Consider the following 57,671-nt stretch of genomic DNA (forward strand, 5'->3'; position numbering starts at 1 on the left):
GCCACGCGCTATCTCATGGAGCGTATGCCGGATCGAGCTCGTGTCGTCGTAGACTGCGTTGAGGCACGCTATAATGACAATGACCTCTTCCTTTGAGAGACATTGCTGTCCGCTCATTAAGCGCGCATGGTTGATGCAGGCGACGGCGTTGGCGCATGTGAACGAGTCACCGAGGCCTGAGCAATCCTCGAATCCGTTGCCTTTCTCATTCAATTTGAAGTGAGTGAGGGGCAGGTTTTTCATGTCTTCGATTTCCCCGCGATTCAGGTCCTCGATGACCGCGGGATGGTAACCTGATAGCCTCTCCTGAAGCCGGGTGTCGAGTTTATGCAGCCACGGCCCCACCAAGCTGGTGTTGCGCTTCAGCTTGTTTTTATGCGGATCCTCGAACATCAGAGACGCGTCCAGCTTCTCGGTTTCCGCCAGTGACAGAAAACCATGTTCGGCGAGGGTTTTCATCACGACCTTCTCGGCATTTCCCCAGTGCGCTTCAGAAGCATAGACTTGCCTGAAGTTTAGGATGGCCTGGCCGGCCGCGAACTGGGCCTCTTCGCCAAGTGCACGATCCTGATCGAGCAGCGACTCGAGCGTCTCGGTGCATTGCTTGAAAGTTAGCCCCTTTTTGCTTTGCAAGGTATTCCGGAAATGCTCCGCGCCCTTGTTCACGAAAGGCCGAGTGGCCGATCTCGAGGTGTAGCCGTACGCGCCGGTATCGTCATTGAGCACACCGGTCAGCGCGTACTTGTTCTTTTTGTCGTATAGCGGACTCTGCGTCAGGTCCGGATCTTTCGGCACCTGAGGCGGTCGGTACTTAGACACGCACTCGTCCTTCACAAGATGGCCCTTCATGCAGGCTAGGTTCAGAATGATTGACCGGCGAGCATTGGCAGAATCCGCCAAGCGCGCGACGTGGACGCGGGTCGCCGCCCGGTAGTCGATCATAGCTACGAACTGGTTGTCCCCGAAAATGCGGATTGGAATGAGGGGACGCCCATTCAAACGCTTAGCATCGGGGCTGGCGCCGTGATAGCGCGTGTAATATTCCCTCGCCTTCGCCTGGGCGGTCCTAAGCCGTTGGTTGCTGGTAAAGCCCTTTCTCCCATCATGTAGCGAGGTGGTGGAAAGGGGAAAATCGTTGGCGATCTTATCGTAGGCGCAGCCCGCGCCCGCGAGGCACAGGCCGTACTTCACCGCCCGCGCGAAATAGTTTGATCCGTCGCCCGTTCCGCCTGGCGCACCCTCACCATCCTTTTCCTCACCACCTTTCTGCTGTGCTGGATTCTTCGCAGGTGAGGGTGCCGCACTCCGGGAATGAAACACAGCAAGTTGATGCGCTTCGTGGAACGCAGTCACGGCGCTCGGAGCCTCTGCCAGCCCGTCACGAGGCGCCGGTCTAACGCCGAAAAGCCGTTAAGTTGGTTATTCCCGATTCGCATCTCACCGCTCCTCTAGCAAAGCCCATGATGCAGCCTCAACAGTTGCGGGCACGACATCGAACGGATTGTCAGAGGGGTCATTGATCATCACGTCGCCATCCTCGATAATGTTGCCGCCTTCAAGCCCGACAGATTCTTATCTCCTGCGATCGGCCTCCGCGTGTTCAACAGGCCTTGAAGGCGATCCGTAAGCCGTAACCCGTTCTTCCGCCTGTCTTAGGGCAATAGTGCTGCCAGGGCGCGAGCCCGATACTCCGGCTCGTCAAGTCCGTCGGCAAGGGCAGCGATGCGCCTTTGTAGCTCGGGGGCAAGGCCCGCCAAGCCTTGCCGGAGGCCTGCTAGAGCCATTACGAGATACTCGGGGTCGTCGATGCTCTCGGCCAAGACGGCGAGACGCTGCTGCAGTTCGGGCGCAAGCCTTGGTACGCCGGCTCCGAGGCCCCGTAGGGCCGAGGCGCGATTGGCGCCGTCAAGTCCCTCGGCGAGGACGACGAGACGCTGCTGCAGCTCGGGCGCAAAAACTGCCACGCCGGCTCCAAGAACCTCGAGGGCCAAAGCGCGATGCCCGGGGTTGTCGAGCCTCTCGGCGAGGACGCCGAGAGGCTGCTGCAACTCGGGCGCCTGCCCTGTGACGCCTATTCCGAGCGCGCTGAGGGCGAAGGCGTGATAGTTTGGTTCGTGAATGCCGTCGGCGAGGACCAGGAGACGCTGCTGCAGCTCGGGCGCAAGCCCTGTGACGCCTATTCCGAGGGCCACCAACGCCGAGGCGCGATTCCAGGGCTGGTCGAGCCCCTCTGCGAGAGCCACGAGGCGCTGCTGGGGCTCGGGCGCAAGCCCTGTCAAGCCTGCTCCGAAGCCGCGTAGGGCCCTGGCGCCATCTTCGGGCTCACCGAGTCCCTCGGCGAGGGCGACGAGGCGCTGCTGCAGGGCCCTCCAGAGCTCGGGAGCGATGCAAGGGGTCAAGTCCCTCGGCAAGGACGACGAGACGCAGCTGGAGCGCGGGCGAAGCCCCGCCACGCCGGCTCCAAGGACCTCGAGGACCGAGGCGCGATGCCCCGGGTTGTCGAGCCTCTCGACGAGGACGACGAGACGCTGCTGCAACTCGGGCGTAAGCCCAGTGACGCCTGCTCCGAGGGCGCTGAGGGCCAAGGCGCGATAGTTTGGTTCGTCAATGCCGTCGGCGAGGACCAGGAGACGCTGCTGCAGCTCGGGAGCAAGCCCTGCCACGCCTGTTCCGAAGCCCCGTAGGACGAAGACGCAATCTTCGGCGTCTTCAAGTCCCTCGGCGAGGGCGACGAGACGCTGCTGCAGCTCGGGCGGGAGGCCAGCCAAATCGGCTCCGATCTCCTCCAGGGCCGAGTTGCGCATCTCAGGGTCGTCAAGCCCCTCGACTAGGGCGACGAGAGCTACCTTCTGCGCACTTAGGAGGCAATTGAAATTGTGCGCCAGTGATTGGATCACGCCGGAATACATCAGCCCAGCCGAGGGATTTGCTCCGGATTGCTGTTCCGTCAACCTGTTCCAGATGGCCTGAACTCGGACGGCCCTTTGATACCTTTCTTGATATGCCGGAGTTAGCTGGACGACAGCACGCAGTTCAGGACTTGATTGCGTCAAGCTCAGAAGGTCGATCGGGATAAGCCTCTCCGCTGTGTCACCTTGTTCAAACAATAGAGAAAGGATACTGCTGGGTTGCTCCTCCCTCGCGCGTGGGGCTTGAAACTCAGAGCGCGTCTGCTCCACCACAGAGCTGGATGCTCCGCCGGCTTCTTCAAGCCGAACAAGCGGCCCGGCGGGAGGATCGTCCGTGGTATCACGGTCCATGGCGCTAGCAAACGGCATGGGCGCCTTGCCACGCACGTCAATGTTCCTCATGATTCACCCCTTACGGATCAACGACTATTATGCCCATCGGGAATCATGGCCCATCGGGTGCCTGGTTTGTTGCAGGCATATCCTGATGTGCAAATGATGCGCCACTTGAACGACCGACATTGATCTCAGCCCTTCCGTGCCGAGAGGGTGGAACCTGCCAGCTCAGCCAGCGGGGCGCGTGTCGCGAGTCTGGGAGGGATCCAGGTGGTGACTGAGGACTGTTGCCGAGCAACTCTGCTCTTGCCGCCAGGGATATTCCCTGGTCATTGCGTGCAAGGCCGCTGATGAACTTGTGCCGAAAACCATGCGGTGAGCTCGCGGAATCCTGATGGCTCTTCTTTGTCCGAAGCAGACAGCCGAATGTCAACCATCCGCCAATTTGTTGCGAAGGCAACCACGTCCAGCAAAACGGACGCGCATGTTCTCGCTGCGCAAACTGGCCTGGATCTTGCGGCGTGCTTCGCAGCACGAAAAAGGCTTGGTTGCAGGGATCCCCAAGTGAATGCTCCTCCTACGACGTTCCGCTCGGCTTCCCTGCGGTAACTGCAGTATTTGCAAATCCGGTGGTCGCTAAATAGTCAGGCCGCCTCATCATTCGTGCCAGCGGGGCGCCAGTCGGCATACGCGCGACTCCTGCGTATTCCGACGAAGCCGGCCATCGATTCCGATTTGAAGCCGGCCAGTCATTCCGATTTCATTCCGGCCGGTGTTCCGATTTGAAGCCGGCCATTTTTCGGACTGATCCTGGGTCTCGTTTGGGTTGGGTTTCGTTTCAGGTCAAGCTTGCGCTGTTTCAGAGGCTCTTGGCGAGCGCTGTTTTCGCATGCTTTCACCGGTGAGATCGATGCGATAGGCGTTGTGAACGAGGCCGTCCAGGATGGCATCGGCCAGAGTTGGGCTTGCAATGATCTCGTACCAGCGATCCAGAGGCAACTGGCTGGTGACGATTGTTGATCGGCGTTCGTAGCGGTCTTCAATGATCTCAAGCCCATCACGCCGCTGGTCATCATTGAGTTTTTCCGGTCCCCAGTCATCGAGAATGAGAAGGTCGGTTTTGGCGAGTTTCTTGAGGATCCGGCCATAACGTCCGTCTCCTCTCGCGAGGGCAAGCGTTGCAAACAGCCGGGGATAGGCGACGGAGAAATCCTCTCGGCAAGCTTTGTGGCCAAGGGCACAGGCCAGCCAGCTCTTGCCGACGCCCGCCGGCCCGGTGATGAGAAGGCTGTGATGCTTTCTGATACAGTCGCAGCCGGCGAGCGCCATGAACAGATTGCGATCGAGACCGCGTGCGGCGCGAAAGTCGGCATTCTCGATTTGTGCGTCATGGCGAAGTTTGGCAGCCCTGGCGCGGGCTTCGAAACGCTTCTGGCGGCGCATGGTAGCCTCGCGCTCGAGCAGCATGGCAAGCCATTCGCCATACTCGAGGCCGCGTGCTTCGGATTGTGCGTCGGGCTCCTGGAAGGCGGTGGCCATGCCATGAAGGCCGAATTCGCGCAGCCGGATGGTGGAATGCCTTGCGGCCTTGTGATTGGCGATAAGCGAGGCGATTCTCTTGCAGTTCAGCCCACCGATCTCGACAGCGCGGGCTGACACGGCTTCGGCGCGATCGTGTGGGATATCTCGAAACAGGCGAAGGACACCCAGGCATGTCCGAAAGCCTTGTTCAGGATGTGGGCGACTGGCGAGGATTGCGACAACCAAGCCTTCCGTCTCGGCCCGACGGATGCGGCCCAGCGACGGAAACGATCCGGCGTCCACTCGGCATATCGCCGGTGGGAGCTGGGCATATGATCCGGATCCGTCCCATGACGAGGGCCGCCATAGCGGCGCTGATGGACGGCAATGCGCTTGCCGCGGTGGAAGATCTCGATGCGTGCCGTTGCTCTCAGATCGACTTGCTGGCGAATGAGGCTGTGCGGTACGGAATAAAAGAAGGTCTTGAACTCGACGTGGTAATCCGTCGAAACGCGGGCCAAACGCCACTCGGCGAATTCGTAGTCTTTGCTCGGCAGGCTTGCGAGCGCAGCACGCTCGACGCTCTCAAACAATTGCCGGCGACTGACGCCCAGCCGACGCATGACGTGATCATTGATGCGATCGAGTGCCTGGCGAATAGCGGCATTGGCCTCGGCCAGCGAGAAGAAGGTCTGGTTGCGCAGCCGCCCCAGAATGCATGACTGGGCGAAACGCACGCCGTTCCGTCGCGGCCGTGCCGGAAGAACCCCGCCGCCATAATGGGATGCCATCATGCCGTAGCTGCGATTAATCTCGGATCGTAGAAGCTGGCGCGCTGACACCCGACTTCAGATTGTCGGGGACGATCAGTCGGGGAACGCCATCAAAGAAACGAAACATCCTGATGTGTGAACCAATCCAATCAGGCAGTGTCTGGGTCCAGGTTGCTTCGGCATAGGTGAAGCTGGACGCACCCAGCACTGCCACGAAGATCTCCGCCTCACGGATCTCGCCGGTGTCTCGATCAAGGATCGGGATCTTCTTGCGGAATAGTCGACGAAGACCTTGTCGCCGGCGGCGTGTTCCTGGCGCATCGTCGGCGAAAGCCGCTGTTCGAAGCTGCGAAAGAGCTCGCAGAACCGGCTATAGCCATATCCGTCGGGATGACTTCCTCGATACTCCTCCCACAAGATGAGGAGCGTGACGCCCGGCTTCTTGAGCTCGACGGCAAGATCGGCCCAGTTCGGCTCTGCGCGCCGCCGCGTGCGCTGTTTGACGCCATTGCGAGCGAAGAGTTTGTTCTCAAGCGCGTCATCGGTTAGCTCGCCCGGCAGGGGCCAGCTCAACCCGATTGCCGCTGCGCGCCGCAGATTATCCTGCACCGTACTGCGTGCTATTCCCAGCACGACCGCAATCTCGCGGGAGCTGGTCCCGCTTCCGGCAAGCCGAAGCATTTGTCTCAACTGTCTCATGGTCAGCCTTCTCTTTGCCGGCATCAAAATTGTCCTCGTTCATCGCGAGGTAATTGATGCCAAAATTGCTGACCCAGGAGGTAATCTTCAGTGCCGAAACCGGCCGGTCTTTGGTTGGAATGGTGGCCGGCTTCATACCGGAATGGTGGGCGGTGTCTGATCGGAATGGCGGCCGGCTTCACGTCGGAATCCGCACGACTCCTATGCGCTGAGCTTCCAGCTGCTCTTCACGTTCGCTGCAAAGAGGCTGAAGGTCTCGCCATCGGCGCTGACGCTGGAGCAACTCGACGCCGGTCTCATCAGAGCTTTCCTGGAGTATCTCGAGGACAAGCGCAAAAACGCGCCGGTGACGCGCAATGTCCGGCTGGCGGCCATCAAGTCCTTCTTCCGCTTCCTCGAATACAGGCAGCCGGCAGCCCTGGAGCATATCCGCTGCGTCCTGGCGATCCCATTCAAGAAGACGGATCGGCGTCTGGTCCCCAGTCCAAACACGGGAGGAGCTGCAAGCGGTGCTCGATGCCCCCGATCCCGGCACGCGCGATGGCATCCGCGACCGGGCCATGCTGCATCTGGCGGTTTGTGGGGTCTCGCGTGTGACGGGGTTGAAGCTCGAGGACATCGACCTGTCGTCGATGAGCATTCGTGTCCTGGGCAAGGGACGGCGGGAACGGACAGCTTCCCTTGTGGAAGACCACGGCCGCAGCCCTGCGCGCCTGACTCGCCGTTCGCGGGCGGGTCGCAGCGCCCGAGGTGTTCATCAGCGCCCGGGGAGTGCCGCTGAGCCGATGGGGCTTCGCCTATCTGCTCAAACAGCATGCAGCGACCGTCGCTCGAGCGCATCCTGGCCTCGACAAGAAACGATCTCGCCTCACGTGCTCGGGCACACATGCGCGATGATCATCCTGCAAGCAACGCAGGACATCCGTAAAGTGTCGCTGGTTGGGACATGCCACTCTGACGACCACTGAAATCTACACGCGTGGTGATCCGACAGAGAAGCTCGACGCCATGGAATCGATCGTTCCACCGCTTCTGCGGCGCGTCGCGTTCCAGCCGTCCGACAGCTCATCGCGCTCCTCAAGCGCCCTTCGTATTGGTGAGCCGGGTTGGCGGCGGCACACACAAGAGCGCGATCAAGTCGCTGCCAGCTCCCCATTACTAGATCTGCCCATAGTGCAGGTCATGGGCGACGCTCATTAGCTGCCGTAACCGCCACTGCCCTAAGTGCCAGGGCCTGGCTCGCGCCCAGTGGCTAGCCGGCGGTAGGCTGAGCTGCTGCCGGTCCCATACTTCCACGTGGTCTTCCCCGTCCCGGCCCAGATCGCTGAGATCGCCTTCCAGAACAAGGCGGCGGTCTATGCGATCCTGTCAAGGCCGCATCCGAGGCCTTGAGGGTGGCGGCGGCCTATCCTAGGCATCTGGGCGCCGAGATCGGCGTGGTCGCCGTGCTTCATACTTGGGGTCAAAATCTCCACCATCATCCGCATGTCCACTGCGTCATGCCGCGCGGCGGCCTGTCGCTCGAGCCTGCCACGGCGAAGGCCGGGGACCAGCGATGGATCGCCTGCCGGCCGGGATTTTTCCTCCCCGTACGGGTTTCTGTCGCGCTGCGCTTCGGTGCGGTCGATTCGGACGGTCCCGGCATGCCGCCGCTGCCGACCCGGCTGATGGCGGGGCTGGCGACCCTCAAGCACACCTTCAACCTGTCAGACGAGGTGCTGTGCGAGCGCTGGGTGGAAAACCCCTACTTCCAGTATCTGTGCGGCGAAGAGTTCGTCCGCCACGCACTGCCGTTCGACCGCTCGTCGATTGACGCGCTGGCGCAGCCGCATGGGCGAGGAGCGGATCGTCGCGTTTTGCAGGAAAGCCTCAGCATTGCAGTCAAGACCGGGGCGATGAAGCCGACCGACACGCGCCAAGTGATCGTGGACACGACCGTGCAGCCGAAGAACGTGATGTTCCCGACCGACGCCAAGCTCATCCACCGCGCCCGCGAGCGGCTGGTGCGGCTGGCCAAACAGGCGGGGCTGGATTTGCGCCAGACCTATGTGCGGGTCGGCAAGCTGGCGCTGATCAAGCACCAGCGCTATGCGCACGCCAAGCAGTTCAAGCGGGCCAGCAAGGCGCTGCGCAGGCTCAAGACCTATCTCGGCCGGACCATTCGCGACATCTCCCGCCAGATCGCCGGCGATGCGGAACTGGGCGCGCTCTTCAAACGGTCGCTCTACCAGGCCTCCACCGTTCTCGAGCAGCGTCAGCGCCAGCGCGGCCGCAAAATCTACAGCCTGCATGCGCACGAGGTGGAATGCATCGGCGAGGGCGCTCAGGCGCCCTACGAGTTCGGGGGGAGGTGTCGGTGGCCACCACGCTGAAGCGCTCAAAGGGTGGCCAGTTCGCCCTGCTTGCAAAAGCGCTGCCCGGCAATCCCTATGACGGCCACACGCTCGCAGCGATCATCCCTGACATGGAAAAGACCATCGGCAACGAGATCAGCCGCGTTCTCGCCGACGCCGGTTATCGCGGCCACAACGCGCCGCAAAGCCATAAGTTCAGGGTCTCCACCGCTGGTCAAAAGCGCCGCGTGACACCGGCCATCAAGCGCCAGATGCGGCGGCGATCGGCCGTCGAGCCGGTGATCGGCCACATCAAGAACGAACACAGAATGGGCCGCAATTACCTCGCTCACACCCAAGGCGATGCGATCAACGCCATCCTGGCCGTAGCCGGTTACAACTTCTCCCTCCTGCTCAGGTGGCTGAAGGCGTTTTTGTGGCTCTTGATCGCCGCGTTCCTGAACCGGCCGAAGCAGCTTGCCACTCAGCGATCAAGATTGTTCACAGTCGACGGAGACGCGTCGTGCAGGAAATCACTGGTGCGGACGCGCCCACCCTCTGGATGTTCAAGCTCCGAGCGCGTCCGATCCATGGGCGAATTGGACCGTGGGCCAGCCTCTCCAGAGGCAGGACCGCTGGACCCACCTGTGTCCTCCGCGCCGCTGACGACTCTGGCTTGCCAACTGTACGCGCTGCCAAGTCGACCGATACCCGTCATAGTGACGCGCGGGTTTCCGTCGAGAGGACGCGGAGCTTTGCCTCCCATAGCGTCTGTTGGCGACGAGTTCGTCCCTGCTGCTGGTCCACATCATCAGAGCACTGCTGCTCCCATTTCACCGTCGCCTTGGGACCGGCCGTTGCGGCTGAGCTGACGGCGTTAGCCGGCGGCCCAGGTCGGGGGCCAGCGACTCGAACTTTTCACGCAGCTCCTGCGTCAGCGCTCTTGCGTCGGCGTCACTGTCAACCACGCGGGCGTTGAGCAATATCAAGAGCTCAGTCCGTTCCTTGCCGTATTCCGTGCTGCGGAACAGTCCCCCTAAAAGCGGAATGTCCTTCAGCACAGGGACCCCGGAATTGGCTTGGTTGGTGCTATCTTGCATCAATCCGCCGATAGCGATCGTGTCGCCGTTTCGCATCGATACGGTACTCCGGAGGCGGCGCAACGAAATCACCGGTGATTGAACATTGGTAAGCGTGTTCCTGTTGCCGGTGCTGACCTCCTGAAACGTGTCGAGTGTTATACTACCACCGGCACCAATTCTGGGCGTAACAGCCAAGATCACCCCTGTGTCGCGCATCTCGACATCGCTCATGATGGGTGAGTTTCCGCTTGCGATAGATTGCGATGATCGGCCGAGGATCGGGATCTGATCGCCCACCTGGATCGTGGCGGTTTGATTGTTGACCGCAAGAATGCGCGGCGCGGATACAACCTCGACCTCCCCAAGTGCGCTCAGCCCATGTAACACAATGTTGACGTCCGTGTTGGGGAACACATACGACAGACCATTTGGAACTGCTCCCAAGCTCTTGGTGGAGAGAAGATAGTCCACGCCGTAGCGCAGACCATTGTTCAGCCGCACCTCGGCGACGATAGCTTGGATGAGAACCTGTCGAGGCTTGACATCGAGTTGAAGGATCGCGGCCTCCACGATCTTGTAGTCGTGCGGTGCTGCGAGCACTACGAGCGCGTTCTGTCCTGGGTCCTCCTGGATCCGCACCGGCGCCGAGAGGCCAAGACGGTTCGCCGACATTTCCGTTTGGTCCACTGGGTGCGACCTTGAGACGGTCGCATCTGGCGTTTCGGCCGTCAGACCTGGCACATTGACCGGCAGGCTGGCTCGATTGGATACGCCGCTTCCCAGCGAGAGGTTGCCGAACATTCCCGCGGGCTGTGCAGGCGGGACAGCACTGGGCGCCTCAGCGCCGAACGTTTGCGCCAGCACATGCGCCGCTTCCGAAGCCCGCCGGTAGAGCAGTGGACGCACGTGAATGTTTGCCGACGCCTCCGACGCACTATCCAGTCTTGCGATCGCCTGGCGGACTTGCTTGAGAGCTGCAGGATCTTCTGCCACAACAAGGATACCATTCAGTCGCTCTAGCGCCGCAAATTGGACAAGCCCTCTCTCTTGGCCATTTTGCGTAAACAACAAATTGAGTTCTCGCTCAATATCGGCGGGGCTCGCTTGAGACAGCGTATACAGCGCGAATGATTTGTGAAGCATGGCTTCGGTATCAAAGAGGTCGACCAGTTCCCGCACAGAACTCACGGATCCTGGCGGACCACTGACAACAATGCCTCTTCCTCCGGGCGCCAGCGTGAGATGAACACCGTTCTGCAAGTTCGGTCGGATTACCCCGATGACCTCAGCCGGATCAACATACCGCACCGGAATGATTTGAACGCTGCTCTGCATGCCGCCCGGGAGGTCAGCCAAGCGCCCCACCCGCACTCCTTGATCACCCGCAGCCAGTCCATAGCCGTGCGGCGCAAGGGCTTTGTCCAGAAGCCGCGGCACCTCACTCACGGGCACCTGCCGTGCTGTATGAAGGGTCATTTTCCCTCCAACGCCGGGATCGATGACAACGGGCATTCTCATCACATCACCTACGATATCCTGCACCACCTGGCGAATGTCGTCATTCGCAAAGTCAAGGCTCACCCGCCTGCTATCCGACACCACCGGCAGCTTCCGTTCCCCTGTGGCTGCCACTGGCCGCGCTTGCCTCTGCCCCAGCACTTCAAAGCCGTTAGTCTGCGGTCCGCGACGTTCTCCCAAAACCGCGGAGTCAGACGGGACGAAGGACGGTGCGTTCAGCAAAACCCCGCGCTCGGCAATCGCACCACTGCCGGAGCACCCCTCTAGAAGCAACAGTAACCAAGGGAAACAAATCAATGCAGTGTTCCTGCCTGCGATGGCCATCCGTTCACCCATTAAATTCACAAACTACATATTCTAGAATCAGAGTTGATCGCTAGGCCGCGAATACTTACCTGGTGTTTCCGATAATATTCTCCTTGGTTTTGCCATCCTTGGACAACAGGTTGGTCGCGAGTTCAACACACTGATTTAACTTGTCCATCAGCGACTGCAGGCGAATCAGCGCCATGTGCGAATCGCTATTTGCGGTATCGATGCTCGCCTTCAGGTTGGAGATAGCGGCATCGAAGTCCGACTGAACACCGGAGGTATCGGATGCTTTCTGCTCGATAGCGATGCCGTTCGCGAGCATCCACTGATGGGTATTTTGGGTCTCGCCGTGCGCGTCCACAAACTCGCCATACGACCGTACTCCCTTGTCGTCAGGCCGGTTGGCGCGTAGCGCGGCCAGAGCGGAGTTCGCGGTCTTTAGCCAATCGGTCCGCTTCTGCATTTCTTCGAATTCATCTTTAACTTGATCCTCAAGAAGATTATACCGCCCTAACTGAATTAGCAGTGCCAACGCGCTCAAGTCGCCCCCGGCCCGGGGGATATTGGACGCATCGCGAGAAAGTTGATTTGGGGGTATCACGTTTGACATTGCCACTGGCCTTTCCTGCGCAGATTAACTTGTTCCTGCTCTCACCCCATGTTGACGATCTTGCTCCTCGTGTCAGCGTCCGCGCGTCTCATCTCGGAAAGCTTGTCCAGAACGTCCTGGATCATCTTTTCATAGGCTGATTTGAATTCACTCTCGTCGTCGGCGCGAGAGCGCATCTTGGTACCCTCCGCTTCCACCTTTGCCTTTTTCTCCTGCTCACTGGTTGCCCCCATTTTGAGGGCGGCACCTGGGATCTTACCGACCTCGGTCATGCCCGTGGCGAGGCCGCTCCAGATCATGGTCGTCTCGTGGGCGACTTGCTGCGCTCTGTAGATCCTAGTCAGGTCAACGGGGGGCGGCTGGCTAGCTTCCGGGGATCGCTCTGGGACCAGCTTCGCTTCAGGCTGCTGCAGGTCAGCCCGGAAACTCGTTTCCTTCGAACCGCTGAGCTTCGCATCGAGGCGAGTCTGTGCTTTGCTCGCGCCCTTAGTGCTGACGCGCGCACCGGCTATCGCGAAGGCGGAGGTTAGGAACGTGCCGACCAGCTCACGTATCCCAGAAGCGCGAAGCGCTCTGTAGATCCTGTTCTGGTCAACGGGGGGCGGCTGGCTAGCCTTCGGAGATGGCTCTGCGGCCAGCTTCGTATGAGCCCGAAAACCCGTTTCGTTCAAACCGCTGAGCTTCGCATCGAAGCGAGTCTGTGCTTTACTCGCGCCCATAATACTGACGCCCGCACCGGCTATCGCGAAGGCGGAGGTTAGGAGCGTGCCGACCAGCTCACATATTCCAGAAGCGCGAAGCGCCTTGGCAGCAGCTTCCTGTGCCGCAATATCGCAGTCACGCGCGGCCTGCCGGTCCAGTCTTGCAAATTCCCGGAACTTCAGACTGAGGCTGTGCAGCAACGCACCAACTGCATATATATCGACTGAGGCGAGCCGTGCTCCCAGAGCGGTTTCGGCACCATTGTTTTGGACGACGATGTCTTCCAGCGTTGGCGAACCGGCCGATGCCAACTTGAAGAGGTCGGCTGGTGTTGTTATCAGTTCGCCGTACCTCACGCCCATGCCATTAGACGTCGCGAACATAGGCAAAAAGGGCCAATGTTCATCCAAATCGCGGCCCGGCAGACGAGGGCCGCGAATGTCGTTTGCTTGTACGACAGTGTGTAGCATGCATACTCTCCTAGCGTTTTGGTAGGGCCTGGACAGCTATGATCGCTCGTCAGCCGATATGCCGTATGACGGCTGACGCGGACCGACTCTGCTCCTCGATGGCATCGACAACTCTTTGCATCATGGTCTTGATGCCGAGGACCAATTCCTGGATGCGCGCCATTTCGTCCTCTTGAAGTTGGGCCAGCTTGGTGAGGAATTTCCTGATATCCAGCGTCTCCGCCCGGACGTCCGTCGCCTGCTTCTTGATGATTCCGCTCGCGGCCCCTGCGAAGAACTCGGCTAACGAAGCAGTACCTTCGCCCGCCCGAGCCGCTGTCGCAAGGCGCTGACTTGCCATAGCAATCTTCGCCACCTTATCGCCCCGGCTTGTGATCTTCGTGGCAATGCTCGTCACCGCATTCCACCCACCAGACACGGCACCGGCACCCAAGCTTGCCAGCGAAGAAGCAAGGACGATGAAACCCGTAATGACAGTGGCCCAAATCTCGGCCTGACCCTGCGCCATCCCCAGGTCTTCGATCAGGCTCTTCGCAATGGCCTGCGTCATCTTTTCGATGACCCCCGTCTCGGTCAGGGTCCCCACGGTCACTGCCACTGCTGCAGCCGACAAGGCGAAAATCCCGCCGGTGACCACGGCCACTACCACCGACAGCGCGACCGCAATCCATCCAAATATCCTCATGGCGGTCGAACTCTTCTTCGCTTCCCTCAGCTTCTCCGCCGCGTCAGTGATCTTTCGGGCGATTTTCTCGTTCTGCTGCCGCTGCAGTTCACCTCGGTGCCGCACATCCTCCATACCCGCGGCAGTCTGGGCGTCGGCCATCTTCATCTTGAGGGCTAGAAACTTCGCGGCTACTTCCATCGCATCAAAGGCCCGTGGTGGGGGCAGCATTGGCGCCGCATGCGACGCCGGAGCACCGACAAACACCGGCGGCAGCGCAAGTTCAGCGCCCGATTTGCTGAAACCAACCGAAAAATTGTGGGTGGGTGCGTCGATCTGAGTTAGCACGCTGGTTTTAAGTCGCATTCCACCGATTGGTTCCGTTATGCTCATTTTATGCATCGCAGGCTCCTTTACGCGCTGCTTCGGACCTGAGCTGGCGCAGCATCAGCGACGCGCGCTGAGCGAAAGCCTTATGCTCCGGCTTTCCACCGCTAAGCTCCAATACGCTCTCAAGCGCGCTCACAGCAGCCGCCCGCTGATTGAGCTTGATGAGGCATTTCGCAGCGCAAAGCGGGATCTGCGGATCCTCCTTGTTCAGCAGCGCAGCCAATCCATACGCACGCAGGGCATTTGCTGAATCGCCGGACATTTGACTCGCAGCACCGAATCCGAACCAAAATCTCGGGTCCGTGTACCGGTGCATGCATAGAAAACGAAAGAAGATCAGCGCCTCGCCATTTCTACCAGAAGAATAGAAGCGATGGCCGAGCGCGTAGACTGCCTCGAGTTCGTCATCCGTGATCCCAATGACAGCTGCCAAATCCGTACGCCCTGCGATGATCTTTTCGGTAAGCCGCGCCAGTCGTCTAGCCTCATTAGTGTCCACTTCTCCACCGCCCCTCACTAACTCCTCTACCTCCTTCATAACCGCCTTAGACCCACTGCCGTACTGGTTTGACGCGCGGCGCACGTACTGGCTGCTGATTGGACGTGAGGGTCATGCGATCGCTCAGAACCGCCTGCCGCTCACATGTGTAAGCTTGCTGAAAACTCTCGTCTTGAGCCTCAACAAATGCGGAAATGGCATCGCCGGTCATGGCATAGTCGCCCAAGAGCTCAGCTTGCCGGTCGAGTTGTTCCCGACCTTTTCTCAAGAAGCTCTCCACCTGCGCGATCGTTTGCCGCGAACTCATCATCGTCCCATCGAGATCTTTGCCATCCATACGTCCACGCGCGGAATCGCAAGCGTTGTGGCAACTGACATCGGGCCCGCGCGCAAAGTTTTGATCGTTGGAGAGCAGCGACTGGTTGATGCTGCGATGGCGGCGGCAAATTCCATTCCAATAGATCGCCGCATTGCAGAATGACACCATTTGTTCCCTTATAACCGCCCGATCGCCATCGACGTGATCAATGTCAGCCCAAAGCAGCAGAGCACCGCCTTGATCGGCACAGAGCGCCACCTGGACAGAGACACGGAAGAGCAGGTTCTCTCCGAGCAATTCACGGATCTCCAGTTCATTGTCCGGCACTGTCTTTGCAATCCTGCTGGTTAATCGCACTGATCGTACGCCTGTCGCCTCCAAGACGATCCCGACTCTGTCGACCGTGAGCTCAATGCGCTTTACAGCCGCGGGCGAGGCGCAAGGACGATCTGAATTCTTCAACAAGCACTCCAAAGCCACTAACAGGACATCGTCTGCCGACGCTGGTGCCACCCTCGCTTTTCCTTCTTCCACAAGCCGAGAGCCTTGCCCACATTCGGCTTGATGGCGTCTGCGCCCCAGTTCCCAGGCCCTTGAACCGCCATAGGCCCACGGATTATTGATCCAATACCCAAAATGAAACAGAACGACCAATATCGTATGGATATGTATACATCGGCAGGCATGATGGCATTGAAGCGACCAGCTGAGATGTGGACGACGAATATGCTCTCCCGTTCAGTGCGCATATGCAGAAAGTATGGACGCATATCGTCTTTATATTTGCGCCTGGCACTCTATTGAATAACATTGCAGTGAGAAATATGATGTCTTCCTGCGTGCCAACCGGTCTGCAAAATCCTTTATTGATGTGGCTGCCGGCGTGTGGATTAGCCGTCCCGGGTGCAAATTGAGGATGAAACGGAATGCCGGTCGTTGCGGGAGCGATTTGAAGAAGCTGTAGGCGCGTTAGAATCGGTCCGTAGCAGATGGCATGGTCACCCGAAGATGACGCGCGACTTGGCCAGAGAAGGGAAATTCGATATACGATGTCTCGTTCGTGTACCTCTGTGCCATCTGAGAGTCGCACTGAAATTGGGGTCGGCTTTCGGCGCAATCTTGCCGAAGCGGCATTCTTGGCTTGCATTTCGAACGACGTAGTGCGGGCCAGGCGGATTGCGAAAGGACTTGACGCTCTTGCGCCGGGCAGCAGGGAGTCCGTTATCGCTTACGCCATTGCGGATCTGACGGTAGGAAATATCGAGGCAGCGCTTGAGCAGCTCCGTCCGCTTTCGGAAACCAACGACGCATATGGGTTGGCGTTCAGCGCGCTGGCTCTCCATCTTTCCGGACGGCTCAGCGAGTGCGATGCCGTGCTCAGGCGGGTTACGGTTGGAAATCCCGATGTCGATGGACTCGTTGCCGCTATCGGCAAGAACTCGATCGGACATGCTGTGGAGAGGGACATTTGATGAACGTGAACAGCATCAGCCCAGCGGCGCTGACGTCCGTTTTGCCAACGGACACTGCATTTGTGTCGGAAACATCGACTGAATCCCTGGACGCCTTTCGCGCCGAATTCAATCGGCCCGAATTGCCGCCGCAGCACGACAGGTCAGCGACCGGTGCAATCGACCAATCGACCGAGGTGGCGCGCGGATCTGGCGTCGCCCGCACACCGGGAGACGCCATCCTCAGCAGCATGGAGAAGCTAAGCGCCAGCTTTACCCACGCCATCGAAGCCGCTCATAGCACAGCGGGTATGGAAGGAATCCACTCAGGCGATTGGCTGAATGCACAGCTCGCGATCTCAGCTTTGTCCCTACAGTGTGACCTACTGGCCAAGGTGGTCGGCAAGGCCACGCAAAGCCTGGATACTTTCCTGAAAAACCAATGATCTACGCTGGTGGACGGGTGTGACATTCGTACTTAAGTGGCTGGCGACATTTCTCTTGTTGTTGACGCTGGGGAGCTGCGGATCGAAGCTCGAGCTGTACCGCAATCTTCCGGCGCACGAAGCGAACGAAATGCTCGCACTGCTCATGAGGCAAGGCATCTATGCCGAAAAAAGCACGGACGACAGCGGCAACGCCTCATTGTCGGTAGATATTAAGGATGTTCCCACTGCAATGGAACTGTTGAACGGCGCCGGACTGCCTCACGACCTCTACGCCGATATGGGTAGTCTTTTCAAGAAAGAAGGCATGATCTCATCACCGACAGAAGAGCGCGTGCGCTACATTTATGGCATCACACAGGAGCTGTCGCGGACCCTGTCAGTCTTCGATGGCGTGCTCAATGCCCGGGTCCATGTGGTGTTGTCACCCGAAGAGACGAGTGATGGTCGACACCAGTCCTTGCCGTCGAGCGCTGCCGTCCTTGTCCGTTACGCACCCGGCACTACCGTCGATCAGATGGTACCGAAAATCAAGGAGCTCGTCGCAAACAGCTTGGAAGCCCTATCCTATGAAAGAGTCTCCGTCGTGCTCGTACAGGCGAGCCAGAATAAGCCATTATTGCGTTCCGTCGATAGAACAGCCGTCGTCACGACAGAAGACAGCGGCACAGCCCATCTGGTGATCGGGCTTGTATGCGGCATAGCGGTATTGCTGATCGGCAATGGCGTCCTCGGGTTCCTGTTATGGCGTCGCCTCCGTCAGACCTCCGCCATAGCGGCTCAATGAGATTAACCGAAATTGAACAATTCATCAGTGATCCGCGGAACAGCAGCAGTATCGGATGAATGGCTTGAAGCACCGTGGGCGAGAGCCGTGATGTGCTGCATTGCCGATCCTGCCGCTGATCTCGATTTCACAATGGCGCATGGTTGGCCCGAATGGATGCCCCTGGACAAGGTCCAGACGGACCCGTTCACTCGTATTAAGCTTGGAGGCTGGCTCCTTCGTGGGCAAAGTGATGAACCGTCCGCCATCATTTTCGCCGGTGCGGCGCGACGAAGCCGGCTCGCGTTCCTCCCCGCGCCGGACGCCGTGCGCCTCATGCGCCTGGCCGGCGCCTGGGTGGGTGCATCCGGCCTTACAGGACTTCTTCGGACGACCGATATCGCAGCGGCTCGCGCGGCCCTCGGTGAAGAAGCCGTCACATTCGCTTCGCAAGCCGCACTTCTACCGCGACCGACTACCAAACTGATGTCGGCGCTCGGTGCTTCTGACATTCCGCCCGCGCCCAGCGCTTTGGTTCAATGCGGCGCGGCGATGTTCGGTCTGGCGATTGGTGACATTCCGCAAATGCTGCGGACTCGGCTAGGCTTGCGCCGTCCCGCGCCAATCTGGGCGACGGCGGTTGAGAACTGTCGTGACGACAGTGCTGGCGAGGACGCATTTCATGCGATGCGGCGCCTGGTCCGTAAGAGGATGCCGACATGGTCGCGCTGGTTCAACTGACACCTGCATCGGCCGGTATCCTCGGCCCTGGGCGAATCTTGTCGGCCGGGAGCGCACAGGCACTGGTGGATGCCGAGCAAGTGCTTACGCAGTCACGGCGCGAAGCCCGTGCGCTCATCGATGCCGCGCGCGCATCCGCCCGAGCGATCGAGGCGAGGGCCAAACAGGCTGGAATGACTGCAGCACAAGCGGCGATCGATGCCCGCTTGACCGCGATCGCTACGGAGTCTCTGCGGATTATGGCGCAACATGAGGAGCAGATCATAGAAATGGGTCTGCAGATCGCGCGCCGGATCATCGACACCGTCGAGCCGGTGGAGGCGGCGGTGCAGATCGCTTTGCGCGGTCTGAAATTCGCGGGCCACAGCTCCCTCGTCCGGCTACGCGTGGCACCGTCGCTCCTCGAGGAAATCCGCAACCGGTTGGACGATATCCTCCCGACGGCGACATCGCGCACCGTCGTCGACCTGATTGGCGACGCGCGCGTAAATGATGCCGGATGCATTCTCGAGACCGATGCCGGACTGGTCGACGCCACGATCGAGAGCCAGCTTGCCGCGATTGAAAGTGGCCTGCGTAGCGGCCTATCAGTCTCTGCAAAGCCAGACAATTGCAACGTTCCAAAAGCCTAAGTGATGTCCGAGCCAGCCGAGCCGACGAACGCCGTTATTCCCCCCGAGCACGAGAACATCGATCGTTTCTTCCAGCGCGCAAGAAGAGCAGTTGCACAGGCGTCGACAATGCGCGTCCGCGGACGTGTCCTCCACATCGTCGGAACGGTAATCCGTGCCATGGTGCCGGGCGCCCGCATTGGCGACCTTTGCACTCTCCGCAATCCGGAGAACGACTTCGAACTGTCGGCGGAAGTCGTCGGCGTGCAGTGCGATGTCGCCATTCTGACACCGCTCGGGGAAATGCAGGGCCTCTCCACGCTCACTGAAGTGATCCCAACGGGAAAGCCCCTCATGGTTCCGACCGGCTGGAACCTGCTCGGGCGCGTACTCGACGGTTTCGGGCGACCTTTGGACGCATCCACCAAGGGGCCCTTGCTTCCGGAAGCCCGCATGCCTGTCTACAGGGACGCACCGGATCCCTTAACCCGTCCTATCATCGACAAGACTCTTCCTGTGGGCATACGGGCGATCGATGGTCTCCTAACGTGCGGCGAGGGACAGCGCATGGGCATTTTTGCCGCTGCAGGCGGGGGCAAGAGTACCCTGATGTCGATGCTGGTGCGTGGCGCAGCGGTCGACGTGATCGTGATAGCTATGATCGGCGAGCGCGGCCGGGAGGTGCAGGAGTTGATCCAACACAGTGTCGGCGCAAAAGCGCGATCACGAGTAGTTTTGGTCGTTGCCAGTTCCGACCGCCCCGCAACGGAGCGGGCCAAGGCGGCCTATGTCGCCACGACGATCGCCGAATGGTACCGCGACCAAGGACAGCGTGTGCTCCTTGTCATGGATTCGGTGACCCGTTTCGCGCGTGCGCTAAGGGAGATTGGTCTCGCGGCCGGTGAGCCGCCGACACGGCGTGGCTTCCCGCCATCAGTTTTCGCCTCCCTGCCGCGGCTTATGGAACGCGCTGGGAACAGCCATCGGGGGTCCATAACGGCCTTCTACACCGTGCTCGTGGAGGGCGATGACATGGCCGAACCGGTGGCCGATGAAACCCGATCCGTCCTTGATGGTCATATCGTGCTCTCACGCGCCCTGGCGATGTCGAACCAGTATCCCGCTATCGACGTTCTGGCGAGTGTCAGCCGCGTCATGAGCGCTATCGTGTCGTCGGAACATGAGCGGTTGGCGGGCAGGCTACGGGAGCTGATGGCCAAATACCATGAGGTAGAACTGTTGGTACACGTCGGCGAGTACAGGGAAGGAGCCGAACCGCTCGCCGATGCAGCGATCGCAAGGATAGATCGCATACGGACCTTCTTGCGGCAGTCGACAAAGGAGCAGATCGGCTTCGACGCAATGCTCGATGAGCTTGCCGTGTGTCTGGCATGATTCCCGGAGCCGTAGATCGCCTTCTCGAATTGAAGACAATGCGGCGCCGCCGGGGCGAAGATGCGCTGCGCTTGACGCACACCACTCTCGACAATGCTGTCTCGGCTGTCGCAACCGCCTTGACCGATCTTCACGGATGGCGCGAAGATCTTACCCGTCGCGAAGCCGCGCTATATGGTCCATTAATCGGGGAAGCCGCCGCTCTCATTGACCTCGAAGAGGTGAACGCGGAGATGATCTCGCTGCGTGAGCACGAGCAGCTGCTGCAAAAGCGCCTCGAACAGGCTAGGGCAAAAGCCGACCTGGCTCGGCAGGCACGTGAGGAGGCATATAGTGCGGCACGTGAGGCGTGGCGCGAGGTAAGCAAATTCGAGGATCTCATTCGAGCCTTGCGCACCGACGCCACCCTGGAGGAGAAGCGCGCAGCGGATTTGGAATTGGAGGATTTTGCCCAGGTGCGGAACAAGGGCGGGGAGCAAGATAATAATCTCTCGGTGAACCTGCATCGGATGTGGAGCGGCCATTCGTTGTCCGTGATTGGCGGATCGCGATTCCGCGAAATCCCGGAAAGCGATTCGGTGCTCGATTTTCGCCTGCGCTGTCCTGGCGGTTGGCATCGATCGCAATGACGTTGAGAGATCATGCCAGAGACTGAAGCAAGCGAGACCAATGCTGGCGGCCGTTGAGCCAACGGGACGAAGGACAACGAAAAAACCCCGCAACAAGTATCGATAGGGTCCACGTGTCGCCGGTAGTCTGATCCAGCTGCGATCGGCTTTCAACTCATTCCACGCACTGTTGAAGACGTCGGTAAGCCGTAATCTCGCTTACCGCCTAGGCAACAATGCTGCCAAGCCGTGAGCCCGATGCTCCGGCCGGGCGAGGCCGTCGGCAAGGGCAGCGATGCGCCATTATAGCTCGAGCGTAAGCTCCGCCACGCCTCCCGCGAGGGCGACGAGAGCATCGGCGCGATGAGCGTCCTCAATGCCATCGGCAAGGTGGACGAGACGGTTCTGGAGGTCCGGCTCAAGCCCTGCCAGCCCGTCCCGGAAGCCCGCGTAGCGCCGCGACGCGATGTGCAGGCTGGTCGAGTCCCTCCGCGAGGCGGATGAGACCGCGCTGAGGTTTCCGCGCAAGTCCCGCCCACGCCGGCTCCGAGGCCAGATAAAGCCGTGCTGCGATGCCTTGACGCAAACCCCTCGGCGAGCTTGAAAAGAAGCTCTTGGAGATACGGCGCAACCCCTCCCACGCCTGTGCCGAGGCCGCCTCGGAGGGCCCAGGCGCGATGCTCTTGGTCCTCAAGCCCCTTGGCGAGCTTGACAAGCCGTTCCTGGCGATCCAGCGCAAGCCCTCCCACGCCTGTGCCGAGGCCTTGGAGGGCGAGGCGCGATGCTCTTGATCAAGCCCCTCGGCGAAATTTGACAAGACCGAGGCCTCCAAGGCCGAGGCGCGCTCCCCAGTCTCAAGTCCCTCGGCAAGGGCGACGAGACGCGGCTGGAGACGGAACGCACCCCCCACACCTGTTCCGAAGGCTCGGACGGCGGAGGCGCGATCCCAGGGCTGCTCAAGTCCCTCGGCAAGTAGGACGAGATGCTCCTGGAGATCGGCTCGAGTCCTGCCAAGCCCGGTCCGATATCCATCAGGACTAAGTTGCGCTCATCGGGGTCGCCAAGCATAGGACTAGCGCGACCAAGCCCTCCTGGTCCGCTGGGTGAGGCAAATTGAAGCTGGGCGCGAGTGATTGCATCACGCCGGGAATCATCAGCGCGGCAAAAGCGATCCGCGCCGGGCTGGCATCGCGTCAACCTCTCCCAGATAACCTGGACCGGGATGGCCGCTTGTCGCCTTTCTTGAGCCGCCGGCGGTGGCTGGCGGCGCCAGGCAGCTGTTGATTTGTCTGCGACATACTCAGCATATCGTTCGGGCTGAATCCGCTCAGCAATCTGACCGAGTTTTCCCGGACATGTCCCGTCGCCCATTTTCCGCTCGATCCGGCATGCGCGGCAAGCCTGCGGCAAGCCTGCGGCAAGACCAAATAGAACCCGTTGATCGCCGCTCAGGCCGCTCCAGATCGCAGCGGTCATCGGTCTGCGGAAGGTCGCGACGAACCAGCGTCAGAGTCTCCTTCGCGCGAGGGAAAGGTTCCGCTCCTAGCCCTACCGCGCAATCTTGGCCATTTCGCCCTACCGACGAGTACGGCGCCAAAGTCGAAGCAGAAGGGCCGAGTCGTAGGGTGCTTACTGGAACCGATCTGAAGGGTAAGTGGCGGGCCCTCGGCAAATTGCTTGCCCGCTGAACATCTGATCTGTTCGTTTGCGCGAAAGCAAATGCCCAATGTCAACAATCCGCCAATCTGTTGGGAAGGCAACAACGCTCGCCAAAAACGAGCACCTATTTTCGGCTGCGCAACTTGGCCTGGATCTTGCGGAGTGCTTTATCGCAGCACGAAAAAGATTGGTTGCAGGTGTCCCAGTCCACAACATGGCATCGTGATGTCCAAGTGCATTCGATGGCGCAGCGATAGTCATGCGAGACGAATTAGGGTCGTTCACAGGCTTTGGACCGCCGGCGTTCGAACCGTGTGCTCGTGACCGGATGCACTCTGCCGGGGTATTGGCGCAAGTCGAGGACGTACGAGTACGGTGTCCTCATAAAAGACGAAGAGCGCCGGCCGCTCCTTGTCGCTGCGGGATTGAATGCCAGGCATTTCCTTTGAGCAGTTCTAGGACCCCGCGGCGAGACGAGCCGGGCAGGAAGGCGCATTCAACGAGAATTTCACCCTTTATTCGCGCGCCTGGAGTGCGCCGATCAAATCTTCTCGCGAAGTACGTTGCCGCGGATCGCAAAGCAGCAGCTCGCTCGCTGTCGATTGGAGCCTATCAACATCAGAGACAAAATGGCGTCACTTTCGGCCTCTTTGAAAACACAGATGATGCCGCCACGGCCACAAGCGGCATCAGGCGCAATCTACGTCTCTTCAAACTTGTCAAGGCTATCCCATGCAACTACGCCACCTCCGCTATTTCGTGAGCATCGTCGATGCTGGGAGCTTCTGCCGGGCAGCGGCCACCATTCATGTGGCCCAGCCGGCCCTCAGCCAGCAGATCGCTGGCCTTGAAACCATGCTCGGCGCCACCCTGTTGCACCGCAGCGCACGCGGCGTTCGCCCCACTCAAGTGGGCAAGGCTTTCTATCGGGAGGCCGTCTCCATCTTGCAGCGGGTAGAGCGACTGCCCGGCATCGTTCGCTCCACGGAGGGAGAGCCAGAAGGTTCGGTGCGGCTAGGCATGTCTTCGACGCTCGCCGTCTCCCTCGCCGGCCCCTTGGTGGCCGCCTGCAGGACGGCACTCCCTAAAGTGACGCTGAGCTTGGTTACCGGTGACTTTCTCCGCATCAGGCCGCTCATGGAATCGCAGGCGCTTGACGTTTGCATGGTCTTCGAGGACACACCCACCCTTGGTGTTTCCCGCAAACCGCTGTTCCGCCAGCGCCTCTATCTGATCCGGCCTGCCAACGCAGAAAATTCCGCAACATCCGTGTCCCTCGAGACGCTGGCGGCAATTCCGCTTGTACTGCCAGCGCAGCCGCATACGATCCGCGAGGCGCTGGACCGGGCGTTTGGAGCGGCCGGAGTGATACCGAACTGCGTGGCAGAGGTCGACACGTTCTGCAGCGTGCTCTCCTTGGTCAAAGCCGGCGTAGCAAGTGGGATCGTTCCCAAGGGGGATTTCTCGGACATTCCAGGCTACGACGGTCTGAGGCCTGTCGTCATCGATCCGCCAATTCATCTGACAGCATGCCTCATGTCATCCGCACACATGCCGCTCACCTCCGCCGCCGAGGCGGCAAGTGCACTGCTCGCCGCGCGGGTAGAAAAGCGCTTTAGTGAAGCGCTGCCCGCCGAATGGGAGCGCGTCCCGATTTAGAAGTTGTCGAGAGGCGAGTAATCCAAGCGCTATGTCTTTGGGCACCGTTTTCAAGGCGACCGAGCGATTTTAGCCACGAACCCACGAGCTGGTTACAGCTATGGCCTGTGAGCGCTGTCCTCTTGTGGAGCGTTATGTGCCGTCTTCTGTGTCAGGCCTATGACGCGCGCATTGCTCCGGGCAAACAGCCATTGCTCCGCCTTGGTCAAGCACAGGAGACGCGTAAAGTCGCCAGTAGCCAGCAACTGCTGCGACGCCAACTCATGGCGGTCCTCGCCGCGCTTGCCCGGCTCGATGCGAATGGACATCCGGCTGCTATCGATTTCTGTTACCTGCATACGCGCCCCCGTGGCGCGTAAGCCCACCGCGTCTGTGGCATCAGAGCGACCGGGTTCCTCGTCGCGTTCACTGCGCCGACCACCTCAGAGGCGCTCAGCACGACCAGCAACTTGCACGGCGTCCGGGCGTATCGATCCGCTCAGGCAGATCAGATCGACCCAGCGTCACCTCAAGAAACGCAAGGCGCAAGCGGTCTGGTTCACCACGCCCCAGAGGTCCCACCGAGTGGACTAATAGGCGCGCATCTGGTGGACTCCTAGGCGACGCGGTCGCGGAAAAACGGTGCCGGTCCATGCTGGCCAACGCTTCTGCCGTCGCTTTGAACACTTCGGCACGATTTTTGGGGCGCTACTGCCTATCAAGGCCACTCAGGGTGGATGTATGTCAGATCTCATCATAAGAATTGGAGATGATCCAATATCGACAAGATATTTGCTTCTGGCCCACGTTGAGTAGATTGGATGTAAACGACAGCTCGACCATTGAGCGGATGCCCCTTCCCCGGCGAGTGGAGTGATCTCGGGATATCCGTCGCCATGACTGGAGCGATTTCATGGGGAACCCGAACGGCTTGCATCAACAGCTTGTCCGAAAAGATCGAGTCACTAGGCAGCTTGTCTATTTCAGAGATCTTCGACGCATGTGTTTTGGGCTGAGCTGTTCCATTACGACTGTCGTCCGCATCGTTGGTCGCCGATCCGATGCGCGGGTACTCGCTAGTAGGGATGCTGCGTTGGCGGCCGTCACAAACAGTGTCTGTTCCACCCCACCTGCGGGGCGGGCTACCTCGCCGCGGGCCCTCACCTTGGGGACGATGAGCGGTTCTCGCAAACGTTCAACGAGCGGAATTTCAAAGAGTGTGAGTCACTCGACGACGCACCCCGCAAGGGTCTCGGCAGTAACGAGCTTGAGTCGCACAAACGCAGCAGCCAGGCGCCCGACCCGTCAACAAAGCTCCATTTCCTGGGCGGCACAACCGACCGTCTCGCGGGCTCGAGCGAACTCTTCACCATGGAGGGGCACGTGATCGATCTGCCTTGCTATAGTTCACGAGAGGCCGCCACCATTTCGCGTCTTGCAGCCCGCTTGCCGGCCGCTTTCAGCCTCGCTAGCATCAACGTGGCAGCCGTCATTCCCGATTCGACACCACCGCGTGTTCCGGCGGATTGCCGCCGCGTGATGGTACGCCTACACGGCCACGATCTCCGCATCGCGATCGACCCGATTCTCCTTCCGTCCATGGCGGTGACACACTGGCCAGACATCACGGCCCTGCCATTGGACCACGGCTTGCGGGAAATTCTGTTCGACATCGTCCTACGCAATGTGGCGATTCAGGTGGAACGATGGTGCGGTCAGCGGCCCATCTGGTCTTCTTCCGAGATCACCGAAGTGCTGCCCTACGCCATTGGGCTTGTTCGCTTGGACGGTCCAGAAAAATTCCTCGGCCTAGTAGAATTCGATGCCGGCGGACTCGAATGGATCACCTGCTGCTGCTGCGATGCGCTGCCGGTCGTGTCCGCAATCCTCGACGATCTGGCCCTCTCTCTCGATCTAAGAGTCGCTCGTTTGAACCTTACTTTGGCGGAACTACAGTCAATCGCGCCGGGCGACGTCATTTTGCTCGACGCCTCACCGGTCGCTCGTGACGGAGCGATGACCGTTCTACTGTGCCTCTTTGGCAATTCGCGATTTCGCGCCTCGATCATGGATGGCCGCCTTTCAGTCCTTTCAGCAGTGGACCACATGATGGACAATCCTGACTCTCTCCCTCCCGAAACCTTCGACAGCATTGACCTCCCGGTCGATGTGGATGTCGGACACTTGACCATGTCGCTCAAGCAGCTTCGTGAACTCGCGGTGGGCCAGGTACTAGATCTTGGTTTCGACGCTACGACCAATGTCAGTTTGCGAGTTAATGGCCGGGTGGTCGCTGCGGGCGAGTTGGTGCGCATCGCCGATCGGACAGGTGTGCGTGTCCTAGACATGCGCCTACCACGCGCCTCGTCATGAACACCGGGTTGCCCGATCCCGCTGCGATGATCGCCTTGATCGGCGCGATAGCGGTCATCCCCTTCCTTGCGATCACCGTCACGTCGTACGTCAAGCTCGTTGTCGTGTTCGGGCTGATCCGAAATGCCCTCGGCGTTCAGAACATTCCGCCGAACATGGCAATGAATGCGGTCGCCATCCTGCTCTCCGTATATATCATGCAGCCCGCGGCCAACAAGGCATTTGAAGCAGTGCGCCACAAGGAGATCGCGTTTGAAGATCTCCGTGGGCTCGTCGAAACGATACCGCTAGCTATAGAGCCCTTTCGCGATTTTCTCCTAAAGAACACGTCGCAACAGGAACGACAATTCTTCGCCAATGCGACCCGTGAATTATGGAACGAACGGGACGCCGATGCGGTAACCGATGGCGATGTCATGATTTTGATCCCGGCATTCATGACATCCGAGTTGGCGGACGCGTTCAAGATAGGTTTTCTGCTGTTCCTGCCCTTCATCGTCATCGACCTCGTCATTTCGAATATCCTGCTGGCGATGGGTATGATGATGGTTTCGCCGATGACGATCTCCCTGCCCTTCAAGCTGTTCTTGTTCGTCGCTGTGAACGGATGGCAGCGCCTGATCCACGGTCTGGTCTTGTCCTATGCGGGACCATCATAATGAGTACCGCCACTCTGGCCAACATCGCCGTCGAAGCCCTGAAACTGACTCTGGTTCTGTCGATGCCCACGATCCTCGTCGCGACGGGGGTCGGGCTGGTCGTCAGCTTGGTGCAGGCCCTGACCCAAGTTCAAGAGCAGACACTTCCGTTCGCGGTGAAACTGATATGCGTGAGCCTGGTTTTGATGACAACTGGGAACTGGATCGGTCGGGAGCTGTACCAGTATACGCTAAACGTCTTCAACAATTTCGGAGCGATGTAAGGTCCGTCTCGTGTCGCTACTTGATCCGTCTCTCTTGCATACTGCCCTTATCGTCTTTGCCCTCGCGACGACGCGTACGACGGGCATGATGCTGATTATACCCATTCTGGGGCGCGGCATTGTGACCGGACTGGCGCGGAACGGCGCGATCACGGCATTGAGTCTCCCGGTAATGGCGCATGCTTGGGCAACTAGGCCTGTGAACCTCGATAGCTGGGATCTGGAGCTGATCCTGGGCCTGGGGCTGAAGGAACTCTTGCTCGGCCTCGTACTCGGCATGCCTATTGCCGCGACCATCTGGGGTGTTGAGGCGGCGGGCACCTTCATTGACAACCAGAGGGGTGCCGCGATGGTGAGCCTCTTGAATCCGGCGAGCGGCAATCATGTCTCGCCGCTTGGAACGCTGTTCGCCCAGCTCTTCGTCACATGGCTATTTGCCACCGGCGGCTTTTCCGCATTGATCGAAGCGCTCTATCGCTCCCATGAGGTCTGGCCTTTGTGGAGCTTGCATCCTGCATTCGGTCCGGCATTCGTCACGGGAGTTCTGCATCTCGCAGACGTCATCATGCTACTGACTTTACTCCTCGCCGGTCCAGCTATTGTTGTTATGTTCCTTAGCGAAATGGGTCTGGCGCTGATCGGCCGCATTGCACCGCAACTGCAGGTCTTTTTTATCGCCATGTCTGTCAAGAGTGCGGTGGCTCTCCTGGTTTTAGTCCTCTCGCTCACGATCATTCTGGCTGAGGCCGATAAACGCGTGCCATCCCCGGTCGCGATATTCAACCTCATCGCCACGTGGTTGTCATGAGCGCCGAAAAGACCGAGAAGCCTACACCCAAAAGGCTGCGCGACCTGCGCAGGAAGGGGCAGGTGGCGCACAGCAGTGAAGTCGTTTCCGCGGCACTGACCATCGCATTCTTTTCTCTGTTCTACGCCTCCTTATCCGGCATGATAGACCGGATCGAGGCGATGATCCTGCTACCTGTACCGCTTCTCCAAGGTGATCTCCTGAGCGTCACTGAAAAGCTCCTGCAGTCCTATGTTGCCGAACTACAACGCATGCTCGCGCCCTTCATCGGCATCGTTCTGGTAATCGGCGTGGGCGGCAACATCTTACAAAATGGCCCGATGTTCACGCCCGAGACGGTCTCGCCAGCGCTGAAGAAGCTCAGTCCCAGTGAGAACGTCAAGAGGATCGTCTCGCTGAGGAATTTCATTGAATTGGGCAAATCGATCGGGAAGATTTTGATACTCGCCTCGGTTCTGCTGCTCGTGCTGCGCGAAGGGATGCATGCGCTCGTCTGGACGCCGAGTTGCGGGATATCATGCCTAAGGGCGGTGACAGGTAACCTGCTGCTCGGCATCGCCCTTTATGCTGGTTTGGGTTTTCTCACGGTGGCAATTACGGACTTTGCGTTCCAGCGTCGGCAATTCACGAAGAAAAACATGATGTCGAAGGATGAGGCGAAGCGAGAATACAAGGAAAGCAACGGTAACCCCCTAGTCAGGGCAAAACGCAAACAACTCCATATGGAGTTGTTCGCCAAAGGCATGACCAACCGGTCGCGCAGGGGACCGTCGTGATCACCAACGATGTATGTTGCGTGGCGATTTATTACGATCGGAAGCGTACGGCCTTCCCCGTGATCAGTACCATCGGTATCGATCTGGCGCAGCATATGATCGATGATGTTGGCTACCACTATGCCAGTGAGGCGAAACAATCCGCTGCGCACGCGCTGCTGAAGGACGAGTCCAGTAGACGAATATATGCAGTCGTATCTACTCGAACCTCTCGCCAAAATTCTTCGGCTTCCCGGTAAGCTGGAGACCCGGCCCGGCGATCGGTCGTGCCATTCACTGTGTCAGCTGGCCTCCGGCACAAGATTTCTTGCGGACTGATTTGTTTGCTGAGTCCTATATGCATTTTGTATGTACTCATATCGGTTTGATATTTCTTATGCATGTCGCGACGTTATAATAGATATGGACCGATATCCCTTTGGTACCCGAAAGGGCGTAGCCCACTGACACAGTTTGCCTCCATGGGTGCTGCCCAGAAGTTGCTTGGACATGAGCGAGCACGAAGCCTTAAATGGTGGGACACATGCGGATCCACCAAGCCGCGGAACGGCAAGTCGGCCCGCGAGGAAGCCCGTGCGCCGGCAATCTGCAGTGCACTGCCCATGGACGTTGACGGGACGCCCCAGGCGATCCGCCGTAAGATCGCACGGAGCCGAAGTAATGTCTGATGGGACAGTATTCGAAACGACCCCTTCGCGCCTTTGCTCTGATCGGATGGCGATCGAGCCGGTCCCGGTGCAGGTGGGCTCATGGCGCGGTGAAGCTGTTCGCCTGGCGGGGCCTACACACGCGACCCTCTTGGAACAGGCAAGGGAAGAGCGCACCTTTGGTTTTTCCGAGGCGATCGAGTCAAGGGCGCTAGCTGAGCGCAAAATCTCGGAGGAGCGCTTAGCGCCGTCGCTCAGCGCGGTCCATGAGATTGATGCCTATTTCGAACGTCTCCCTTATTTCGACCGTACCGAGTTGCCGGGGCTGTTGCGCGATATCCGCAGAGACGATTCTGCCTTGCAGGACATACTCCGAAAGGTTCGTCGGCGGTTCGCTGACCCCTCTTATGCCTATGCGGCACTCGATCTGGCGGCGCGAGAGTTGCGACGCGAGGGCCTCGACCAGCTTGCCATACGGACGGATGGTGCCAAGGCCCAACTCATGGCTAAGCAGGGGGTGGCTGTTCGTGCTGGCCTCAATATTTCAGTGGTAGCGACTGAAGTAGCGGCGGGTGATCAGAGGCTCGCTGCAGAGCTGCGTGATTTCTATCGGGCCACAGTCTCTAGCGATCCAGGACCGCTCCGGCTTTATAGGGACATTCTCAGTAAGTTTGGAGTCGAGGGCTTTGCTCGGCATGTCGCCTTTCTTACGCGTGCGCTCGGCGAGGACATCGCCTCGGCTGGCCCGTCGGTCGAGCCGGCTCGGCTATGGGAGATCCTCAGCGGATTATCGGCGCTGCGAGTGCTGGATACCGTGCACGAGTGCTGCCAAAAAATGGTCGAACGGATACGGCGGCGAAATATCATCGACATCACCGCTACTGGCGTGATGTGGCAATTATTGCCGCTGTTGGAGGATACCGTTCCCGGTCCGTCGAAGATCATTCCCATTCCCGAACGGCTAGGAATCCCTCTCGTTCACCTTGATATGCAGATTGCCGTACTGCGTGACTCTCGAGATCTTCTCGCGATGATTCCGGTCGGAGTCTACCGCGACTTGGACGCAAGAGAATCGACGTTGCGGGCGATAGAGGAAGCGATGGACATCCGCATTGAACAGGAAGAGAGTGCATGAGCGCCCATGCTTCTATTCGGGCTTTTTGCTCGGCGATGGGACTTCCACCGCAGGCGCCCCCATTGACGCTGCGTTTTGAACGATCGGGTGATCTCCACATGGAGTGTCGCGATGGCTTTGTCGCAATGTACTTAACGCGCGCCATGCCGCTTCACCGCAAGGGGGTCGCCGCGGCAGCTCTCTCAGCGGTACACCCGGATCGTACGGTGCCGCACATGGTGAACGTCGCCTTTTATGGCGAGGCGCTGCTGGTCCTGCTCATCAGCATAGCTGAGAACAGCGTTGATCTTCCAACGCTAGAAACCGCGGCGCAGGTTCTCGTACGGCTCGTCGACGAAATTGATGCCGCAGCGCGGTGACCTATGATTCGCATCAATTCCGGCAGCTTGAATCATTCTGCTCCAACGATCTCCGGATCGACGGAACTGCGGCGAACAGGCCTCGTTGCCGATGCTCGGTCGGCTTTGCAATTCGATCTGCTATACGACGCCCCCACCGTCGATGACCTGATGATGGCCGCCTTCGCGCCTCCGATCGCGAATCCCGCAATCCTCGAGTCTCCGACATTCGCCGCCACGCTCAAGGCCGCACACACATCGCTGGCCGATCTGGCTGCGCAAACGGGAGACCCAGATCGTGCCGTGCTGTGCGACGCGCTCTCGGTACTCGATCGGGCGCAATGCGACCGTTTTTTTTTGAAAACGCCTGCCGTGCTTTGATGCGAGGATAGATCTGATGACGGAACCGTTTATCAGTCCCGACAAGCGCGATGCGCTATCGGTGCTAGCGTATCTCTACATTAAATTTGGCCTTCTTCACGATGCAACCAAGCTTCTGCTCGCCCTCGAGCATCTCGACTCCGCATGGGGTTGGGCACGGCATGCACGCTGTCTGGTATTGCTTCGAGCGGGAGACTGCGAGGGGGCCGCTGCCGAGGCGAGTCGGCTTCTTTTGCACGCGCTGAGCGATGAGGAGCGATTCCGGATATTGCAGGTGCGGGTCAAGGCTTATTCGAAACTGGGTCTCAGATCCGAGGCGAGAGCCTCTCAGCGAATGGCCACAATACTGCTGACACAGACGGCCGTGCCGGGTGCGTCGCGGGGACGGACAGCGTGAATTTTCCCAACAAGGTCCTGGCAGTTGCGACTGGCCGGAACGACATTATTCTGGCGGGGCTATTGGTTGCCATCGTCTTTGTGATGATCATTCCGCTGCCGCCCGTCCTGATGGATGTGCTGCAAGCTATCAATCTTGGGATTTCCGCGCTCCTGCTGATGGTGGCAGTCTATATTAAGTCACCCCTCGCTTTCGTCACCTTCCCGGCGGTGCTTTTGCTGACGACGCTGTTTCGGTTGTCCCTCGGTATCGCTGCGACACGCATGATCTTACTGCACTCAGACGCCGGCCAGATCATCAAGACTTTCGGCGATTTCGTGGTAGCTGGGAATCTCATTGTGGGCGGGGTTACTTTCTTGATCATCACCATCGTGCAGTTCGTGGTCATCACCAAGGGATCCGAGCGCGTGGCTGAAGTCGCCGCACGCTTCTCGCTGGATGCGATGCCGGGCAAGCAAATGAGCATCGACGGCGACCTGCGTGCCGGCGGCATCGATATTCAAGAAGCCCGTCGGCGCCGCATCGCCATCGAGCGCGAGAGCCAATTATACGCCGCGATGGACGGTGCGATGAAGTTCATCAAAGGTGACGCAATCGCAGGCTTAATCAGCATCTTCGTGAACATCATAGGCGGCATTGCGATTGGTGCCCTGCAAAAGAGCATGAGCTTGAACGAAGCGCTCGAGATTTACACCATCCTGACGATCGGCGACGGGCTCGTCGGTCAGATCCCGGCTCTCTTCACCTCAATCACGGCAGGCTTCATCGTCACGAGGATAAGCGACAGGGATAAGGGCTCAGATCTCGGCAGTGAGATTGGAGACGAAGTCAAAGCCCAACCACGTGCCCTGATCGCAGGATCCTTCATCCTAATTCTGTTCTCTTTGGTACCTGGCTTTCCTACGGCAATTTTCGTGATATTGGCAGTATTGGCTGGAGGCGGTGGCTGGTTGTTGCAGCGCAGGCGGCCGCTTTCAGCGCCTTCGAGTTCCTACTCGGTCGCCGGCGTCAGGGCGCCCGTGACGGCGTCGGACGGGCCGGCTGAACGGAGCGGCGAAGGCTGCGATGCCATCACCATCACGCTCACGGTTCCTCTGATGCTCGACATTGGTCGAGACGTTCAGAGCATCGTTCGGCCAGACCGGCTGAACAAGGAGTTGGCTGCTGTGCGGCAGGCGCTGCTTCTCGATCTCGGCGTTCCCTTTCCAGGCGTTAATCTGCGTGTCAGCGACAGCAACAAGGATGGCGCGTACACGATCAATGTAAATGAAATTCCATGTGGTGAAGGATCGTTACGGGCGCAGCACCTTCTGGCTCGTGATATCCCCGAGAACCTCGACCTCGTGGGCATTCCGTATGTTCTCGATAAGCCATTCCTGCCTCAGATCGAGACCACGTGGGTGGACATCACACATCGCGAGTCGTTGCAAGCCGCCAGTATCCCATTTTTTGAACCGGTTCAGATCCTCAGCTACCACATTGGTCATGTCCTGCGTCGGCAAGCAGGTGAATTTATCGGAATCCAGGAAACAAAAATTCTACTGAATCAAGTGGAAGGATCTTTCCCGGAACTGGTAAAAGAGGTGCTGCGGACCGTTCCTCTGCAGACGATTTCTGAGATCTTGAAGCGACTGGTTTCCGAGGAGATCTCGCTGCGCAACATGCGCGCTATCCTCACCGCGCTGGTCGAATGGGGACCGAAGGAAAAAGACACAGTTCTGCTTACTGAGCATGTGCGCTGTGCATTGAAAAGACAAATCTGTTTCCAGCATACTGTCGGCAGGACCCTATTGCCAGCCTACATTCTTACGCCGGAAGTGGAAGACACGGTGCGTAATGCCATTCGGCAGACTTCCGTGGGCAGTTATCTCGCCCTCGACCCTGGCACCACGCGGCAAATCATTGATAAGGTGAGGGATGCGATAGGTGATGTCGGCCAGCAACCGCACAAGCCTGTGCTACTGACCTCTATCGACATCCGCCGATACTTGCGCAAGATCATCGAAGTCGATCTCTACGGGCTACCCGTGCTATCCTATCAGGAACTTGCCCCCGATATCTCCGTACTGCCGCTGGCAAGGATATCGCTGTCGTGACTGGTACGAACATGGAACACGTTAGTCTCGCTAGAGATGACGCCAAGCTGAGCCTACGCGTGCTGTCCGGTCCCAACCGGGGTGCAGAGACCCCGCTTGAGGAAGGAGTCTGGCTGATCGGTGCCAGTGATACCGATGACCTCACCTTCGCTGATCCGGAACTGGCTGCCACACATCTTCGCATTAAAGTCGAGGCGGGACGCATCCATATTATTGCCTTCGCACCGGGGGTGCGCATCGGGACCAAAGACCTCCCGGTAGGTAACTTGACGGTGCTCGATCCGCCAACACCGGTACAGGTCGGGCGGACGATTTTTGTGATCGGGCCGGCCGGGAGCAGCTTTCCCGAGGCGGCCTCCATGGGAAACGGGGAGCCGGACACTTCCGCGCCGCTCGCCCCTCCCGAACTGGCGTCGACCTTCGTCGGCCGACGGATACATCTCATGGCAGGTTCGATACCGCGGCGATTGCGGCTCGGGGCGGTAGCTTGCACTCTCCTGATTATGCCCGTCGTCGTGTTTTGGGCCGCCATAGGGCGAGTTCCCCCCTCCGCCTCAGAAGTGTCTCCGGCCACTGACCCGATGAGGATCGTGCGACAAATCATTCGCGAATTAAATGTCGCTCGAAACGTCGAGATTGCCCGGGTCGATGACAAGCTGGTCATCGAAGGAGACTTCCGACCTGGAGACGATGCTGAACTACAAGTCGCCTTGAACAACGCCGGCCTTGAGGTGGAAGTGATATCCAAACCACCGACCACTCTATCGGATTCGCAGCTCATCGATCTCGTGACGACGGTCATAAGCGGCTTCGGAATCGAGGGCAGCGTCCGCGTGATCGGCGCCGGGGAGATCGCGATAACAGGATATGGGCCAAGCGATGCGGAGGTCGAAGCAGCGCTTCATCACCTGCGGCAGGACATTCCGGGGCTAACCGAAGTTGAAAACGCGATCGTGACACCCGACGGCGCTCGCGTTTTTCTAGAGAGCGCGATGACGGCCCAACTGCGGCGCTCCATTCACATCTTGAAGAAGGCAGATGGCGTGCTCGTTTCGGGAGCCCTGGCTCCGATTGCTTTTGAAGCGTGGCAGAAGGTCGCTGCTCGCTTTCGGGAGAAGTTCGCACCCTACATCCGGCTTGAGACGCAGTTCACGCCGGTCATATTGCCGGTGCCCAGAGGTGTACACCTTGGCCAAACGCCGTTCATCGTTGTTGAGAATGGAACGCGCCTGAAGATCGGCGACAGTCTCGAGAGCTTGGGCCAGATCGTTGACATAGACCGAAGCGGAATTTCTGTGCGCATCGGCGCGGATGCGATGCATCTTCCTTATCCGAGCAAGCCGAAATGGATGGTGGAGGAGGAAAAAGGGTGAGCGAAGTCATAGTCATGTTTGAGTTGCAGAGACAGCTGCTAGGGGATTTCGACGGTGCAAAGAGATCCGCCCTAGAGAGGGAATTCGATACCTGCCGGCAATCATTGAAACGTGAAATGGATGCTGGCGTTTCGAGGCAGGAATTCGAAGTTTTGGCGGCCATAGCGGACGCGATACGCGCTGCGACAGAGGTGATCAATACAATATCGATGGCTTATCGTGATAAAGAAATACCGCAACCTTGGAGATGACTATGTCACCTATTTCTGGCGACAACCTTACCGTCAGCAGTATCAGTAGCAGCCTCGGCAATGCCACTGTTGAAGCAGAAAGAAATCTTAACAGCTTCATGGCATCCATGGAACCGGACAAACCGACCGATCTTATTAGAATTCAATCCCTCGCTCAGCAATGGAGCCTGAGCCTGAATTTGGAATCCGGAATTATCAAATTGCTTTACGACGCCCTGAAGGGAGTGTCCCAGAAAATCGGCTGACCATTTGGTCAGATTACACGATCTTGCCACTTTTCTGGCCTGGCTTGCAGCAGTACTTCCATGCGTTCTCAGGTTGGTGCCGGATTACGCGGATCGTCTTGTGCTAGACCGGCTACGCCTGCGCCGATCCGCTAGAGGACTTTCCACGCGCTATCTCATGGAGCGTATGCCGGATCGAGCTCGTGTCGTCGTAGACTGCGTTGAGGCACGCTATAATGACAATGACCTCTTCCTTTGAGAGACATTGCTGTCCGCTCATTAAGCGCGCATGGTTGATGCAGGCGACGGCGTTGGCGCATGAACGAGTCACCGAGGCCTGAGCAATCCTCGAATCCGTTGCCTTTGTCATTCAATTTGAAGTGAGCGATGGGCAGGTTTTTCATGTCTTCGATTTCCCTGCGAATTCAGGTCCTCGATGACCGCGGGATGGTAACCTGATAGCCTCTCCTGACGCCGGGTGTCGAGTTTATGCAGCCACGGCCGCACCAAGCTGGTGTTGCGCTTCAGCTTGTTTTTATGCGGATCCTCGAACATCAGAGACGCGTCCAGCTTCTCGGTTTCCGCCAGTGACAGAAAACCATGTTCGGCGAGGGTTTTCATCACGACCTTCTCGGCATTTCCCCAGTGCGCTTTAGAAGCATAGACTTGTTTAGGATGGCCTGGCCGGCCGCGAACTGGGCCTCTTCGCCAAGTGCACGATCCTGATCGAGCAGCGACTCGAGCGTCTCGGTGGGTGTTGTCACGTAAACCGTGCGTCAGCATTTGCGGCATAGGGACGGCGGCATGATAGCATGATAATGCCTGCCATCAGCTACAAGCGCCATCGTTTCCCGCCGCAGATCATCGCCCATGCGGTCTGGCTCTACTGCCGGTTCCCCTTGAGCCTGCGTCTGGTCGCGGAATGCTGCTGGAGCGCGCCATCGTGGTCTCCTACGAAACGATCCGCCGCTGGGGCAAGAAGTTCGGGCCCGATTATGCTCGCCGCTTGCGCCGCAAGCAGCCGAGCCGCGATGACATCTGGCACCTGGACGAAGTCGTCATCACTATTGCTGGCCGAAAACACTGGCTATGCCGCGCCGTCGATCAGGACGGCTATGTCCTCGACGAGATCGTCCAGAACCGCCGCAACACCAAGGCGGCCAAGCGATTGCTGACGCGCCTGTTGAAGAAACAGGGCGTCGCACCGAAGCGCATGATCACTGACAAGCTGCGCTCGTATGGAGCGGCCAAGCGTCAGGTGATGCCGGACGTCGAGCACCGGTCACACAAAGGATTGAACAACCGCGCCGAGAATTCCCATGTGCCGCCCAGTGATCGGCTCCCGCGGCATAGAAAGTGAGTTCGGCACGAGCGCTATCGCGACCTTTCAAGACCTTGTAGCGAAGGTTATGGCTCATCAGACAACGGGGCTCGGCCAGAAAGGGCCTGTCCCGAATAAGCCAGCAGCTGCGCTCCATATTACCAATATCGTACGAGGATCCTTCGGTTTCTTGCTCGAGGAAATGCACCCGCAACAACCGATACTAGAGAGCGCGTTGAAGCTTGCGGTTGATCAGGCGACTGGATTGCTTGATGCATTTGGTGAGCCCGATGAGGAAGGGTTTCAAGCAGCGATAGAGAGGATTGATGATCGAATCCTGGCGACGGCTGGAGCATTTTTCGAGCACATGAACGCCAATGGGGCAACCATCAAGGTGGTAAGCGGCGGGCATGAGTTCAGTTTTGGTGCCGAAGCTATTGCGCGGGCAGCCGAGAGGGCTCGGGTCACGAGCGTGGATGAGGGGGAGGACTTGATCCTTGGGAGATTGTCGGGTGTGCTGCCTGATGCCCACCAATTTGAATTTGTCCCTGCAGATTGTCGAACAGCGATCAGAGGTAAAGTCGATCCATCTTGGCCAACAGAGCAATTGCCTGATCTCAACAAACAATGGGTCGGAGTTGATGCTGAAGCCGTAACCTCCGTGAAGCGGGTGATACGAAACGGCGACGTTGTGCGAGAAAGCTTCACGCTTCGCGGTCTCCGGCGCAGAGACGACCAGCAGAACGTGGTTCAAGTCCCCCTTGTTCCCGCCTGATGGCATCTGCTCTCGGCGCTTTCGGTTTTGATAGGGCGAGTTCCCAGCGCTCAAGCTTATTGGCCCGCCTGCGGAGCCGCACGCCCGCGGGGTTGAAAATACTGAATGACGCTTGTGTTGCGCTACGATTTGTAGGTGGCGGGGATGGACTGAACGACTTGTCGGTTGCTTCCATTTTCGGGCGTCTTCGGTCAGGTCGATCGGTAGCTTGGGATACAGCTCGCGCAGGGTGAGCAATTTAGAGGGTCGATTTGAACTTGGGCCAGACTCTCGTCGTAAAAGCGTATTTGCAGAAACATGATACAGGGCATTTGCACGGAGGAGGCCATGAACGAGCATTTTGCGACGGCAACGGCCGCAATCCCTGCCCTGTTCGCCGAGCTTCACGTATCCTCACCGTTTCCCGCCAAGGGCGTGGCGGCACACCTGGGCAGGGCAGGGGTCTACGTGTTTTTTGAAGATGGCGTCCCCGTCCACGTCGGGCGGACGCGAAATCTGCAAGGTCGCCTTCGCGGCCATACCGCCAAAACCCACTACTCCGCATCCTTTGCCTTCAAGCGCGCGCGCCGCCTCCTCGAGCGGACCGCAACCTATACAGCGGAGGGGTCACGTCTCGCCCTTTCGAGAGAGGACGTGTTCCGGGCAGAGTTCTATCGACAGATCGAGCTGGTGAAATTGATGAACGTCCGTTTCGTGGATGTTGCCGATCCGGTGGCCCAGTATCTGCTCGAACTCTACGCCCACCTGGAGTATGGCCTACTGTTGGATGAGTTCGATACCCATTAGACCCGTGAAGGTCCACTATGGAGCCGATTCGGCGAGGTAATTGTGAAATCGTCTCAGGAAGCAGAAATATGGATATCTTCAAATTTCGCGGCGGACTCCGCAGGGCACTGCTGGAGCAGGTCGACGAAATCCAGAATGCCAACGGCTGGTACAGATGGGATACGACTAGGCGCGGCAGATTCTATTGCCTATCGCTGCTGTTGTAGTTGCTTTTTCAAATAATCGTCGCGAGACTGTCGGCTTTTCAGGGCGAGGGGTCCCGCTCTTGGGGGGTGGTAATCTGTTCAGGGGGATGCTTGTTGGCTTGCCTAGTCGAAAAGGAATAGGAAAGCTTGTGGCAGCGGCCGACGGGCGGTGCAAGATCTCGATTTTCTATTCCATTCAACGCACAGAGGAAGTCGAATATGATGTCGGCCAAGTCGAACGGGCTTTCCTCAGTCCGCAGACCCGTGCCTATGTTTTTAGTGAAGATCGGATGCGCGTCGGCCGTGTCACCGACTTTCTTCACAATGAGAACGGACTCATCACCTATGAAGTGAGCTTTCCGAATGGGAAACGCCAGGACTTCAGCGAAATAGATCTTTTCGTGCGGCCGTGGAACGCGCCGGAGGATCCCGCAGAAATCTTAGCCGCAGGCGGAGCCGAAAGTCAGTTTCTACATGATAGGCGTCAGTCTGCGATCGGCCCGCTTCGTGCCCTCACCAGCGCGTCGCAGGGTCTGACATCTCTTTTGTCCGCCGGAATTGACTTCGTGCCACATCAGGTGGCGGCCGTGCGACGCGTGCTGAGTGATCCTATCCAGCGCTATTTGCTCGCCGATGAGGTTGGCCTCGGCAAGACGATCGAGGCGGGCCTCATCATCCGTCAGCACCTCATTGATAACGCCGAAACTAGAGTTCTAATCGCGGCGCCGGCGAAGCTGTGCGAGCAATGGCGCCGTGAGTTGGGCAAAAAGCTTCGCCTGGATCAGTTCGGTGCACCCTTTGAATGCTGCTCGCATGAAGATCTTGCGCGCGTCAGCCGGACACCAGACGTCTTGGCGGTCGATGAAGCCCACCATCTGGTCGGGTTTGAAGACGGCCCAATGGCCCAATCGGCCGCGCGCCTTCGTGAGCTCGCCCAGGATGCGCCGGTGCTGTTGCTGCTGTCGGCAACGCCGCCACTTGGCGATGAAGCAAAGTTCCTCGCGCTGCTCAATCTGCTCGATCCACTGACCCATCCCTTGGAGGACCTGGCCGGCTTTCGCATCAAGCTGGAACAGCGCCGTTCGATCGGGCGTGTCCTCCTAAGTCTCAATCATGACGCCCCCGGGCTTGTCCTTCGCCAGCGGGGCGCCGAACTTGTGAGATCCTTCCCGGACGATCCGATCATCCAAGTTCTTGCGCCGCAAATGATAGCCGCCACCCGCGACGCGCCGGGTGACCTGGCCGGGCTGTGTGGCGCGCTCAAGGAGCATATTGCTGACAGCTACCGCATTCATCAGCGGTTGATCCGGTCGCGGCGCGCCGATGCGCAGGGCTGGGAATTCAGGCCGCGCGGACCTGAGGTAGGGGACGAAACGAATCTGAGCCACGTTCGGACCGAGAGCGATCCCGCGGATCAAATGGAGACGCTGCTCGCGACATTGGAGGATTGGCGCTTCGCAGCTGTCGAGTCTCTTGCCGGCGACGATGGCGCACGCACGCGCCTTTCTGAGCGCTACCGTGCGCTCCTGAGCGTAGTTGGAACGGACGCAACCGAGTTTCGCAACTGGCTCGCGCGCGCAGAGGTGTCGTTCGCTGGCGAAGGCGAAATTCTTTCCGCGCTTGCGGCTCAGGCCGAGGATTATGATGATGACGAACGTATCGATACCATGGTCGAAAGCAGCCGCCGGCTGTTGAAGACGCTTGGGGAGGAGATTGCCGATCCTAGGATCGTGGTGTTTGCAACATCGGAACGCATAGCCGAGAATTTTCATGCTGCGGCGTCCGAGACGCTCGCCCTGGTGACGTGCCTTCTTCTTGCCGGGCCGGAGGACGACGATGTGGCCGAGCACTTTCGATGCGCCCCTGGGCCGACCATAATGGTGGCGGACAGGTCGGCGGAAGAAGGGCTTAATCTCAGCTTCGCTGATGCCATAGTCCATCTTGATCTGCCGCTTTCTGCTGCCCGTATCGAGCAGCGCATTGGGCGGCTCGACCGCTATGGCCGCCGCCAGGGCATGATCCGGCACCGCATCCTTGTGCCGTCTGATGATGACATTAGCCCATGGGCGGCGTGGTATGCGTTGCTCACGCAAGGGTTTCGTATCTTCAATCGGTCGATCAGCGACGTCCAATTCCTGCTTGACGACTTCGAGCACCAAGTTTTCGAGACGCTGCTGATGAGCGGACCGGAGGGGTTGGTCGGTCTCGCCAACGACATACGGGCGCGCATCGATGACGAGCGAAAGTCGCAGGACGAGCAATATGCGCTCGATCGCATCGCGCTTGCCGAGGAGCCGGTCGAGAGCTTCATCCAGACACTGGAAGACGCAGAGGCGGATGAGACGGCTCTCGAGAAGGATGTTGATCAGTGGCTCCTTGGGATTTTGCAACTGAAGAAGCGCCCCTTTGTCTGGCCCAGCGAGGATTCGTTCAAGCTTGCCGTGACCCCCCAAACACTAATCCCGAGACTGCCCTGGCAAGCCGAACTCAAACTGGACGACAGCCAGCCGCTGACCTGGAAGCGGCGTATCGCGACCAGTCGCGCCGACGTCACACTGCTCCGGCCGGGAACCCCACTCGTCAATGTAATTGAGCGCTTCACCCGGTGGGACGATCGCGGCACCGCATTCATCACCTACCGCATTGTGCCCGACTGGCAGGGGGAGCCCTGGATTGGATTCAAGCTCTGCTTCACGATCGAGCCCGCCCTCGATATTGCTGACTTGCTGGCGCCGACCCGTGGAGAACTCGCCGCCTCTCGCTGCGCACAACGCTATTTCGCAGCCAGCGCTCAGACGGTCATCATCGACGTCAATGGCGACGACGTCTTCGATCCCGCCCTTCTGGGCATACTGGAGCATCCCTATCGGAGCGAGGGCAGGGGGTCCGACATCAACCTGGGCAGCCGGCCACACTTGCTTGCGGAGATCATCGACCCGGGGACGTTCCCAAGAATCTGTCGCGATGCCCGTGACGGCGTCCGACAGCGGCTGGCGCGTCAACCCGAGGTCGCGGAGAGGATCGCGGAGGCCGCACGATCGGCGGAGATCGATCTGCAGCGACGGCAGAGCCGCCTGCAGCGCCGGCAATCCGCAGGCGATGCCATGGCTAGGGCCGATATCGCATTGATCGAAGCCATACTTCTCAGCATTCGCAAGCCTGCCATCCGGCTCGATGCGATGGGCTGCTTTGTCGTGGGCGCTAAAACAGCAGGAGCGCATTTCATTGGTTGAACTGGACGGCCATGACGCCTTCAAGGCCTTGGCCAGGCTGCTCGAGTGCGCCGACGATGGGACGGCGTGGCGGGCAAAGTCGCCCTCTGTCGAGCGCCTGCGCATTGCGCTGACCGAACTGCCACAGCATGCCAGTGCCCTCGATCTGGCGGTGTTGTTGCGCCAAGCCATAAACCATGAGCGCACCCGGCGCGGCACGGCGGTGCCCGTCATCCCGGTATCGCATGCGCGCTTTTCCGATTTCCGGCACTGGAACAAGGTTGGGCTGAGAATGACGATCGCCGGGGACGCCCGGTTGGTTTCTATCGAACCGTGGCACCCGGAGTGGCTGAGCGTAGAGGGCAACGAAGTCGACGCGTTTGCCGCCTCGGAAACAATACGCCGGGAGTTCAATGCCGCGGGCTGTGAGGGCGACCCGTTTCTGGCGTCAGTGCGGCGCACATCCTATCGCAGCCGGGGCCAGCGCGCCGCTGTACGTGCGGCGCTCTCCACCCCGGCGGGAGGAAGCCTCGTCGTCGCGCTGCCGACGGGCGAAGGCAAAAGCATGATCTTCCAGCTCATCCAGACCGTCGGATTCGTCGGCGCCGATCAACAGGAGAATCAGGGCACCACCTTGGTGATCGTGCCGACCGTGGCGCTGGGCGTAAATCACGAGCAGGAGGCGGTCGAGGTCTGCGGTCTTGCAAAGCCGCTCGCCTTTCAGGGCGGCAACGATGCCCAGAATGCCATCATAGCGGAGCGGATTGCCGCCGGAACCCAGGGACTATGCTTCGCATCGCCCGAGGCCGCATGCGGGCGACTGCGCGATCCGCTTCGCCGGGCGGCTGAAGCGGGTTTGTTGCGAGCGCTGGTGATCGACGAGGCCCACCTGGTCGATCAATGGGGAACAGGATTTCGCACCGAGTTCCAGGAACTGAGCGGGTTGCGGCGCGAACTTCTCGGTGCTGCCCCGTCAGGCCAGGCAATGCGCACGATCATGCTCTCGGCGACACTGACGGATTCCTCGCTGGAGACTCTGCGCGCGCTGTTCGGCGCCGAAAGCGATTTCGAAAGTCTGGCCGCGGTTCAACTGCGCCCCGAGCCCGATTATTGGATCGCGCCCGTCGCAAGCGAGGCAGCGCGGATCGATCAGGTTATGGAAGCTTTGCACCACGCGCCGCGTCCAGCAGTGCTCTATGTGACCGAGGTTGCCGCTGCAAATGCTTGGCATGCCCGCCTAGCCGCGGCGGGATTTCGGCGCATCAGCAAGTTGCACGGCAAGACGGCCCGGGCAGAGCGTGAGGAGATCGTTGGCGAATGGCGCGCCGGGGCCATCGACATTGTCGTCGGCACATCGGCATTCGGTCTGGGGATCGACTATGCCTATGCACGGAGCATCATCCATGCCTGCATCCCCGAAACACTAGACCGATTTTACCAGGAGGTTGGCCGTGGCGGTCGCGACGGTAGGGCCGCGCTGTCGTTGATAGTCCCCACCGCGAAGGATTTCACTATAGCGAAGAAAATCAACGCCCAGCAGGTGATCAGCATCGATCGCGGCTTTGAGCGCTGGTCGACCCTGTTCGCGCGCAAAATCCGCTTTGGTGAGGGGCGCTTCGCCGTGCGCATCGACGGCCGGCCGGGCGCCGGCGAGCGCGATATCGACATGTTCGGGGAAACCAATACGGACTGGAATCTGCGCACCGTCGCCTTGATGGCGCGGGCGGGGCTCGTGCGTCTGCTAGGGTCTCCTTATCCCCGCATCGCGGAGGAGGGCGACTGGCTTGAGGTCGAGATCATCGACGACCACCATCTCGACAAGGCGGTGTGGCTAAAGCGAGTCGAACCGGTTCGGCGCATTGGTTGGCTCGCGTCGATCCGCAATCTCGATCTTATGCGGAAATTCCTCAGCGATGCGCATTGTCCCGCCTCCATATTGGAGGAACTGTATGGCAAAGACAAAGTCGGCCGTACATGTAGTCGATGCAGCATTTGCCGTTCGGACCCCGACCGCCGTCTCGCTACCCGGCCGGTTGGAGAGCCACGCGCTCCCTGGATCAAGCCACTCGATCCTTTGCTCGCGGACCTGTTCGACAAGGATTTGCGCCTACTCGTCACCTATGATCCCAACACTCTCCCGCGCACGGCTTCGCGCCGCCTGGGGGAAACCTTCCTTCGGCTGCAACAGGCGCGCCTTGCCAAGCTCATTCAAATGGGGGCACAGCCCTTCGACATGACAAGGGTCCTCAAATTCGCGGAGAAATCGGCGTTTTTTGTCAGCGACCTCAATTCGCTGGCGCTGTCGCGCCTCCCCAAGGGGCCCGAACTGGTCCTGGTGGGCGCCGGACAGACCCTCGAAACGCAAAATCTAAATCCGCGTCAAGATAATCCACGCATCTTCATCGCCTCCCAGGAACAGTTGGCGCCGGACGGCCGGCGGCTCCGCGACGTCTTTGGTGGACGCGTGCTGACGCTCGATGAATTTAATGCAAGAGTAGCCCAATGAGTATTGTCACCACCGCACAGGCTGTCCCAAGTCGACTGTTCGCTATCTATGCGTCTCTTTTCGAGAGTGACGCTGGCGAGATCAAGGATCGAATCAAAGCCTGGGCGACGCCGCCGTCCCTGAGCGGTCGGGGGGCTGATGACGACGGCGAGTCCACCACGACCCTGTTCAGCAATACGCTGCTGGAGGCCCGGCGTCTCGGATTGGTCGAAGACATGGATGACAAGCTGCGCTTGACGGCGGACGCGCGTGGTGGCGGGAAGAGGGGCAGCGATAGTGAAGTCTACTTTCTCGATTATATGTACCGCACCCTGTTCGATCCTGCGCGCGCAATCGAGATAAAGCATGCCGGCTTCATGATCGCGCTGGCCTGGTTCCTCAGTTCCAATCCGCTGCACCCGATGAATTTTTCCGTCCCGCCTCAGCGGACTTTGCAAGCCGAAATTGGCGAACATGCGTCGAAAACCGAAGTCACCTCGCTCAACACATATCAAAATTTTCTCTACTGGGCGCGCTATCTAGGTTTCGCGACAATCGTCGGCGGCCGTGATGCCGACGACCAAAATGCGCGCCGCGTCATCCCCGATCCGGTTCGGGCGATCGGGGGCGCACTCCCTGCAATTTTTGCGGAAAGCATTGAACTGCCTATAGAGCAATTCCTGACGCGTCTCTCTGGCATCTTCCCGGTATTCGAGACGGGAAGCGTGCGCGAAGACTATGAGGCGATGCGCCGGATTCCCGTTCCCGATCGCGGGCAGCGCCTGTCGGTTACGACGAGCGTCGCCCTCCAGCGGTTGGCGGACCGGCAGCGGATCGTTCTCGCCAGCGTGGCGGACGCTCCCGCGCGGATCCTTGATTTCGGGATGCGTGAGGGCGGGGTGAGCCATGTCGCGCTGAGGACCTAAGCACGATGAAAAACTATCTATGCTGGGAGCCCGGTGCCGTTCGTCAGGTCATAAACCCCTTTGCCGAACACATCAGCGACGGCCTGTTCCGGGCCGTACACAGCGACTGGGATCTTAAGGTTAGCCCGCAGGTGGGCAAACGCTTTCAAGACATCGGCGAGGCAAATTGGGTGGACATGACGCCCGCCGCTTTTCTGGGCGATTTCCTGCTCGAAAATCGTCCCCACGCCCTGGCCGCGATCCTTGGCACGACGGGTTCGGGAAAATCGCATCTGGTCCACTGGATGCGGCTCAACATTAAGCCGGACGCCAGCCGTTTAGTGCTTGTCGTGCGAAAGTCGGGCACGAGCCTGCGTGCGATCGTCAAGATGATCATTGCCGAATTGCCAGATGACCAACAGGCGAGCTTCCTCGAGACCCTGCAGTCTGCCGGCGACGGCACGCAGAGCCGGGACGACCAGAAGCAGCAATTGCTCAACGATCTCGCGCAGGTGATCCGTGAGGACAAGTTGGCGCCAGATGCCGACGAGGTCGAACAAGCCCTGATCGGGAGCCTGCCGAACCTGTTTCAGGACCCGCATATGCGCAAGGCGCATTTCCTGGGCGACGACACCGTCATTGCAGAGATCGTCGATCATATTTTTGCGCCCTCCAATGCGCAGGACCGGCCTGATCGGCGCCGCAGCTTTTCGGAAAGCGATCTGCCGCTCGGCGGCATGGACTTTGCCCACGCCTCGAGGCTGGCGCAGGACGCCATCCAGATCATCGAACTTGATCCGCCGACCTATCTTCCGCTGGCGATCAAAATCATCAATCGCAACCTGGACCGCGCGGTAGCGCGGACGCTCAGCTTTTCCGGCGACCGTGTCGAGGAGCTGATGACGCGCTTGCGCACGTATCTCAAATCCCAGGGCAAGGAACTGGTCCTCCTGGTCGAGGAGTTTGCCCGATTGCAGGGCATTGATCGCGCGCTCCTGCAGGCAATCACCTCGCAAGGGGACGAACGCCAATGCAAGATGCGCACGGCCATTGCTGTTACAACGGGTTTCTTTCAAAGCGTCGCCGAAACGGCCTATATGCGCACGACCCACATTGTCGACATGGACCGTTCCGCCGGGCGTGCGGACGGCGATACCGTTACACAGGCATCGCTGAGCCAGTTCACGTCGCGCTATCTGAACGCCGTCCGCCTAGGTCGCGACGGCATAACTCGATGGAACGCTTCGGCGAACGCCGGCGACAGCCCGCCGTCACGATGTGATACCTGCCCGCACCAAGCGGAATGCCACCCCATTTTCGGCGCTGTCGATGGATATGGGCTCTACCCCTTTACGCCCCAGGCGCTCTGGAACGCCGCGCTACGCGCCGATCATTCCATGCCGCGAACCCTCAATCCGCGAATCTTGCAGAACGATCTTCTAGTCGAAGTGTTGGACAATTTCGGCCCATCGATCGCTACCGGTACTTTCCCCGAGTTCAGGTTACTCGAAAAGCTTGATGGGATTAAAGCCCTGCCGGCCGTGGCGCAGGCGGACCTCCAGAGCCGTAACCCTCAGAATTTCAAGCGCTGGGCCGCCTTTCTGGAACTGTATGACGGTAGCGGAACAATCGCCAACCTCGACGAACGGCTGCGTGCAGCGTTCGACGTCCCGGAGATCCCGGGTGCAGGTGACAAAACAACTGATCCGGTTGATGAATCGTTCGTCGATAACAAGCCACAGCGGGCCACGGCGAGCCGGGAGGATCTGCTCATCGAGAAGTGGATCGCGGGATCCGGCCTCGATCAAACCGTCGCCACCAATCTGAGGCTGCTCGTGTTCTCGGCGGTTTCCCATGCGATCGATTGGGACATGCTCGGTCTCGCCAAGACAAGCTTCGTCGGCAAGACCGGACGCCCGTTCCAGACCGCCAGCATTAGTTTCGAAAACCAAACCACGTTGGCCCGGCAAGATCTGCAGGTAAAGCTGCTCATTCCTGCCGACGCGACCACCGCCGCAGCACTCCAGGGAGTGTTGCGCGCGAGCAAGGAACAGTTTCGTTGGGATTTCGAGAATGGCGAAAAGATGCTCGGCGCCTTTCTCGACTGCGTCGACCTCTGGGCGCGCAGTGTCGAGACCCAGTTGAAATCACTCTGCGCGCCAAGCCCAGATTGGCACCAGGCTGCCGCAGCCATCGAAGTGCTGTGCGTCGGCGCCGCGATTGGCGGGAAGATCAAGCCCGATGCGACGGTCGCTGACATGATCGACGCCGCATTCAGCACAACTTGGCCCAGTGAGTGCGCCAGCACGGCTCCTGAGATGCGCGCATTGTACGACAAGATCGCGGGCGCCCGCGATAGTATTGCGAGCATCGCGCACGCCCAGATTGCGAGTATGAAAGGCGGCAGGGCAGGTCCCATGCTGAATCCCGGCAAGATCGTTGGACCGGTTCGTGATCTCCGTCAGGCCAAATGGCGCCTCCGATTCATCCCGCCTAATGATGATCGAAACGAGCCTGCCAAGACCTATCGCGAGGTGAAGGCCATGTTGGGGGCGGCCGCGGACGCGGAGATGGGCGTGCGCCAGGTTTGGCTCAACGCTATGGAAGGGGCATTTGGAGAGGCCGCGACTCGTGCCTCCATCTTGTCGACGCTAGACGCAGCGCGAGCGGCTGTTGCCGATGCCGGCATCGGGGCCAACAACAGTTCGAAGCAACTCGCCGAAGCACTTGACCGTCTGCGGCTTGTCCAGTTCGACGAGTCGCTGACTGCCGCGCGGACTCTCGCCAAGCAGGAAGACGGCGTAGCGGCACTTCCCTACTATGGTCGGGGACGGCGGAATGCGGTTGAGGCCGGAACCGCGCTCGTCGCAGCAACACAAGCATTTCTCGATGCGGTCGACCAGAACCTAGGGACCAATAGCCAAAGCCTTGATGCAAAGCATGCCGCGCTCGACGAGAGTCTCGCCCGTATCGATACATTGCTCGCTGCGATCGAGAACGACCTTCTCGAAATGACGGCGCCGAAGGGGGCGCATGCCGATGCTGCTTGAGCGTGCGGGCGCGTTGTCCTCCAAGATTGGCAGCTACAATAAGCTCAAGAACACGGCTGACGAAGCCGAGCAGTTCCTGACGCGCGCCACCCAGTTTACGACACTTTCGGAGAAAGTGGCCCGTGCTCGCGCGAACCTGGCGAAGCTCGCGGCGGCGGGCGTCGAAACCGGTTTCGCGGCGAACGACGGTTCGGGTTATGCGGCTAAGGCTCGCACCCTACGCGAAGCCGTGCATGCCAACCCAGCCGCGATAAACGACCCACCATTCGACTTGAAGCACGAATTTGCAGACCGAGTGTCAGCTATTGCAGTCGCAGCCGAGAAGGCGTCGCTTGTAGCGTGGCAAACCTATGTCGCAAAGCGCGCCGCTTTCGGTGCCGATGATGTGCTGAACGCACTCGCTAAGATCCCACAGTTCCGATTAAGTATAAGTCGCATCAGCCAAATACGAACTAATGTCGCCGGGTTCGGTGCGATGCTGCCTGACGATCCCAAGGGAGCTATCTCCAGATTGGACGCGCTGATCGACGAACACGAGGCGGCATGGAAAGCGCTCGCTGCCGACGATATCCCTTCCAGCGTGGTCGCGTTCATCCGCGCGGCGGCAAGTTCGGAGGCGCTTTTGAGCGCTTTTACGCAAGATGTGCGCACATGGCTCGAGAGTCGCAATCTCCTCGACGCCTTCCGTATCAAATTGCGGTAGCCTCAGCGATGCCCTTATCAGTTCAAGCTCTAGCGGTTCTCGACCGCATCGAAGCGATCGAAATGCGTTCTTTGGAATGGGGGTTCACCGACGGCTCCCTCAGTGAGGACGAGGCCTATGCTCTTGGAGACACCGTTGTCGTCGGTGCGCCTGCGGGCGGGGCCGACGGTCAAGACCTTGTCGAAGAGCTGATCGAAGCAAGGCTGATCTTCGAGATGCCGGACATGGGTGGCGATGTCCGCATCCGCTCGCGGTTCGCGGAAATGATGCGACTGCTCGCTGCTAACCGGCAGTTGTTTCCCAATCGCCCATGGCAGGGCGCGCCATCGCTGGTCGCAGACTTTCGTGTCGATCGCCGGCCGCGCCGCTTTCCCCGCCGCGACCGCGCGCCAAATGTCATTCTCCAAGACAATCCAAATATTATCGGCACATCGCCGCTGCGCCGGGACCTCTGGCAGTCTCTCACCGCCCGTTCCAGTCTACGCTTCTCCGCGTTTCAGGAGCGCGCCACTGTGCGTCTTTCGTCCGCGACAGACGACGGCGGCACGATCGTCACGGCGGGAACGGGTAGCGGCAAGACGATCGCCTTCTACCTGCCGGGCATGATCCGTATCGGCGAGGCGATCGATGCCAATTACTGGGTGAAGGCGATCGCGATCTATCCCCGGATCGAACTTCTCAAGGACCAATTCGCGGAAGCCTTCCGGATGGCCCGCGAGATCGACGCTCCGTTGAGAGCGCATGGTCGTCGCGCTCTCATGATCGGCGCCCTGTTCGGCGCGACGCCGCGCCGCGCCAGTCGGCAGGAACTGAGCGACCGCAACTGGCAACGGCGCGGACAGGATTTTGTGTGCCCCTGGATGCGCTGCCCGTCCTGTGACGCCGAGCTTTTTTGGCGCGGTAGCGATATCGACTCCGGGACCGAACAGCTCGTTTGTGCCGAGCCGGGATGCCAGGGCCATGTTAGCGAAGACCAGATCGTCCTGACCCGCGGGCGGCTTCAGCGCCATCCCCCAGACATTCTGTTCACGACGACCGAAATTCTCAACCAGCGCCTATCGGACCAATGGATGCGCGGCCTGTTCGGCGTGGGGTTGCCAGCGGGTCGGAAGCCAATGCTCGCGCTGCTCGACGAGGTTCACACCTATGCGGGCGCGACCGGGGCGCAGGCCGCACTCACGCTGCGACGCTGGCGTCATTTGCTCGGTGCGCCGATCGGTTGGGTCGGATTGTCGGCCACGCTTGGAGATGCTGCCCGTTTCTTTGCGGATTTGACGGGCGCCCATCCCGACCGGGTCGTCGAGATCACGCCGACGGTCGAGGAGTATGCCGAGGAAGGCGCTGAGTATCAGATCCTGCTACGCGGTGACCCAGGCTCACGGACCTCGCTCCTTTCGACAACGATCCAGACGGCGATGCTGCTACCTCGCCTACTTGACCCTCCCGGCGCGACCGACACGTCAGGATCGTTTGGACGGCGTGCCTTTCTGTTCACCGATGATCTCGACGTCACCAACCGGCTCTATGACGATCTACGCGATGCGGAAGCCTACACTATCTTCGGCAGGCCTGACGCCCAGCGGCTGCCGCTCGCCAATATTCGTCGCGCCGGTCCTGATGCGGCAGTACGTGACGTCGAGGGTCAGCGCTGGCGGATCTGTGAAGATATCGGTCATCCCCTCGACCGCCGGCTGATCGTCGGGCGGACAACATCGCAGGACGCCGGGGTCAATCAGGCGGCCAATATCGTCGTTGCGACCGCGGCGCTCGAGGTAGGGTTTAACGACCCCCTCGTGGGCGCGGTCATTCAGCACAAGGCGCCGCGCGGGATGGCGTCCTTTCTGCAGCGTAAAGGGCGCGCCGGCCGCGGTCGGGCGATGCGACCGATTACGTTGACGGTCCTGTCGGATTATGGCCGGGATCGCGCCTTCTATCAGGCATTCGAGCATTTGTTCGACCCGACGCTCGAGCCACAACATCTGCCGATCCGCAATCCCTATGTGCTGAAAATTCAGGCAGTCTTCGCCCTGTTTGATTGGCTCGCCGCTAACACGGGCGGGTATGAAAAGGCGTGGCAATGGGACATTCTCAGTCGGCCTCATCCTCAGCCATCGTCCGCCGTGCGCGCCGTCATCGATCTCACTCGAACCAAGCTCACCCAGTTGGTGCAGGGCGATCCAGCGACAATCGAGAGCCTCCGAATTTATCTCGCTAGCGCCCTGGGTGTGAGCCGCGATGTTGTGGATACGCTATTGTGGGAGGCGCCGCGCTCGCTTCTACTCGAAGCGGTCCCAACGCTAGTGAGGCGGCTCTTTCGGAATTGGGAGTTGGCCTTCCCAACGGCGGTCGGGTCACTCGACCTTCAGGATAATTTCCACCCTCTGCCCGACTTCGTGCCTCGCAGCCTGTTTAGCGATCTCAGCCTGCCCGAGGTTCGGGTAATCATCCCGCCTGCGAGCGTCAATCATGAGGAGCGGATCGAGGCAATGCCGATCCTACAGGCGCTAAACCAGTTCGTGCCCGGTCGCGTTACTCGACGCTTCGCGCACGAGCGGGGCGCACTGTCGCACTGGATACCCGTGGATCCCGCCTTTCCCGAACAGCAACGACGGATCGGCGACTATGCCGAAAGCCATGAATATGTCGGCACCTTCAGCGGGAGCCTGAATGATCACACAGGCGGACCACCACTTTTGGTCTTCAGGCCCTGGGCGGTTCGGCTCGAGCGGGCGGCGAGAAGCGATGCGTTGCCGAGCAGCAATGCTCGTCTCGTGTGGCACTCCGACATCATGGCGAACGGCGATCCGCTCACGATACCTGTTCCGCTCCGCTCAGAATGGCGCCGATATGTGCGGACCATCGATTTTCACCTGCACCGTTTCCGCTCAAGCGTCAGCGTGCGGCGGTTCGCGCCCATGGCCCACGCCAATGTCCGCACATTGCAGGATGATTTCCCGATCACGCTGCACTTCACCAGTGATGACGATCGAGCTGCGGCGATCGGATTTGCACTCGAGGTCGACGGCTTCCGACTGGATCTGGCATTACCCGAACCACATGCCCTTGCAGCCAGTATCCTACCCCCCAATCTCATTGCCACCAGCACGCTCGCCTACCTACGCGATACATTCCTGTCCGACTCAGAGCTTCCTAACGACCTGAACTCGTTCCAGCGCGAATGGCTTTTTCAGTTTCTCGTCTCAGTGGTGATGGCGGATGCGGCTGTAAACGATCGTGCGATTGCGGCGTCTATCGCAGACCTGCTCGACGACGATCGCATCACGGGTGTTTTCCGGGGCGTAATGGAAGAAACATTTGGCGCGATCCCGCCGATCACACCAGACGATGATGACGCCGATGACGCTGATGCGGAGGACGAGGACGACGCGACGGCAATAGATATTAGTGCAGGCCCAGCCCGGGCAGCACGCGGTCCCGGCCGCTTACAGCAAGGCCTGTTGCTTCAACTGGGTCGCCCCATCGTTCGCGAGCGGCTTCGTGCCATTGCCGCTCAACTTCAGTCGGTCAATGCCGAGGCTTTCAACGTTTGGTTACGCCGTCTGGTGCTGGAGACGCTTGGCGAAGCAATGCTGCAGGCGTGCATCGCCGCTGCGCCGCGGCAGGCGACGGTCGATACGCTCCTGGTCGATGTTCGTGACGATGTACAAGGCGGCATCGCGAGCGTCTGGATTACTGAGTCGACGCTTGGTGGAGCAGGTGTACTCGAAGCCTTTGCCGAACGCTTTGCGGCCGAACCGCGCCTTTTCTTCACCGCCCTCGAGGCGGCCCTTGCGCCGACAGACCTGGAACTTGTCGATGACGGGTTGCGCGAGATCGTGGCTTTAGGCCTCGCAAATCAAGATGTTGGCGATCAGATTGCGCGATTGCGATCGACCAATTCCCACGGCGAACGCGAAGCTCTGTGGCAATCGCTTTCGCACCGCCTGGCTCAGAGAGGAGGGATCGACCTCAGCCACGCTTTGTCGGTCTCGCTCAACAACCGCTTGCTGCGCACAGGATCGGGCCCACAACTCGACCGGCTGTTGCTCGACCTCCAGGCCCATTGGGATGCTCTCGAAAGCCGGTTCGGCCTAGCCATCGAATTGCGCGAACTTGCTTATATCTGCAGCAAGGACGTAACCCTTTCCGCCGCGATCCGAGCCTACCTCTCAGCGACCCTACCGCCGGGTGCAATTGGGCATGTCACCGTCCTTGCGGCTATCACGAGCCTGTTATGGCCGCGCGCCAATGAAGTGCGCAAGCGCGTACTCCAATCTCACAATCCCTTCCGCCGGACTCGGAGCACCGATCCGGCCATCGTCCGCCACCTGATGCTTAGCCGGTCGATCGCGACGATCGAACTCTCAGACCCAGACTGGCAGGCAGCGCTAAACGCGGCGTTCGACGCGCAGGGCTCGGTGCGGCTGGCCGCGGATGCCAGTGACGCGCCCGCGTTGCGTCGCGCACTTGTCAGGTTGGTCGTAACGCCGGTCAGCATTGGTGTGCTTCAGTTCTTCCCCACCGTTGAACGCGTCGAACGCTCTCATAGCCGGATCTTCGTGAGCCTTACGCTGCGGGAGCAAGTCTGATGGCCGCTGATTCCCGAGATTTGCACGGCCCAGCCCAGTCGCGGGCCGTGCGCGACCTGTTCCAGGGGCTTTTCATCGCCGAATTGATTAATCCGAGCCCCAAACTTTGGCTGCTCTTCGCGTGGATTTCGGATGTCGAGATCATCGACAATTCGGCACGCCAGTTCGCAGCACTCGAACCCGATTGGCCTGCGACGCCCATCCAGCTGTCACAGGTGTTGCGCGCATTGTTGTCGCGCGGAGTCCATATCCGGCTGATCATTCGTGAAGACGGCCACAACGACTATTTCATTGCCCGACTTCGGACGCTGAAGGCCCGATATGGCGACTTGTTGAAATGGACGATCGAGAAGAGCTTTCACGCCAAGGGACTGCTCGGCGCCGACTATTTCCTCGCCGGATCTATGAACCTGACCTTGAGCGGGATTTCAGTCAACGACGAACATCTCGTCCTGCGGACCGATCCGGCAGTGGTCGCCGAGCAATCGATCGAACTTGAGGAAAAATGGGAGGGCCGCGTCGTATGATCGGCACCGATGGCGACGCGTCCCGACAAGCGCTTGCCGATATCCTGGCGATCAATGCCTTTGGTGCCCTGGATGCCGAGTTGGCCGCGCTGTGCTCTGCAGTTTCCGACAGCATTGCCGATCCCAATTTTCCGGGTGCGCTAATCCCCACGCTCGATGCAACTGGCGACATTCAGGTGATGATAGTCGCACCGACGGTGGCTTCCTGGCGGCGCCTGAAGCCCGTCTTGGTTGCTTTTGCCGGACCGACTTTGACCTCGTTCGACGGCATTCCGGAAGCGCTTATTTCCGGTCAAGCCCTGTCCGACAGAGTGGCGCAGACCCAGCCGGCCGTCACAGGCATTATGCGGCTCCCCGCAGATCGGCGCGCGCGCATGACGGCGCTGCGCGCATTGATCCGAGCGCGCGATACATTGGCACGGGCTCCCGAATTGCAGCGTACTGCGCCGGTCCCGACAAGCTGGTTGCTCGCGCGCTACCAGGATTATCTGAATGTCGGCCGGCGCGCCGCGGCGGCAGAAATTCTCGGGCGTTTGCGGTCCGAACTGCGGCTCGACTCTCTGAATATCAAATTCCTTGAAGTCCAATTGCACGCGACTTTTGCCGAATGGCAGGCGATCGTTGAACTCGGTGGTTTCTCCAGCCTGTGCGTCGCGCGGCGTACACCCGCGATCACCGGCCTTCTCCTTGAGGCGCTCTACCACACCCATCTCGCCCAGCCATTCGATGCGCAGGATGTAGCCGAAACCCGCCGACGATATGAAAATCTGGTGCGGCCTCTCGCGCAGCCAATGTTGACGGCGCCGGCGCCTGCCGCGCTCACCGCCCATGGATGGCGGATCTACGGCCTTGAAGCCTTGCAGGCCCCGGATCGAACCGACATTGCCGATCTGCTGGTGCAAAGGTCCGACGACCTTGGATGGATTGGCGGCTTGCTGCCGGTCTCGTCTGCCCATCTGGAAAGCGCGATCGCCGCCGAAGCACCGCTCGACATAGCGCGCGAAGCGCTTATGCGCGTCGATGCCGTCGACAGCAACGACCTGCTTGCGGATGCCCGCGCCGCGCTTGCCCGTCTTGCGCCTGAGGAACGCGCGCTTTTGAGAGAGGCCGACCCCTTCCGGCCCCCCATGCAGATTGCCGAGCTTTTAGAGGCGACTGTGCCGCCCACTTCCTGGGTTGATTGGCTCGACCGTGCAGCTGACGTGAGTTTCGTTAGCGCGCTTGATGTGGCCAGGCAAGCAAACAATGAATGGCCGATCAACGCGACTGCGGGCGATCCGGTCGCGGTCCAAGCGCTCGCTGCCGCGCTCGATAGGGCGCAGGTGAGCGATGTCGCAGCCGAGCGAACCGCCCAGGCTTTGCCATACCTCGTGGCGTGGCTGCAGCGGGTTCCGGATTTCCCCCGCGCAGCAATGACACCAATCTACGCGAGCCTCTTGACCCTGTTCGCGCTTAGCAGGGCGCGCGGCGCGACGACCTATGATTCAAGCCAGGTTCTGATTGGTGCTCTGCTGACCAGCGGCCTTGATAGCAAAGCCTATAAAGCTCTGATCGCCGACATTAACGAGATCGCAGGCGACGGCTTCGGGATCGACATGATCTATTGGATCCTGGAAATAGTGGAAGACTTCATGAAAGCGAGTGCGCCTGATGCCAGCGCTCGCGAAGATTTCTTCCACGGCGTATTGGCGCGTGTCGCGCCTATTTATGCACGCCTCTCCAGCCTACAGCGGTCTGCGATCGGACAATTGGCAGCCGAACTGGGGTGGAAGCTGCAAACGTTCGGCGTCAGCCCAGGTCGCGATACCCCTGACAGCTTCTCCGCTCGTATCCAGGGTATGCGCATCGCAATATACTCACTGACTGAATCCTCGAGCCGGCAGGCTAAGGCCGCCTTGGAACAAGTTGCTTCGACCGTTATCGTCGATACCAATGCCGATTATGGTGGAACTGCGCGGTTGCGTGCACTGGCCGAAAATGCCGATCTGTTTGTAATGACTTGGTTGTCGGCAAAGCACGCTGCGACCGACTTCATACGAGAACACCGGGGCAGCCGGCCACTGATTTACGCCCAAGGTAAAGGCTTCTCGAGCATATTGCGCGCAATTGAAGACCACATCCGAAGCCTTTCGATGTAGATGACTTACGGGAACTGTTAGCTAGATCAGCGGCTCTTTGGGCGAATTGCGCTGTCGATATCAGATTCACAGGCGCGCAGACGTCTCACCGGAGACGATTGCGGCGCCACGCGCGACAGTGAAGCCACGACTTCGCATCAGGAGCGTTGCGCCGCGCGAGAGCGAGCTTCATTGGGGTTGGCTGTGGAATTTGTTGGATTTCTGCGGAGGGTGACTTGCCTTCAGCACGATCGCCGGCACTTCGGCAAAGGACGAAACTGTGAAGTCCGGTTGAACCAGCTGGGGATCCGCCTCCCATCGCGGCTTGAAACCACCAGGATAGTAGATCGTTATCAACCCAGCCTCCTTAGCCGGACGGATATCCCGCTCGAGTTGGTCGCCGATCATATATCCGGGGGATGAAACACCCGGCAGCAATTGGACGCGCTTGTAGAGGCCCAAATGCTTGGGCGCCTCGATAATCCGATCGATATAATGGCCGATCCCGTGCGAGCGTGCTGTCCGCGCTGCCTTTTCCCGGGATCCCTCGGTGACAACAGTAATCAGACAACCAGCCGTATGCAGGGCATGAATACCTTCAGCCACTCCGTCACGGAGATCAGGCAAACGTTGAACGGCAGCGAGGAATGTTCTTTCGGCGGTTTCTGCTTCCAGGTCCCCAATCACTTGCCGCTCGGTCGCGCTCGTCCACGCCAATCTGGCCGCCTCCTGAGCGCGGACTCCAGTGAGCGCTAGTGCAATTGCCTTAGCCAAGTGGCGTGGTGGATAACGAAGGCCGGCGTGATGTCGCTCTGCGAGCATCTGATCCAGAGACCGAACGTA

46 protein-coding genes and 3 pseudogenes (1 of these 49 running past the window's edge) are annotated in these 57,671 nt (G+C 59.6%); 35 read left to right on the top strand and 14 right to left on the bottom strand.

The window, feature by feature from the left end:
- From xopAG to EN807_RS36825, 5 genes are all read right to left on the bottom strand, one after another.
- On the bottom strand, nucleotides 1–1,353 hold a 1,353-nt coding region (gene xopAG / locus EN807_RS29355), incomplete at its 3' end, for a XopAG/AvrGf1 family type III secretion system effector (RefSeq protein WP_189522610.1).
- Between the two features lie 299 nt (nucleotides 1,354–1,652).
- Nucleotides 1,653–2,909: a hypothetical protein gene (locus EN807_RS29360; protein ID WP_135937728.1), complete on the bottom strand. Its 1,257-nt coding sequence runs from the start codon at nucleotides 2,907–2,909 to the stop codon at nucleotides 1,653–1,655.
- 1,179 nt (nucleotides 2,910–4,088) lie between these two features.
- Nucleotides 4,089–4,847, bottom strand: coding sequence for an IS21-like element helper ATPase IstB (istB, locus tag EN807_RS29365; RefSeq protein WP_281033691.1), 759 nt, complete (start codon nucleotides 4,845–4,847; stop codon nucleotides 4,089–4,091).
- A 23-nt stretch (nucleotides 4,848–4,870) separates the two neighbouring features.
- Nucleotides 4,871–5,560: a hypothetical protein gene (locus EN807_RS36820; RefSeq protein WP_245485561.1), complete on the bottom strand. Its 690-nt coding sequence runs from the start codon at nucleotides 5,558–5,560 to the stop codon at nucleotides 4,871–4,873.
- Between the two features lie 72 nt (nucleotides 5,561–5,632).
- Entirely contained in the window at nucleotides 5,633–6,220 is a 588-nt protein-coding gene (locus EN807_RS36825; RefSeq protein WP_246684429.1) for a hypothetical protein, read from the bottom strand.
- A gap of 328 nt (nucleotides 6,221–6,548) precedes the next feature.
- On the opposite strand from EN807_RS36825, the gene EN807_RS36830 reads away from it, so the two are divergent.
- From EN807_RS36830 to EN807_RS29385, 3 genes and pseudogenes are all read left to right on the top strand, one after another.
- Nucleotides 6,549–7,019, top strand: coding sequence for a hypothetical protein (locus EN807_RS36830; protein WP_245485563.1), 471 nt, complete (start codon nucleotides 6,549–6,551; stop codon nucleotides 7,017–7,019).
- A gap of 417 nt (nucleotides 7,020–7,436) precedes the next feature.
- Nucleotides 7,437–7,836 (top strand): annotated as a pseudogene (locus EN807_RS29380) (transposase zinc-binding domain-containing protein); the annotation flags it as partial.
- 12 nt (nucleotides 7,837–7,848) lie between these two features.
- A pseudogene (locus EN807_RS29385) lies at nucleotides 7,849–9,017 on the top strand (IS5 family transposase); the annotation flags it as partial.
- A 387-nt stretch (nucleotides 9,018–9,404) separates the two neighbouring features.
- On the opposite strand, the gene EN807_RS29390 reads toward EN807_RS29385, so the two are convergent.
- The 6 genes from EN807_RS29390 to EN807_RS29415 form a co-directional block, all read right to left on the bottom strand.
- Nucleotides 9,405–11,495: a secretin N-terminal domain-containing protein gene (locus EN807_RS29390; protein ID WP_164759448.1), complete on the bottom strand. Its 2,091-nt coding sequence runs from the start codon at nucleotides 11,493–11,495 to the stop codon at nucleotides 9,405–9,407.
- 67 nt (nucleotides 11,496–11,562) lie between these two features.
- On the bottom strand, nucleotides 11,563–12,099 hold the full coding sequence (locus EN807_RS29395; protein ID WP_127208158.1) for a hypothetical protein: 537 nt from the start codon (nucleotides 12,097–12,099) through the stop codon (nucleotides 11,563–11,565).
- Nucleotides 12,100–12,134: 35 nt separating this feature from the next.
- Nucleotides 12,135–13,265 (bottom strand): type III secretion system translocon subunit SctB, encoded by a 1,131-nt coding sequence (gene sctB, locus EN807_RS29400; RefSeq protein WP_127208157.1) that lies wholly within the window; start codon nucleotides 13,263–13,265, stop codon nucleotides 12,135–12,137.
- Between the two features lie 49 nt (nucleotides 13,266–13,314).
- The gene (sctE, locus tag EN807_RS29405) at nucleotides 13,315–14,331 is read right to left on the bottom strand and encodes a type III secretion system translocon subunit SctE (RefSeq protein ID WP_127208156.1); all 1,017 of its coding nucleotides are present in this window, start codon (nucleotides 14,329–14,331) and stop codon (nucleotides 13,315–13,317) included.
- Complete coding sequence (locus EN807_RS29410) at nucleotides 14,324–14,818, bottom strand: SycD/LcrH family type III secretion system chaperone (RefSeq protein ID WP_189522611.1); 495 nt, start codon at nucleotides 14,816–14,818, stop codon at nucleotides 14,324–14,326. The genes sctE and EN807_RS29410 overlap by 8 nt, the downstream gene beginning before the upstream one ends.
- A 46-nt stretch (nucleotides 14,819–14,864) precedes the next feature.
- The gene (locus EN807_RS29415; RefSeq protein WP_127208154.1) at nucleotides 14,865–15,464 is read right to left on the bottom strand and encodes a hypothetical protein; all 600 of its coding nucleotides are present in this window, start codon (nucleotides 15,462–15,464) and stop codon (nucleotides 14,865–14,867) included.
- 662 nt (nucleotides 15,465–16,126) lie between these two features.
- On the opposite strand from EN807_RS29415, the gene EN807_RS29420 reads away from it, so the two are divergent.
- From EN807_RS29420 to EN807_RS29455, 8 genes are all read left to right on the top strand, one after another.
- Nucleotides 16,127–16,609 (top strand): hypothetical protein, encoded by a 483-nt coding sequence (locus EN807_RS29420; protein ID WP_135937729.1) that lies wholly within the window; start codon nucleotides 16,127–16,129, stop codon nucleotides 16,607–16,609.
- A complete protein-coding gene (sctI, locus tag EN807_RS29425; RefSeq protein WP_127208153.1) occupies nucleotides 16,609–17,034 on the top strand; it encodes a type III secretion system inner rod subunit SctI in 426 nt (141 codons plus the stop codon). Before EN807_RS29420 ends, sctI begins: the two co-directional genes overlap by 1 nt.
- Nucleotides 17,035–17,053: 19 nt before the next feature.
- Entirely contained in the window at nucleotides 17,054–17,821 is a 768-nt protein-coding gene (gene sctJ, locus EN807_RS29430; protein WP_127208152.1) for a type III secretion inner membrane ring lipoprotein SctJ, read from the top strand.
- A gap of 12 nt (nucleotides 17,822–17,833) precedes the next feature.
- Nucleotides 17,834–18,541, top strand: coding sequence for a hypothetical protein (locus tag EN807_RS29435; protein ID WP_127208151.1), 708 nt, complete (start codon nucleotides 17,834–17,836; stop codon nucleotides 18,539–18,541).
- Nucleotides 18,520–19,173, top strand: a complete 654-nt coding sequence (locus EN807_RS29440; RefSeq protein WP_135937730.1) for a FliH/SctL family protein — start codon at nucleotides 18,520–18,522, stop codon at nucleotides 19,171–19,173. Before EN807_RS29435 ends, EN807_RS29440 begins: the two co-directional genes overlap by 22 nt.
- A 3-nt stretch (nucleotides 19,174–19,176) precedes the next feature.
- Complete coding sequence (gene sctN / locus EN807_RS29445; RefSeq protein ID WP_127208149.1) at nucleotides 19,177–20,547, top strand: type III secretion system ATPase SctN; 1,371 nt, start codon at nucleotides 19,177–19,179, stop codon at nucleotides 20,545–20,547.
- Nucleotides 20,544–21,176, top strand: a complete 633-nt coding sequence (locus EN807_RS29450) for a YscO family type III secretion system apparatus protein (protein WP_245485565.1) — start codon at nucleotides 20,544–20,546, stop codon at nucleotides 21,174–21,176. Before sctN ends, EN807_RS29450 begins: the two co-directional genes overlap by 4 nt.
- Nucleotides 21,177–23,546: 2,370 nt before the next feature.
- Nucleotides 23,547–24,473, top strand: a complete 927-nt coding sequence (locus EN807_RS29455) for a LysR substrate-binding domain-containing protein (RefSeq protein WP_127208147.1) — start codon at nucleotides 23,547–23,549, stop codon at nucleotides 24,471–24,473.
- 98 nt (nucleotides 24,474–24,571) lie between these two features.
- On the opposite strand, the gene EN807_RS29460 is transcribed toward EN807_RS29455, so the two are convergent.
- Nucleotides 24,572–24,811: a hypothetical protein gene (locus EN807_RS29460; RefSeq protein WP_135937731.1), complete on the bottom strand. Its 240-nt coding sequence runs from the start codon at nucleotides 24,809–24,811 to the stop codon at nucleotides 24,572–24,574.
- Nucleotides 24,812–25,835: 1,024 nt separating this feature from the next.
- Here EN807_RS29460 and sctQ point away from each other — a divergent pair.
- The 12 genes from sctQ to EN807_RS29525 all read left to right on the top strand — a co-directional run bounded on the left by sctQ (nucleotide 25,836) and on the right by EN807_RS29525 (nucleotide 36,194).
- Entirely contained in the window at nucleotides 25,836–26,825 is a 990-nt protein-coding gene (sctQ, locus tag EN807_RS29465) for a type III secretion system cytoplasmic ring protein SctQ (RefSeq protein WP_164759446.1), read from the top strand.
- A complete protein-coding gene (sctR, locus tag EN807_RS29470) occupies nucleotides 26,822–27,484 on the top strand; it encodes a type III secretion system export apparatus subunit SctR (protein WP_127208145.1) in 663 nt (220 codons plus the stop codon). Before sctQ ends, sctR begins: the two co-directional genes overlap by 4 nt.
- A complete protein-coding gene (gene sctS, locus EN807_RS29475) occupies nucleotides 27,484–27,747 on the top strand; it encodes a type III secretion system export apparatus subunit SctS (RefSeq protein ID WP_127208144.1) in 264 nt (87 codons plus the stop codon). Before sctR ends, sctS begins: the two co-directional genes overlap by 1 nt.
- A gap of 34 nt (nucleotides 27,748–27,781) precedes the next feature.
- The gene (sctT, locus tag EN807_RS29480) at nucleotides 27,782–28,555 is read left to right on the top strand and encodes a type III secretion system export apparatus subunit SctT (protein ID WP_189522612.1); all 774 of its coding nucleotides are present in this window, start codon (nucleotides 27,782–27,784) and stop codon (nucleotides 28,553–28,555) included.
- The gene (locus tag EN807_RS29485; protein ID WP_127208142.1) at nucleotides 28,552–29,331 is read left to right on the top strand and encodes an EscU/YscU/HrcU family type III secretion system export apparatus switch protein; all 780 of its coding nucleotides are present in this window, start codon (nucleotides 28,552–28,554) and stop codon (nucleotides 29,329–29,331) included. Before sctT ends, EN807_RS29485 begins: the two co-directional genes overlap by 4 nt.
- Before the next feature lie 798 nt (nucleotides 29,332–30,129).
- Nucleotides 30,130–31,113, top strand: coding sequence for a type III secretion system gatekeeper subunit SctW (gene sctW / locus EN807_RS29495; RefSeq protein ID WP_164759445.1), 984 nt, complete (start codon nucleotides 30,130–30,132; stop codon nucleotides 31,111–31,113).
- On the top strand, nucleotides 31,110–31,472 hold the full coding sequence (locus tag EN807_RS29500) for a hypothetical protein (RefSeq protein WP_127208139.1): 363 nt from the start codon (nucleotides 31,110–31,112) through the stop codon (nucleotides 31,470–31,472). The genes sctW and EN807_RS29500 overlap by 4 nt, the downstream gene beginning before the upstream one ends.
- A 3-nt stretch (nucleotides 31,473–31,475) precedes the next feature.
- A complete protein-coding gene (locus tag EN807_RS29505; protein WP_135937733.1) occupies nucleotides 31,476–31,832 on the top strand; it encodes a hypothetical protein in 357 nt (118 codons plus the stop codon).
- 393 nt (nucleotides 31,833–32,225) lie between these two features.
- A complete protein-coding gene (gene sctV / locus EN807_RS29510) occupies nucleotides 32,226–34,325 on the top strand; it encodes a type III secretion system export apparatus subunit SctV (RefSeq protein ID WP_127208137.1) in 2,100 nt (699 codons plus the stop codon).
- On the top strand, nucleotides 34,322–35,698 hold the full coding sequence (gene sctD / locus EN807_RS29515; RefSeq protein ID WP_135937734.1) for a type III secretion system inner membrane ring subunit SctD: 1,377 nt from the start codon (nucleotides 34,322–34,324) through the stop codon (nucleotides 35,696–35,698). Before sctV ends, sctD begins: the two co-directional genes overlap by 4 nt.
- A complete protein-coding gene (locus tag EN807_RS29520; RefSeq protein WP_164759444.1) occupies nucleotides 35,695–35,949 on the top strand; it encodes an EscE/YscE/SsaE family type III secretion system needle protein co-chaperone in 255 nt (84 codons plus the stop codon). Before sctD ends, EN807_RS29520 begins: the two co-directional genes overlap by 4 nt.
- Nucleotides 35,950–35,951: 2 nt before the next feature.
- Nucleotides 35,952–36,194 carry an EscF/YscF/HrpA family type III secretion system needle major subunit gene (locus EN807_RS29525; protein ID WP_127208134.1) on the top strand — a complete coding sequence of 81 codons (243 nt, stop codon included), beginning with the start codon at nucleotides 35,952–35,954 and terminating at the stop codon, nucleotides 36,192–36,194.
- A gap of 345 nt (nucleotides 36,195–36,539) precedes the next feature.
- Here the strand turns inward: EN807_RS29525 and EN807_RS35780 are convergent, their stop codons facing one another.
- The gene (locus tag EN807_RS35780; protein WP_189522613.1) at nucleotides 36,540–36,794 is read right to left on the bottom strand and encodes a hypothetical protein; all 255 of its coding nucleotides are present in this window, start codon (nucleotides 36,792–36,794) and stop codon (nucleotides 36,540–36,542) included.
- Between the two features lie 191 nt (nucleotides 36,795–36,985).
- Between EN807_RS35780 and EN807_RS29535 the strand changes: the two are divergent.
- From EN807_RS29535 to dpdD, 12 genes and pseudogenes are all read left to right on the top strand, one after another.
- Nucleotides 36,986–37,500 (top strand): annotated as a pseudogene (locus EN807_RS29535) (IS6 family transposase); the annotation flags it as partial.
- A 4-nt stretch (nucleotides 37,501–37,504) separates the two neighbouring features.
- A complete protein-coding gene (locus EN807_RS29540) occupies nucleotides 37,505–38,269 on the top strand; it encodes a hypothetical protein (RefSeq protein WP_128177324.1) in 765 nt (254 codons plus the stop codon).
- 327 nt (nucleotides 38,270–38,596) lie between these two features.
- Nucleotides 38,597–39,055, top strand: coding sequence for a hypothetical protein (locus EN807_RS29545; RefSeq protein WP_135937735.1), 459 nt, complete (start codon nucleotides 38,597–38,599; stop codon nucleotides 39,053–39,055).
- 68 nt (nucleotides 39,056–39,123) lie between these two features.
- The gene (locus EN807_RS35785) at nucleotides 39,124–39,261 is read left to right on the top strand and encodes a hypothetical protein (RefSeq protein WP_189522615.1); all 138 of its coding nucleotides are present in this window, start codon (nucleotides 39,124–39,126) and stop codon (nucleotides 39,259–39,261) included.
- Nucleotides 39,262–39,347: 86 nt separating this feature from the next.
- Nucleotides 39,348–42,473 carry a protein DpdE gene (dpdE, locus tag EN807_RS29550; RefSeq protein ID WP_128177320.1) on the top strand — a complete coding sequence of 1,042 codons (3,126 nt, stop codon included), beginning with the start codon at nucleotides 39,348–39,350 and terminating at the stop codon, nucleotides 42,471–42,473.
- Nucleotides 42,466–44,958 carry a protein DpdF gene (gene dpdF / locus EN807_RS29555; RefSeq protein WP_189522617.1) on the top strand — a complete coding sequence of 831 codons (2,493 nt, stop codon included), beginning with the start codon at nucleotides 42,466–42,468 and terminating at the stop codon, nucleotides 44,956–44,958. The genes dpdE and dpdF overlap by 8 nt, the downstream gene beginning before the upstream one ends.
- A complete protein-coding gene (gene dpdG / locus EN807_RS29560) occupies nucleotides 44,955–45,863 on the top strand; it encodes a protein DpdG (RefSeq protein ID WP_135937737.1) in 909 nt (302 codons plus the stop codon). Before dpdF ends, dpdG begins: the two co-directional genes overlap by 4 nt.
- Nucleotides 45,864–45,868: 5 nt before the next feature.
- Nucleotides 45,869–48,892 (top strand): protein DpdH, encoded by a 3,024-nt coding sequence (gene dpdH / locus EN807_RS29565; protein WP_135937738.1) that lies wholly within the window; start codon nucleotides 45,869–45,871, stop codon nucleotides 48,890–48,892.
- Entirely contained in the window at nucleotides 48,876–49,595 is a 720-nt protein-coding gene (locus EN807_RS35790) for a hypothetical protein (RefSeq protein ID WP_164759457.1), read from the top strand. The genes dpdH and EN807_RS35790 overlap by 17 nt, the downstream gene beginning before the upstream one ends.
- A gap of 8 nt (nucleotides 49,596–49,603) precedes the next feature.
- Nucleotides 49,604–54,184 carry a protein DpdJ gene (gene dpdJ, locus EN807_RS29570; protein ID WP_281405226.1) on the top strand — a complete coding sequence of 1,527 codons (4,581 nt, stop codon included), beginning with the start codon at nucleotides 49,604–49,606 and terminating at the stop codon, nucleotides 54,182–54,184.
- Entirely contained in the window at nucleotides 54,184–54,711 is a 528-nt protein-coding gene (dpdK, locus tag EN807_RS29575) for a phospholipase D-like domain-containing protein DpdK (RefSeq protein WP_135937740.1), read from the top strand. The genes dpdJ and dpdK overlap by 1 nt, the downstream gene beginning before the upstream one ends.
- The gene (gene dpdD / locus EN807_RS29580; protein WP_128177309.1) at nucleotides 54,708–56,849 is read left to right on the top strand and encodes a protein DpdD; all 2,142 of its coding nucleotides are present in this window, start codon (nucleotides 54,708–54,710) and stop codon (nucleotides 56,847–56,849) included. Before dpdK ends, dpdD begins: the two co-directional genes overlap by 4 nt.
- A 168-nt stretch (nucleotides 56,850–57,017) precedes the next feature.
- Here the strand turns inward: dpdD and EN807_RS29585 are convergent, their stop codons facing one another.
- Nucleotides 57,018–57,671, bottom strand: the 3' portion of a protein-coding gene (locus EN807_RS29585; RefSeq protein ID WP_127208233.1) for an HAD family hydrolase. It continues 153 nt past the right edge of the window; only the last 654 of its 807 coding nucleotides appear in the window; the start codon falls outside the window, past its right edge; it ends in the stop codon at nucleotides 57,018–57,020.

Source organism: Mesorhizobium sp. M5C.F.Ca.ET.164.01.1.1, from assembly GCF_004792125.1.
Taxonomy (GTDB): domain Bacteria; phylum Pseudomonadota; class Alphaproteobacteria; order Rhizobiales; family Rhizobiaceae; genus Mesorhizobium; species Mesorhizobium wenxiniae.

What these genes read in the sequence shown, in the direction of transcription:
- dpdG (WP_135937737.1), top strand. Translation starts at nt 44,955, where the DNA reads ATGAGTATTGTCACCACCGCACAGGCTGTCCCAAGTCGACTGTTCGCT.
- dpdK (WP_135937740.1), top strand. Translation starts at nt 54,184, where the DNA reads ATGGCCGCTGATTCCCGAGATTTGCACGGCCCAGCCCAGTCGCGGGCC.
- dpdD (WP_128177309.1), top strand. Translation starts at nt 54,708, where the DNA reads ATGATCGGCACCGATGGCGACGCGTCCCGACAAGCGCTTGCCGATATC.
- EN807_RS35780 (WP_189522613.1), bottom strand. Translation starts at nt 36,794, where the DNA reads ATGAAAACCCTCGCCGAACATGGTTTTCTGTCACTGGCGGAAACCGAG.
- EN807_RS36825 (WP_246684429.1), bottom strand. Translation starts at nt 6,220, where the DNA reads ATGCTTCGGCTTGCCGGAAGCGGGACCAGCTCCCGCGAGATTGCGGTC.
- EN807_RS29525 (WP_127208134.1), top strand. Translation starts at nt 35,952, where the DNA reads ATGTCACCTATTTCTGGCGACAACCTTACCGTCAGCAGTATCAGTAGC.
- dpdJ (WP_281405226.1), top strand. Translation starts at nt 49,604, where the DNA reads ATGCCCTTATCAGTTCAAGCTCTAGCGGTTCTCGACCGCATCGAAGCG.
- EN807_RS29360 (WP_135937728.1), bottom strand. Translation starts at nt 2,909, where the DNA reads ATGTATTCCGGCGTGATCCAATCACTGGCGCACAATTTCAATTGCCTC.
- EN807_RS29505 (WP_135937733.1), top strand. Translation starts at nt 31,476, where the DNA reads ATGATTCGCATCAATTCCGGCAGCTTGAATCATTCTGCTCCAACGATC.
- EN807_RS35790 (WP_164759457.1), top strand. Translation starts at nt 48,876, where the DNA reads ATGCCGATGCTGCTTGAGCGTGCGGGCGCGTTGTCCTCCAAGATTGGC.
- sctB (WP_127208157.1), bottom strand. Translation starts at nt 13,265, where the DNA reads ATGCTACACACTGTCGTACAAGCAAACGACATTCGCGGCCCTCGTCTG.
- EN807_RS29485 (WP_127208142.1), top strand. Translation starts at nt 28,552, where the DNA reads ATGAGCGCCGAAAAGACCGAGAAGCCTACACCCAAAAGGCTGCGCGAC.
- EN807_RS29420 (WP_135937729.1), top strand. Translation starts at nt 16,127, where the DNA reads ATGGCATGGTCACCCGAAGATGACGCGCGACTTGGCCAGAGAAGGGAA.
- EN807_RS35785 (WP_189522615.1), top strand. Translation starts at nt 39,124, where the DNA reads ATGGATATCTTCAAATTTCGCGGCGGACTCCGCAGGGCACTGCTGGAG.
- EN807_RS29450 (WP_245485565.1), top strand. Translation starts at nt 20,544, where the DNA reads ATGATTCCCGGAGCCGTAGATCGCCTTCTCGAATTGAAGACAATGCGG.
- dpdH (WP_135937738.1), top strand. Translation starts at nt 45,869, where the DNA reads ATGAAAAACTATCTATGCTGGGAGCCCGGTGCCGTTCGTCAGGTCATA.
- EN807_RS29500 (WP_127208139.1), top strand. Translation starts at nt 31,110, where the DNA reads ATGAGCGCCCATGCTTCTATTCGGGCTTTTTGCTCGGCGATGGGACTT.
- sctI (WP_127208153.1), top strand. Translation starts at nt 16,609, where the DNA reads ATGAACGTGAACAGCATCAGCCCAGCGGCGCTGACGTCCGTTTTGCCA.
- EN807_RS36820 (WP_245485561.1), bottom strand. Translation starts at nt 5,560, where the DNA reads ATGATGGCATCCCATTATGGCGGCGGGGTTCTTCCGGCACGGCCGCGA.
- EN807_RS29390 (WP_164759448.1), bottom strand. Translation starts at nt 11,495, where the DNA reads ATGGCCATCGCAGGCAGGAACACTGCATTGATTTGTTTCCCTTGGTTA.
- EN807_RS29545 (WP_135937735.1), top strand. Translation starts at nt 38,597, where the DNA reads ATGAACGAGCATTTTGCGACGGCAACGGCCGCAATCCCTGCCCTGTTC.
- sctS (WP_127208144.1), top strand. Translation starts at nt 27,484, where the DNA reads ATGAGTACCGCCACTCTGGCCAACATCGCCGTCGAAGCCCTGAAACTG.
- EN807_RS29460 (WP_135937731.1), bottom strand. Translation starts at nt 24,811, where the DNA reads ATGCAGGTAACAGAAATCGATAGCAGCCGGATGTCCATTCGCATCGAG.
- sctE (WP_127208156.1), bottom strand. Translation starts at nt 14,331, where the DNA reads ATGCATAAAATGAGCATAACGGAACCAATCGGTGGAATGCGACTTAAA.
- EN807_RS29440 (WP_135937730.1), top strand. Translation starts at nt 18,520, where the DNA reads ATGGTCGCGCTGGTTCAACTGACACCTGCATCGGCCGGTATCCTCGGC.
- EN807_RS29455 (WP_127208147.1), top strand. Translation starts at nt 23,547, where the DNA reads ATGCAACTACGCCACCTCCGCTATTTCGTGAGCATCGTCGATGCTGGG.
- sctN (WP_127208149.1), top strand. Translation starts at nt 19,177, where the DNA reads ATGTCCGAGCCAGCCGAGCCGACGAACGCCGTTATTCCCCCCGAGCAC.
- sctR (WP_127208145.1), top strand. Translation starts at nt 26,822, where the DNA reads ATGAACACCGGGTTGCCCGATCCCGCTGCGATGATCGCCTTGATCGGC.
- dpdE (WP_128177320.1), top strand. Translation starts at nt 39,348, where the DNA reads ATGCTTGTTGGCTTGCCTAGTCGAAAAGGAATAGGAAAGCTTGTGGCA.